59 protein-coding genes, 1 tRNA gene and 1 riboswitch (1 of these 61 cut by a window edge) are annotated in these 57,298 nt (G+C 44.8%); of the genes, 33 read left to right on the forward strand and 27 right to left on the reverse strand.

The genetic code is table 11. From position 1 onward, the window contains the following. Positions 1–281: 281 nt before the first annotated feature. The 3 genes from AB4493_RS13610 to AB4493_RS13620 form a co-directional block, all read right to left on the reverse strand. On the reverse strand, positions 282–1,535 hold the full coding sequence (locus AB4493_RS13610) for an HD-GYP domain-containing protein (RefSeq protein WP_017063746.1): 1,254 nt from the start codon (positions 1,533–1,535) through the stop codon (positions 282–284). Positions 1,536–1,618: 83 nt separating this feature from the next. Continuing rightward, complete coding sequence (locus AB4493_RS13615; RefSeq protein WP_017055297.1) at positions 1,619–2,026, reverse strand: VOC family protein; 408 nt, start codon at positions 2,024–2,026, stop codon at positions 1,619–1,621. Between the two features lie 355 nt (positions 2,027–2,381). Next, positions 2,382–2,466: transfer RNA gene (locus tag AB4493_RS13620), tRNA-Leu, on the reverse strand. 194 nt (positions 2,467–2,660) lie between these two features. Between AB4493_RS13620 and AB4493_RS13625 the strand changes: the two genes are divergently transcribed. Beyond that, a complete protein-coding gene (locus tag AB4493_RS13625; protein ID WP_017058939.1) occupies positions 2,661–3,137 on the forward strand; it encodes an RDD family protein in 477 nt (158 codons plus the stop codon). Positions 3,138–3,201: 64 nt separating this feature from the next. Here AB4493_RS13625 and lptG read toward each other — a convergent pair whose 3' ends face one another. Together lptG and lptF are read right to left on the reverse strand one after the other, a co-directional pair. Further along, positions 3,202–4,272 (reverse strand): LPS export ABC transporter permease LptG, encoded by a 1,071-nt coding sequence (lptG, locus tag AB4493_RS13630; RefSeq protein ID WP_017058938.1) that lies wholly within the window; start codon positions 4,270–4,272, stop codon positions 3,202–3,204. Between the two features lie 3 nt (positions 4,273–4,275). Next, a complete protein-coding gene (lptF, locus tag AB4493_RS13635; RefSeq protein ID WP_017058937.1) occupies positions 4,276–5,376 on the reverse strand; it encodes an LPS export ABC transporter permease LptF in 1,101 nt (366 codons plus the stop codon). Positions 5,377–5,568: 192 nt separating this feature from the next. Here lptF and pepA point away from each other — a divergent pair, with 192 nt between their 5' ends. The 5 genes from pepA (at position 5,569) to AB4493_RS13660 (ending at position 11,789) form a co-directional block, all read left to right on the forward strand. Then, positions 5,569–7,089 carry a leucyl aminopeptidase gene (gene pepA, locus AB4493_RS13640; RefSeq protein WP_017058936.1) on the forward strand — a complete coding sequence of 507 codons (1,521 nt, stop codon included), beginning with the start codon at positions 5,569–5,571 and terminating at the stop codon, positions 7,087–7,089. Positions 7,090–7,188: 99 nt separating this feature from the next. Next, complete coding sequence (locus AB4493_RS13645; protein WP_171733228.1) at positions 7,189–7,638, forward strand: DNA polymerase III subunit chi; 450 nt, start codon at positions 7,189–7,191, stop codon at positions 7,636–7,638. Between the two features lie 102 nt (positions 7,639–7,740). After that, positions 7,741–10,614, forward strand: a complete 2,874-nt coding sequence (locus AB4493_RS13650) for a valine--tRNA ligase (RefSeq protein WP_372155188.1) — start codon at positions 7,741–7,743, stop codon at positions 10,612–10,614. A 228-nt stretch (positions 10,615–10,842) separates the two neighbouring features. Then, positions 10,843–11,247, forward strand: a complete 405-nt coding sequence (locus AB4493_RS13655) for a DUF2061 domain-containing protein (protein WP_102320268.1) — start codon at positions 10,843–10,845, stop codon at positions 11,245–11,247. 47 nt (positions 11,248–11,294) lie between these two features. Next, entirely contained in the window at positions 11,295–11,789 is a 495-nt protein-coding gene (locus tag AB4493_RS13660; protein ID WP_017066666.1) for a GNAT family N-acetyltransferase, read from the forward strand. Positions 11,790–11,838: 49 nt separating this feature from the next. Here the strand turns inward: AB4493_RS13660 and AB4493_RS13665 are convergent, their stop codons facing one another. Both AB4493_RS13665 and rraB read right to left on the reverse strand, forming a co-directional pair. Beyond that, positions 11,839–12,633 (reverse strand): glycosyl hydrolase 2 galactose-binding domain-containing protein, encoded by a 795-nt coding sequence (locus AB4493_RS13665; protein ID WP_372155190.1) that lies wholly within the window; start codon positions 12,631–12,633, stop codon positions 11,839–11,841. Positions 12,634–12,758: 125 nt separating this feature from the next. Continuing rightward, positions 12,759–13,175, reverse strand: coding sequence for a ribonuclease E inhibitor RraB (gene rraB / locus AB4493_RS13670; protein WP_017058930.1), 417 nt, complete (start codon positions 13,173–13,175; stop codon positions 12,759–12,761). Positions 13,176–13,751: 576 nt separating this feature from the next. Here rraB and arcA point away from each other — a divergent pair. The 5 genes from arcA to AB4493_RS13695 all read left to right on the forward strand — a co-directional run bounded on the left by arcA (position 13,752) and on the right by AB4493_RS13695 (position 18,351). Then, a complete protein-coding gene (gene arcA / locus AB4493_RS13675) occupies positions 13,752–14,972 on the forward strand; it encodes an arginine deiminase (protein ID WP_017069412.1) in 1,221 nt (406 codons plus the stop codon). A 157-nt stretch (positions 14,973–15,129) separates the two neighbouring features. Then, a complete protein-coding gene (locus tag AB4493_RS13680) occupies positions 15,130–16,134 on the forward strand; it encodes an ornithine carbamoyltransferase (RefSeq protein ID WP_017058928.1) in 1,005 nt (334 codons plus the stop codon). Positions 16,135–16,421: 287 nt separating this feature from the next. Further along, positions 16,422–17,351 carry an aspartate carbamoyltransferase gene (gene pyrB, locus AB4493_RS13685; protein ID WP_012604860.1) on the forward strand — a complete coding sequence of 310 codons (930 nt, stop codon included), beginning with the start codon at positions 16,422–16,424 and terminating at the stop codon, positions 17,349–17,351. 12 nt (positions 17,352–17,363) lie between these two features. Further along, complete coding sequence (gene pyrI / locus AB4493_RS13690) at positions 17,364–17,825, forward strand: aspartate carbamoyltransferase regulatory subunit (protein ID WP_017058927.1); 462 nt, start codon at positions 17,364–17,366, stop codon at positions 17,823–17,825. Positions 17,826–17,961: 136 nt separating this feature from the next. Next, positions 17,962–18,351: a RidA family protein gene (locus AB4493_RS13695; RefSeq protein WP_004735319.1), complete on the forward strand. Its 390-nt coding sequence runs from the start codon at positions 17,962–17,964 to the stop codon at positions 18,349–18,351. A 125-nt stretch (positions 18,352–18,476) separates the two neighbouring features. On the opposite strand, the gene AB4493_RS13700 is transcribed toward AB4493_RS13695, so the two are convergent. The 8 genes from AB4493_RS13700 to mlaF form a co-directional block, all read right to left on the reverse strand. Continuing rightward, on the reverse strand, positions 18,477–19,202 hold the full coding sequence (locus tag AB4493_RS13700; RefSeq protein ID WP_017058926.1) for a 1-acylglycerol-3-phosphate O-acyltransferase: 726 nt from the start codon (positions 19,200–19,202) through the stop codon (positions 18,477–18,479). Between the two features lie 152 nt (positions 19,203–19,354). Then, positions 19,355–20,620, reverse strand: coding sequence for a UDP-N-acetylglucosamine 1-carboxyvinyltransferase (gene murA / locus AB4493_RS13705; RefSeq protein ID WP_372155191.1), 1,266 nt, complete (start codon positions 20,618–20,620; stop codon positions 19,355–19,357). 8 nt (positions 20,621–20,628) lie between these two features. Continuing rightward, positions 20,629–20,883 (reverse strand): BolA family iron metabolism protein IbaG, encoded by a 255-nt coding sequence (gene ibaG / locus AB4493_RS13710; RefSeq protein ID WP_017058924.1) that lies wholly within the window; start codon positions 20,881–20,883, stop codon positions 20,629–20,631. A gap of 13 nt (positions 20,884–20,896) precedes the next feature. Further along, on the reverse strand, positions 20,897–21,205 hold the full coding sequence (locus tag AB4493_RS13715; RefSeq protein ID WP_017058923.1) for a lipid asymmetry maintenance protein MlaB: 309 nt from the start codon (positions 21,203–21,205) through the stop codon (positions 20,897–20,899). Next, positions 21,205–21,834 carry a phospholipid-binding protein MlaC gene (locus tag AB4493_RS13720; RefSeq protein WP_120459707.1) on the reverse strand — a complete coding sequence of 210 codons (630 nt, stop codon included), beginning with the start codon at positions 21,832–21,834 and terminating at the stop codon, positions 21,205–21,207. The genes AB4493_RS13715 and AB4493_RS13720 overlap by 1 nt, the downstream gene beginning before the upstream one ends. A 52-nt stretch (positions 21,835–21,886) precedes the next feature. After that, positions 21,887–22,378, reverse strand: coding sequence for an outer membrane lipid asymmetry maintenance protein MlaD (mlaD, locus tag AB4493_RS13725; RefSeq protein ID WP_017058921.1), 492 nt, complete (start codon positions 22,376–22,378; stop codon positions 21,887–21,889). 2 nt (positions 22,379–22,380) lie between these two features. Next, positions 22,381–23,160, reverse strand: a complete 780-nt coding sequence (mlaE, locus tag AB4493_RS13730) for a lipid asymmetry maintenance ABC transporter permease subunit MlaE (protein ID WP_017058920.1) — start codon at positions 23,158–23,160, stop codon at positions 22,381–22,383. Position 23,161: 1 nt separating this feature from the next. Further along, entirely contained in the window at positions 23,162–23,956 is a 795-nt protein-coding gene (mlaF, locus tag AB4493_RS13735; protein WP_171733232.1) for a phospholipid ABC transporter ATP-binding protein MlaF, read from the reverse strand. Between the two features lie 264 nt (positions 23,957–24,220). Between mlaF and AB4493_RS13740 the strand changes: the two genes are divergently transcribed. From AB4493_RS13740 to mgtE, 12 genes are all read left to right on the forward strand, one after another. Further along, entirely contained in the window at positions 24,221–25,186 is a 966-nt protein-coding gene (locus tag AB4493_RS13740) for a calcium/sodium antiporter (RefSeq protein ID WP_017063737.1), read from the forward strand. A 34-nt stretch (positions 25,187–25,220) separates the two neighbouring features. Next, a complete protein-coding gene (kdsD, locus tag AB4493_RS13745; RefSeq protein WP_017058917.1) occupies positions 25,221–26,192 on the forward strand; it encodes an arabinose-5-phosphate isomerase KdsD in 972 nt (323 codons plus the stop codon). Then, entirely contained in the window at positions 26,192–26,749 is a 558-nt protein-coding gene (gene kdsC / locus AB4493_RS13750; protein WP_017058916.1) for a 3-deoxy-manno-octulosonate-8-phosphatase KdsC, read from the forward strand. The genes kdsD and kdsC overlap by 1 nt, the downstream gene beginning before the upstream one ends. Then, positions 26,746–27,309, forward strand: coding sequence for an LPS export ABC transporter periplasmic protein LptC (gene lptC / locus AB4493_RS13755; RefSeq protein WP_372155193.1), 564 nt, complete (start codon positions 26,746–26,748; stop codon positions 27,307–27,309). The genes kdsC and lptC overlap by 4 nt, the downstream gene beginning before the upstream one ends. Then, on the forward strand, positions 27,290–27,784 hold the full coding sequence (lptA, locus tag AB4493_RS13760; RefSeq protein ID WP_017058914.1) for a lipopolysaccharide transport periplasmic protein LptA: 495 nt from the start codon (positions 27,290–27,292) through the stop codon (positions 27,782–27,784). Before lptC ends, lptA begins: the two co-directional genes overlap by 20 nt. 2 nt (positions 27,785–27,786) lie before the next feature. Continuing rightward, on the forward strand, positions 27,787–28,512 hold the full coding sequence (lptB, locus tag AB4493_RS13765; protein ID WP_004735304.1) for an LPS export ABC transporter ATP-binding protein: 726 nt from the start codon (positions 27,787–27,789) through the stop codon (positions 28,510–28,512). A gap of 54 nt (positions 28,513–28,566) precedes the next feature. After that, positions 28,567–30,027 (forward strand): RNA polymerase factor sigma-54, encoded by a 1,461-nt coding sequence (locus AB4493_RS13770; RefSeq protein WP_017058913.1) that lies wholly within the window; start codon positions 28,567–28,569, stop codon positions 30,025–30,027. A 62-nt stretch (positions 30,028–30,089) separates the two neighbouring features. After that, positions 30,090–30,377 carry a ribosome hibernation promoting factor gene (gene hpf / locus AB4493_RS13775; RefSeq protein WP_372155194.1) on the forward strand — a complete coding sequence of 96 codons (288 nt, stop codon included), beginning with the start codon at positions 30,090–30,092 and terminating at the stop codon, positions 30,375–30,377. Position 30,378: 1 nt separating this feature from the next. Next, positions 30,379–30,840 (forward strand): PTS IIA-like nitrogen regulatory protein PtsN, encoded by a 462-nt coding sequence (gene ptsN, locus AB4493_RS13780; protein ID WP_004738707.1) that lies wholly within the window; start codon positions 30,379–30,381, stop codon positions 30,838–30,840. Position 30,841: 1 nt separating this feature from the next. Next, complete coding sequence (gene rapZ, locus AB4493_RS13785) at positions 30,842–31,711, forward strand: RNase adapter RapZ (protein ID WP_371725136.1); 870 nt, start codon at positions 30,842–30,844, stop codon at positions 31,709–31,711. A gap of 2 nt (positions 31,712–31,713) precedes the next feature. Then, entirely contained in the window at positions 31,714–31,989 is a 276-nt protein-coding gene (locus tag AB4493_RS13790) for an HPr family phosphocarrier protein (RefSeq protein WP_008220439.1), read from the forward strand. Positions 31,990–32,137: 148 nt separating this feature from the next. Continuing rightward, positions 32,138–33,493: a magnesium transporter gene (gene mgtE, locus AB4493_RS13795; RefSeq protein ID WP_017058911.1), complete on the forward strand. Its 1,356-nt coding sequence runs from the start codon at positions 32,138–32,140 to the stop codon at positions 33,491–33,493. Positions 33,494–33,590: 97 nt separating this feature from the next. On the opposite strand, the gene pmbA is transcribed toward mgtE, so the two are convergent. Then, positions 33,591–34,934, reverse strand: coding sequence for a metalloprotease PmbA (gene pmbA, locus AB4493_RS13800; protein WP_372155196.1), 1,344 nt, complete (start codon positions 34,932–34,934; stop codon positions 33,591–33,593). Between the two features lie 118 nt (positions 34,935–35,052). Here pmbA and yjgA point away from each other — a divergent pair, with 118 nt between their 5' ends. Continuing rightward, complete coding sequence (gene yjgA / locus AB4493_RS13805) at positions 35,053–35,577, forward strand: ribosome biogenesis factor YjgA (protein ID WP_017069408.1); 525 nt, start codon at positions 35,053–35,055, stop codon at positions 35,575–35,577. A 106-nt stretch (positions 35,578–35,683) separates the two neighbouring features. On the opposite strand, the gene thiQ is transcribed toward yjgA, so the two are convergent. The 5 genes from thiQ to mpl form a co-directional block, all read right to left on the reverse strand. Further along, on the reverse strand, positions 35,684–36,388 hold the full coding sequence (gene thiQ / locus AB4493_RS13810; RefSeq protein WP_171733235.1) for a thiamine ABC transporter ATP-binding protein: 705 nt from the start codon (positions 36,386–36,388) through the stop codon (positions 35,684–35,686). Beyond that, positions 36,388–38,001, reverse strand: coding sequence for a thiamine/thiamine pyrophosphate ABC transporter permease ThiP (thiP, locus tag AB4493_RS13815; protein ID WP_017058907.1), 1,614 nt, complete (start codon positions 37,999–38,001; stop codon positions 36,388–36,390). Before thiP ends, thiQ begins: the two co-directional genes overlap by 1 nt. A 92-nt stretch (positions 38,002–38,093) precedes the next feature. After that, the gene (gene thiB, locus AB4493_RS13820; RefSeq protein ID WP_017058906.1) at positions 38,094–39,086 is read right to left on the reverse strand and encodes a thiamine ABC transporter substrate binding subunit; all 993 of its coding nucleotides are present in this window, start codon (positions 39,084–39,086) and stop codon (positions 38,094–38,096) included. A 53-nt stretch (positions 39,087–39,139) separates the two neighbouring features. Further along, positions 39,140–39,259: riboswitch (TPP riboswitch) on the reverse strand. 43 nt (positions 39,260–39,302) lie between these two features. Continuing rightward, positions 39,303–39,926 (reverse strand): flavin prenyltransferase UbiX, encoded by a 624-nt coding sequence (locus AB4493_RS13825; protein ID WP_016787846.1) that lies wholly within the window; start codon positions 39,924–39,926, stop codon positions 39,303–39,305. A gap of 38 nt (positions 39,927–39,964) precedes the next feature. Continuing rightward, positions 39,965–41,323, reverse strand: coding sequence for a UDP-N-acetylmuramate:L-alanyl-gamma-D-glutamyl-meso-diaminopimelate ligase (mpl, locus tag AB4493_RS13830; RefSeq protein ID WP_372155199.1), 1,359 nt, complete (start codon positions 41,321–41,323; stop codon positions 39,965–39,967). A 270-nt stretch (positions 41,324–41,593) separates the two neighbouring features. Between mpl and fbp the strand changes: the two genes are divergently transcribed. Beyond that, complete coding sequence (gene fbp / locus AB4493_RS13835; protein WP_017063728.1) at positions 41,594–42,604, forward strand: class 1 fructose-bisphosphatase; 1,011 nt, start codon at positions 41,594–41,596, stop codon at positions 42,602–42,604. An 87-nt stretch (positions 42,605–42,691) separates the two neighbouring features. Here the strand turns inward: fbp and AB4493_RS13840 are convergent, their stop codons facing one another. The 3 genes from AB4493_RS13840 to AB4493_RS13850 are packed head-to-tail and all read right to left on the reverse strand — an operon-like array spanning position 42,692 to position 48,534. Next, positions 42,692–43,048 (reverse strand): gamma-glutamylcyclotransferase, encoded by a 357-nt coding sequence (locus AB4493_RS13840; protein WP_017069403.1) that lies wholly within the window; start codon positions 43,046–43,048, stop codon positions 42,692–42,694. Between the two features lie 18 nt (positions 43,049–43,066). Next, positions 43,067–46,825: a translocation/assembly module TamB domain-containing protein gene (locus AB4493_RS13845; RefSeq protein ID WP_136979532.1), complete on the reverse strand. Its 3,759-nt coding sequence runs from the start codon at positions 46,823–46,825 to the stop codon at positions 43,067–43,069. Continuing rightward, a complete protein-coding gene (locus AB4493_RS13850; RefSeq protein ID WP_065584316.1) occupies positions 46,822–48,534 on the reverse strand; it encodes an autotransporter assembly complex family protein in 1,713 nt (570 codons plus the stop codon). Before AB4493_RS13850 ends, AB4493_RS13845 begins: the two co-directional genes overlap by 4 nt. A 195-nt stretch (positions 48,535–48,729) precedes the next feature. On the opposite strand from AB4493_RS13850, the gene msrA reads away from it, so the two are divergent. Then, positions 48,730–49,359, forward strand: a complete 630-nt coding sequence (gene msrA, locus AB4493_RS13855) for a peptide-methionine (S)-S-oxide reductase MsrA (RefSeq protein ID WP_017058899.1) — start codon at positions 48,730–48,732, stop codon at positions 49,357–49,359. Between the two features lie 110 nt (positions 49,360–49,469). On the opposite strand, the gene AB4493_RS13860 is transcribed toward msrA, so the two are convergent. Next, a complete protein-coding gene (locus tag AB4493_RS13860) occupies positions 49,470–49,670 on the reverse strand; it encodes a DUF1107 family protein (protein ID WP_017058898.1) in 201 nt (66 codons plus the stop codon). A gap of 253 nt (positions 49,671–49,923) precedes the next feature. On the opposite strand from AB4493_RS13860, the gene AB4493_RS13865 reads away from it, so the two are divergent. The 7 genes from AB4493_RS13865 (at position 49,924) to AB4493_RS13895 (ending at position 55,687) form a co-directional block, all read left to right on the forward strand. Continuing rightward, entirely contained in the window at positions 49,924–50,475 is a 552-nt protein-coding gene (locus tag AB4493_RS13865) for a YtfJ family protein (RefSeq protein WP_017058897.1), read from the forward strand. Positions 50,476–50,566: 91 nt separating this feature from the next. Next, positions 50,567–50,857: a DUF2607 family protein gene (locus tag AB4493_RS13870; protein WP_017063722.1), complete on the forward strand. Its 291-nt coding sequence runs from the start codon at positions 50,567–50,569 to the stop codon at positions 50,855–50,857. 40 nt (positions 50,858–50,897) lie between these two features. Next, positions 50,898–51,620: a DUF2796 domain-containing protein gene (locus tag AB4493_RS13875; protein WP_017058895.1), complete on the forward strand. Its 723-nt coding sequence runs from the start codon at positions 50,898–50,900 to the stop codon at positions 51,618–51,620. Between the two features lie 141 nt (positions 51,621–51,761). Next, a complete protein-coding gene (locus AB4493_RS13880) occupies positions 51,762–52,478 on the forward strand; it encodes an ABC transporter ATP-binding protein (protein WP_017058894.1) in 717 nt (238 codons plus the stop codon). Next, positions 52,475–53,734: an ABC transporter permease gene (locus AB4493_RS13885; RefSeq protein ID WP_017058893.1), complete on the forward strand. Its 1,260-nt coding sequence runs from the start codon at positions 52,475–52,477 to the stop codon at positions 53,732–53,734. Before AB4493_RS13880 ends, AB4493_RS13885 begins: the two co-directional genes overlap by 4 nt. Before the next feature lie 14 nt (positions 53,735–53,748). Beyond that, positions 53,749–54,264, forward strand: a complete 516-nt coding sequence (locus AB4493_RS13890) for a DUF3299 domain-containing protein (protein ID WP_017058892.1) — start codon at positions 53,749–53,751, stop codon at positions 54,262–54,264. Positions 54,265–54,778: 514 nt separating this feature from the next. Beyond that, positions 54,779–55,687 (forward strand): TIGR03899 family protein, encoded by a 909-nt coding sequence (locus AB4493_RS13895; protein ID WP_017058890.1) that lies wholly within the window; start codon positions 54,779–54,781, stop codon positions 55,685–55,687. Positions 55,688–55,850: 163 nt separating this feature from the next. Here AB4493_RS13895 and cysC read toward each other — a convergent pair whose 3' ends face one another. Both cysC and AB4493_RS13905 read right to left on the reverse strand, forming a co-directional pair. Beyond that, a complete protein-coding gene (gene cysC / locus AB4493_RS13900) occupies positions 55,851–56,471 on the reverse strand; it encodes an adenylyl-sulfate kinase (RefSeq protein ID WP_017058889.1) in 621 nt (206 codons plus the stop codon). A 24-nt stretch (positions 56,472–56,495) separates the two neighbouring features. Further along, positions 56,496–57,298 carry the final stretch of an SLC13 family permease gene (locus tag AB4493_RS13905; protein ID WP_017058888.1) on the reverse strand. The gene runs 922 nt beyond the window's last position, so only the last 803 of its 1,725 coding nucleotides appear in the window; the start codon falls outside the window, past its right edge; it ends in the stop codon at positions 56,496–56,498.

Consider the following 57,298-nt stretch of genomic DNA (forward strand, 5'->3'; position numbering starts at 1 on the left):
TTCTCAGTGTCAAACACTTATTTGGAATTAATTCCTACTTTCTAAAAGTAGAAGCGAATCATCGCTTAAAGCTAGTTGCCTTACTAACATTTCTCGCTGAAGCCTTGTGGCGTCTGCCGTGTCAGTGAGGCGGCATTATAGAGATGCCGCTCATATTGGCAAGCAATAAATGCGTTTTTTATTAAAAAAAGAGGTTAAGCGAAGACATTTCAACCAAGGGCTTATTTATACCACTTTCACCCCAAGTTTCGAACAAATTACCCACAACGACCTGTGGATAACTACTCTCCACTATCAAAAAAGTAAGATAAACGAGCCCTAGGGTTTAGATACTCTCGAACTTGTTCAGGTAATTTGCTTGGATGAACGGCATTAACGATTTTGATCTCTTTAATAAAGAGGTCAATGATCGGAGCTTGGGTTCTTGGCACGCTAGGATCATAGATAAGTACATTTGGATAAAGCATATGTTTAGCGTTAACGGATATCACAATCCCAATCGAGTCATTTGAAAGCTGTACTACAGTTCCTGGTGGATAGACTCCCATGAACTTAACTAACAGCCCCAAGTTATCTTGGCTATATAGATGCTTGCAGCTCTTATATAGGTGGGACAGTGCCAAATACGGGATCATTTGTTGAGATTGCGTTTTACCATGGCAAAGGTTATCAAATGCATTAGCCACGGCGACTATCTTGGCAAATTCATCAATCTCATGTTCTTTTAAGCCCTCGGGGTAGCCAGAACCATCATTCATCTCATGATGTTGAGCGATCACCTTTTTAGCACTTTCAGGAAAGTCATCAATTGCCGATACAATATCCGCACCGTATTTAGTATGAAGCTTCAGGTAGTTCTCTTCTGGCACCGTTAGTGCACTCTGCTTTCTTAGTATCGCGACTGGTATTTTGATCTTGCCTACATCGTGAAACAACGCTGCGAATGAGAGGTCTTTCAATTGCTGTGTGTTATAGCCTTTGGCCTTTCCTATCATCAGTGCAACAACCGAAACATTTAGAGTATGAAAGTAAATATCTTCGAAATCTGCTTTAGCATTCATAAGGTGCAAGGTGACGTTATCATCGCTCACTAGAGTTTCAACGATATCATCAACAAGAGCCTTAACCTCCCCTACCGCATCTAAAGGTCTGTTACGGATCTTGGTCATCACAGATCGCATTCGAGCAAGCGAACGTTCAAACTCTCTCTCACAATGACTCACCCTGCGGCGGTAAGAGCTAAGGGTTTCGATACGCTCATGCTTATCTTTCCACATTCTTTCCGTTTCAAGGCTTACCTGTGAATCAATATCGACTTCTTGTTCACCTACGTGATTAACAGGTAAAGGTGAGGTATCACTTTGACTCAGGTTTATATAGACGTGCTTAATCCCAAGATGTCGAATTACTTTTACTTGAGCGTCATCTTTGATTTTAAAGCTGTTGAATAAAAATGGGTGTTCATTCCATTTTACGGGGAGTCGTATATGCAGACCGGGCTGAATGCGATCTACGGTAATCTTTATGCTGCCCATTTTTATATATAATATTGATGATTAATCTCTATTTATAATTCTAATAAAACCAAGCAGCAATTTCACTATCCAATTTCACAGGCTCAACTTAAAGAGTCGCAGTGCACCATCCAGCGTATACCGAATTTATCTTCTACTTTGCCAAATCGAGCCCCCCAAAAAGTATCTGCGAGTGGAGTCATTATCCGCCCTCCCTTCTTGAGCTTTTCAAAGATTTGTTCTTGAGTCGCGGTATCTTCAGTCACAAGAGAGAGAGCGAGATTGTTGCCTTCAAGTTCTTTTGCCTTAACACCATCAGACATCATCAGCTTCATACCAAACGCTTCGAACTCAGCATGCATAACCCAATCAGGTTGAGCGCCCTCGATTACCTGTGGTGCATCACTAAAAAGCTGCTTAGATAAAACCACACCACCAAAACACTTGTGATAAAAATCCAACGCTTCATTACAACGACCATCAAAAAACAAGTAAGGGGTTACTGTCAGCATATCTATCTCCTCTGTTAGTCCTTTAAACATAGACAATAGAAAAGAGAATGACAGGTAACATCATGATTTAAGATAATTAATTCATTATCAGATCGAATAGCGAAGGGAAATTATGAGATTTAGGAGTGAAACATCAAGATCTGTCTGATTGAAGAGCAACTGCAACGACACGCCGGATTTCAAATTCACAAACGCCCAAAACGACGAAAGGTCGCTATAAAGCGACCTTTCTATGTTTGGTACCGGTAGGCGGACTGATTGGACAGGCATTCCTGCCGCCACCGCGAAGGCAACGCTTCCTATATCCCAGATACAACAAAGCCCCGACTTTCGTCGAGGCTTTGTCATTTAAATATGGTACCGGTAGGCGGACTTGAACCGCCACGCCCGAAGGCAACGGATTTTGAATCCGTCGTGTATACCAATTTCACCATACCGGCATTATCTTGGGGCATTGCCCTTTCGATGTTTGGCATTATACGTATGCGAACTGATGTGGCAAGTATAAAAACTTGAATTCATGTGTGTTTGCCGATAATTTCGCCACTAAGTCATAAGCTGTGCGTCATGTCTCTTTTCAGGCTAAGCCTTAAACTATATTCTGACGCCTCAATTTTTAAAGAAGTAATAACACATGACATCAACAAACACTCTGCCACCAGCAGGAGTCATGCGCCGATTTGGTGCCTTGTTCTACGACGCTCTGATCGTAATCGCTATTGAAATGTTGGCGGCTGGCGTCATTGTCGCTCTACTGCACGCGCTCATGGCTCTCGGCATTTTTAACCACAGCGGTTATGCCGATGTTAGTGACTTCTTAACCAACCATCCGATTTGGAGCCCTGCATATACCTTTTACTTAGTCGCCGTTTGGGTATATTTCTTCGTGTTCTTCTGGACTAGAGCTGGTCAAACTCTCGGCATGAGAGCTTGGAAGCTGCGCGTTCAAAACAAAGATGGCTCAGCGATCACAGTAACTCAGGCGCTGATTCGTTTAGGTACTTCAGGTTTTGGACTGGCAAACCTATGTGTTCCATTCGATCCTGAAAAACGTGGCTTTCACGATATCTGGGCAAAGACCGAAGTCGTTGTGTTACCACAAGCACGATAATGTGATTTAAGTTAGCTCCAATCAAGATCAAAAAAGGAAGGCGTTATGCCTTCCTTTTTACTATTTACAGTTTCCGCCTCAAGAGCATGATGGCAATTCCAAGGAACACCACGCTCGGGGCTATTGCGCCAAAGGCGGGTGGTATTTGATAAACCAAACTCACTGGGCCAAAGAACTCACTGGATATATAGAAGGTAAAGCCAGCAATAACACCTGACAAAATCCTCGCACCCATGGTCACACTACGCAAAGGACCAAAGATAAACGACAGTGCCATCAACATCATAACCGCGATCGAAATTGGCTGGGTTATCTTTCTCCACAGCGCCAATTCATAGCGTGATGCATCTTGCTCTGACGCCTTCAGATAAGAAACATAATCATACAACCCACTTAACGATAGCTCTTCTGGTTTAACCGTTACTATCGCCAACTTATCTGGAGCTAATGACGTTTCCCAAGAGTAAGTCGGTAAACTTTCTTTAGTAATTTGAAGTTCGTTTTCAAAAGACGTGATCTCTACATCCTTCATCGTCCACACGTTATCTCCAACGTAATCAACTTCGTCAGAATAAATAGCGGTTTTAAGTGCCTTGTTTTCATCAAAGCGCCACATGTTCATTCCATATAGCTTCTGGTCATCGATTTTGACAATGAAGATGAAGTCATTGGCATCACGAGCCCAGACACCACTTTGCGTCGAAATAATATTACCACCAGCAATCGAGATAGTTCTTAAATCACGAGCCATTTTCTGCGCTTGCGGTGCTCCCCATTGACCAAGCAATGTCACCACGATCATCAGTGGAATAGCTGTTTTAAGTACTGATAGGCCGATATCTAACTTAGAGAAACCAGCTGCCTGCATAACGACAAGCTCAGAACTTGCAGCAAGCATACCAAGCCCTATCAATGCGCCAAGCAATGCAGCCATTGGAAAGAACATTTCGATATCACGAGGGATACTCAATAAAACGAAATACAGCGCTTGTAATAGATCGTATGTACCACGGCCAACTTTTCTTAGCTGTTCTACATATTTGATGATCCCAGAGAGACCAACAAACGTCACCAATACCAGTGACGTCGTTGCGATGATGGTTCTGCCTATATATAAATCGAGAATCTTAAACACGGCTTAAGCCAACCTCTTATTCTTGAATTTTTCTTTCAAACGCCTTACTGGCACGCTATCCATAAAGTTGGCACCAATCGCGACAAATAACAATAACGCATTGATTGGCCACATGCCGATTACCGCAGGAATGCTCCCCTCTTCGATTGAAGACTTGGTTGCACTGATTGCTAAGAAATAGGTGAGATAAATCAGTATTGCTGGGCCGATTTTCGCAAAACGACCTTGTCGAGGGTTTACCGCAGACAGTGGCACGACAAGCATGGTCAACAATGGAATACAAAGTACCAAAGAAATACGCCACTGCAACTCTGCTTTCGCACTATTATTTGAGTTACCAATCAGTTCAAGCGTAGGGATCGCTTCCCAGTCTCGACCTTTCTTCTCAACTTCACGCTGACCAATCAGGCCTTCGTATTCTTCAAAGTGCGTCACCCTGTAGTCGAGGCGAGTCGGAATGCCTTCATGACGAGTACCATCGTACATTACGATCACTTGGCGACCATCACTGAGCTCTTTTACATCACCTGACTTCGAGAACATCACACTTGGCAGTACAGAATCACGCGGACGCATTTGAGCTACGAACACGTTTTCTAACTTATTACCGTCGATATCATCAATAAACACGACAGAAGAGCCATCCGGCGTACCTTCAAACTTACCTTTTGGTAGCAAATCAACGCTGTTCTCTGCAGCTACTTCTTCATACATTTGTTCAACTTTGTCTTGTGACCAAGGAGATAACCAAAATGAGTTAAAGGCTGCAACAGATGCCGTAATTAAAGCGAGGTAAAGCGCAGATTGGATCAGGAATTTATTACCGATACCGGTGGCGTTCATGACCACTATTTCACTTTCAGCGTAAAGGCGGCCAAAAGTAAGCAAAATACCAATATAGATACTGAGTGGAAGCATCAATAGGCCCATCGCTGGCATATTTAAGCCAACAATCGACAATATAAGACTCGCAGGGATATCACCATCAGAGGCATCCGCTAAAACACTGATGAATTTTTGGCTGAGAAACACGAGAAAGAGAACAAAAAAGATCGCAAATTGGCTCTTGATTGTCTCGCGGATCAAATATCTAACAATAATCACGCTCAAATTACCTATACAAAACTTGTTTTTTTGATTGAATCACTATAATTTCCCGTTGAACCTTTTATTTTTTTAAATTTTTAGCTAAGTGTTAGCGTTCTTCTTTAAGGTTAGTTCCATTATAGGATCCAACAAGTAAGAACCCATTATCTAACATTTAGTTCGATTTGTCTTCAGGATGTAGGAGTACGCATGGAGTTCAGTGTAAAAAGTGGCAGCCCAGAGAAACAGCGCAGCGCATGTATCGTTGTCGGTGTATTCGAACCGCGCCGCCTTTCTCCAGTAGCCGAGCAATTAGATAAGATTAGCGATGGCTACATTAGTTCACTGCTTCGTCGCGGTGATCTAGAGGGTAAACCTGGCCAGATGCTACTACTGCATCAAGTACCTGGTGTACTTTCAGAACGTGTTCTACTGGTAGGCTGTGGTAAAGAACGTGAGCTAGGCGAGCGTCAATACAAAGAAATTATCCAAAAAACCATCAGTACACTAAACGAAACAGGTTCTATGGAAGCTGTATGTTTCCTTACAGAACTTCACGTTAAAGGTCGCGACACTTATTGGAAAGTTCGCCAAGCGGTAGAAGCGACTAAAGATGGTCTTTACACATTTGACCAATTCAAGAGCAACAAGCCAGAGACTCGTCGCCCACTACGTAAATTGGTATTCAATGTACCAACACGTCGCGAATTGAGCCTGGGTGAGAAAGCAATCTCTCACGGCCTTGCTATTGCTTCAGGTGTAAAAGCGTCTAAAGATCTAGGCAACATGCCACCAAACATCGCAAACCCTGCTTACCTTGCTTCTCAAGCTCGTCGTTTAGCCGACGATTACGAGACAGTGAAGACTAAGATCATTGGCGAAGAAGAGATGGAAAAACTGGGTATGACATCATACCTAGCAGTTGGCCGTGGCTCTAAAAATGAATCGATGATGTCTATCATGGAATACAAAGGCGCTCCGGATCCAGATGCGAAGCCGATTGTATTAGTAGGTAAAGGTCTGACTTTCGATTCAGGCGGTATCTCGCTTAAGCCTGGTGAAGGCATGGATGAGATGAAGTACGACATGTGTGGTGCGGCGTCTGTATTCGGTACAATGAAAGCACTGGCTAAGCTGAACCTGCCTATTAACGTGGTTGGTATCCTAGCCGGTTGTGAAAACATGCCGGGCAGCAATGCTTACCGTCCAGGTGATATCCTAACGACAATGTCAGGCCAAACGGTTGAAGTACTCAACACTGATGCTGAAGGTCGCTTGGTTCTATGTGATGCTCTAACTTACGTTGAGCGTTTTGAACCTGACTGTGTTGTCGATGTTGCTACGCTAACTGGCGCATGTGTTATCGCTCTAGGTCACCACATCAGTGGCGTTCTATCGAACCACAACCCACTTTCTCACGAACTTGTTAATGCTTCAGAGCAAGCAAGTGACCGTGCATGGCGTCTACCAATGGCAGACGAGTACCATGAGCAGCTAAACAGCCCATTCGCTGATATGGCGAACATCGGTGGCCGTCCTGGCGGCACAATCACTGCTGGTTGTTTCCTGTCTAAATTCACTAAGAAGTACCACTGGGCACACATCGACAGTGCTGGTACAGCTTGGAAGTCAGGCGCAGCGAAAGGCTCGACAGGTCGTCCTGTCTCAATGCTAGTCCAATTCTTATTGAACCGCAGCGGCCAAGAGACTGAAGAGCAATCTTCAAAATAATAAAAAGGGCCTACGGGCCCTTTTTTAATAAGCGCTATTTGTTAGACCCTGTTAACCAAGTAACATTGATATCCACGATTTTCAGTTCGAGTATTAAGTATGCAGACTGCTACATTTTACATTGTGCCTTCAGACAGCCCGCAAGCCAGCGAAGATGGTTTTGCTCACTATGTGCTGTTTCTTGCTCAGCACTTTGCAAAACAAGGCGCTAAACTTTATCTCAACTGTAATGACAAAGAGCATGCCGAGCGTATTGCTGAAGTTTTCTGGCAAGTCGAACCCTGTGATTTTATTGCGCACAACTTGGTTGGCGAAGGCCCGAAGTATTCAACCAACATCGAAATTGGCTATCAAGGCGTAAAACATAATTGGAATCGTCAGCTAGTAATTAATCTGGCCGATAATCATACAACCTTTGCGAACGCCTTTGCTCAGGTGATAGACTTCGTCCCTTGCGAAGAAAAAGCTAAGCAACTCGCTCGAGAAAGGTATAAAATTTACCGTCAGGCTGGATATCAGCTACAAACTATCGAGATTCAACATCCATAGTCAAACCTCATAGTTAAAGCTATCTTTGGATTTAGATTCAAGAAGCTTCACTTATGAAGTTTGACCACGATTAACCATTCACAGTATCCGTTTAAGAGCACTATGGAAAAGACATACAACCCAACATCAATCGAACAAGCTCTGTATAAGACTTGGGAAGAGAAAGGCTACTTTAAGCCACACGGTGACACATCAAAAGAAGCTTACAGCATCATGATCCCGCCACCGAACGTCACTGGCAGCCTACACATGGGTCACGCGTTCCAAGATACGATCATGGATACGCTTATCCGTGCTCAACGTATGAAAGGCAAAAACACGCTTTGGCAAGTGGGTACTGACCACGCTGGTATCGCAACTCAAATGGTTGTTGAGCGTAAGATTGCTGCTGAAGAAGGCAAAACAAAACACGACTACGGCCGTGAAGCTTTCATCGACAAGATCTGGGAATGGAAAGGCGAATCAGGTGGCACGATCACTCAACAACTTCGTCGTCTTGGTGCATCTGTAGATTGGGATCGTGAACGATTCACTATGGATGACGGCCTATCGGCTGCGACTCAAGAAGTGTTTGTTCGTCTATACGAAGAAGACCTAATCTACCGTGGTAAACGTCTAGTAAACTGGGATCCTAAACTGCACACTGCAATCTCGGATCTTGAAGTTGAAAACAAAGACAAAAAAGGTTTCATGTGGCACTTCCGCTACCCGCTAGCGAACGGTGTTAAAACGGCTGATGGTAAAGACTACATCGTTGTTGCGACTACACGTCCAGAAACCATGCTTGGCGATACTGGTGTTGCTGTTAACCCAGAAGATCCTCGTTACAAAGATCTTATCGGCAAAGAAATCCTACTTCCTGTTGTAAACCGTCTTATCCCTATCGTAGGCGATGAGCACGCAGACATGGAAAAAGGCACGGGTTGTGTGAAGATCACTCCAGCTCATGACTTTAACGATTACGAAGTGGGTAAGCGCAACAACCTACCGATGATCAACATCCTAACGTTCAACGCTGATATCCGTGATGCTGCGGAAGTCTTCACAACGAACGGCGAAGAATGCGATGTTTACTCAACAGATATCCCTGCTAAGTACCAAGGCATGGAGCGTTTTGCTGCACGTAAAGCTATCGTTGCTGAATTCGATGAGCTTGGTCTTCTTGAAGAGATCAAAGATCACGACCTAACTGTCCCTTACGGCGACCGTGGTGGCGTGGTTATCGAACCAATGCTGACTGACCAATGGTACGTGCGCACAGCTCCTCTTGCAGAGCCAGCAGTTAAAGCCGTTGAAGATGGTCAAATCCAATTCGTACCTAAGCAGTACGAAAACATGTACTTCGCGTGGATGCGTGACGTGCAAGACTGGTGTATCTCTCGTCAACTTTGGTGGGGACATCGTATCCCAGCATGGTACGACAACGATGGTAAAGTTTACGTAGGTCGCACTGAAGAAGAAGTTCGTGAAAAGAACAACCTAGCGCCTGTTGTTGTGCTTAAGCAAGACGACGACGTACTGGATACTTGGTTCTCTTCTGCACTTTGGACGTTCGGCACACAAGGCTGGCCTGAAGATACTGAAGCACTGAAAACATTCCACCCATCTGAAGTACTAGTATCTGGTTTTGATATTATCTTCTTCTGGGTTGCTCGTATGATCATGATGACCATGCACTTCGTGAAAGACGAAGATGGCAAGGCTCAAGTACCTTTCAAAACTGTTTACATGACGGGTCTTATCCGTGATGAAAACGGCGACAAGATGTCTAAGTCGAAAGGTAACGTACTTGACCCAATCGACATGATTGATGGCATCGGCCTTGAAGAGCTAGTAGAAAAGCGTTGTGGCAACATGATGCAACCTAAACTGGCTGCTAAGATCGAAAAGAACACACGTAAAACATTCGAAAACGGTATCGAACCCTACGGTACTGACGCACTGCGTTTCACTCTTGCTGCTATGGCTTCAACTGGCCGTGACATCAACTGGGACATGAAGCGTCTTGAAGGTTACCGTAACTTCTGTAACAAGCTATGGAACGCAAGCCGTTACGTACTAATGAACACAGAAGAGCACGACTGTGGCATGTCACTGTCTGTAGAAGACCGTGCCAACATGGAATTCTCTCTAGCTGATAAGTGGATTGAGTCTCAGTTTGAAGTTGCAGCGAAAGAGTTTAATGCTCACCTAGACAACTACCGTCTAGACATGGCAGCAAACACGCTTTACGAATTCATCTGGAACCAATTCTGTGACTGGTACTTAGAGCTAACTAAACCTGTTCTTTGGAAAGGTACTGAAGCTCAACAACAAGCGACTCGTTACACGCTTATCACGGTTCTTGAGAAGACTCTGCGTCTTGCTCACCCTGTTCTTCCTTACATCACTGAATCTATCTGGCAGAGCGTTAAGCCGCTAGTAGACGGCGTTGAAGGCGAGACAATCATGACTCAAGCGCTTCCTCAGTTTAATGAAGCTAACTTCAATGCTGAGATCGTTGACGACATCGAATGGGTTAAGACTTTCATCACTGCTATCCGTAACCTACGTGCGGAATACGACATTGCACCAAGCCAAGGCTTAGAAGTAATGATCAAGGTTGCTGATGAGAAAGATGCCGCTCGTATCGAAGCGAACAAGATCGTTCTTACTTCTCTAGCTAAGCTAGACGATATTAAAGTTCTAGCTGATGGTGAAGAGACTCCTGCTTGTGCAACTAAACTGGTTGGCAAATCTGAGTTGATGATCCCAATGGCGGGTCTTATCGACAAAGATGCAGAGCTTGCTCGTCTAGATAAAGAAGTCGCTAAGACTCACGGCGAGATTAAACGTATCGAAGGTAAGCTAGGTAACGAAGGTTTCGTTGCTAAAGCACCAGAAGCAGTTATCGCGAAAGAGCGTGAAAAGCTTGAAGGCTACAAGGAAACTCTTGTTAAGCTTGAAGAGCAAAAAGCGACAATCGCTGCGCTTTAAAACCGAGTGAACGAGAAGGCTTCAAACTTCTCGGTCTAAATAGAAAGGTTGGTCTTGGTGACCAGCCTTTTTTTATGTCCCTGATTCCAATATTCCAATGCTTCTCACTCTAGCCGCACTGATTGATAGGTTTCATCTATCAAATTAATCTCTACTTCCCATTATATTTAATGATAATAATTCTCAATAATAGACCTATCGAAACAACACAACGATTGAGTAATTATCATGAAAAAGACACTAACCTTTGCTGCATTACATTTTACTATCGCATTTAGTGTCGCTTATGTACTAACAGGCGACATCTTAATTGGTAGCTTAATCGCTATGATTGAGCCCTCTGTCAATACTGTTGCCTTCTATTTTCATGAAAAGGCGTGGGCTCAAGTTCCAGCGCTTAAAGCTCGTCAGTGGATGACCAAATTAAAAACAGCAAGCTTTGCTAGCATCCATTTTAGTGTTGCCTTTACCGTGGTCTACTTGTTGACTGGAGATGCTTTCATCGGCGGTGTGATGGCCTTGCTAGAGCCAACTTTAAATACCGTTGCTTACTACTTCCACGAGAAAGTCTGGTTACGTAAATCAGGCGACCAAATGGCACAACAACAATTCTGTTTGCACCAACATGCTTAGTCACCATATATTGGGTCACATATTAGTGACCCTTTCATAGGCAGATCATGGAACAAATTGCTGAGTTCACCCTTAGACCCATTACACCGCAAGACAACCCAAGCATCGCACAAATCATTCGCCAAGTTTCGGCTGAGCATGGACTCACAGAAGATAAAGGTTATGGCGTGGCCGATCCAACACTCGATGATATGTACTCTGTCTATAGCCAAGCGAATGCAATGTACTGGGTTATCGAACACAACGGAAAGATCGTCGGAGGCGGTGGCTTTGCCCCTCTAGCAGGTAAACCCAATGTGTGTGAGCTACAAAAGATGTACTTCTTACCGCAAACTCGAGGGCATGGCCTAGCCAAGCGAATTGTCGCTTTGAGCTTAAAGCAAGCCAAGCAACTTGGGTATCAACACATGTATTTAGAAACGACGAAGTGCTTGGGTGCTGCGGTCAAACTCTATGAGAAGCTTGGGTTTGAGCATCTTGAGTCAGCTTGGGGAGAAACAGGCCACGACGCTTGTGAGGTTGTCATGGCCAAGTCGTTATAAGCAGAATGCGCCGCTATAGCGAAAGAAGATAACGCTAAAATATACGGAGTTAACGTAGAAAGTTACTGACGCAAGAAGTTGGGTTCAAGGCAACAAAAGAACTCTCTTCTTGCCCATCAAGTACCACTTCTAATGGGTATAGATACTTGGGGTTAGGATTCTCAATATCAAAAATGATAGGAGCTTCGACCTGGAACACGACGCCAGTATGTTCAGCGCGTACATCAATCGGCATCACGAGAGTCATACCATTAAACTTGATGGATGCCGATACTAACCCCGCCTTTAGCGTTTGATAGATAACATCCACTTTAAACTCACAGCCACCACCGTGGTGCCAGATCTGCTCTGTGACAACTTGCTCTAGCTTGACGTTTCGAACGAACTGCAGGTATGGCGCTTGCCAAACCCCCATGCGTGAATCAGATTTAGCGATAGCCTGTGAAGATACAGAGTCATCCATGTCTTCTTCAAGCAATAGGCTCTCCTCTTCTTCAAGGAAAAGGATCTCGAAACGGTTTCGGCCGGACTGCATATAAGGACGGATATCTTTACGGTATTCAGCTTGGCTACCATCACAATCAAAAACAGCCACACCATTAAGTCGAACTTCAGCAAAATAATCGACTCCAGCCATCACTAACTCAACAAATGGACACGCTAACATAGCGTCATCCACTTCGATGTCGTGCATCAGGTGCCACTCTTGCTCTGCAATTTGACTTTCACTCAAGCTATCAGGGAGCTTTGAGCTTAACGGAGCCGGAAAGGTGATGTCATCTTGTGGGATAGAGAGATCCGTCAGTGGCGAAATTTGCCAAAGACCATCGAGAAGCAACCGCATATCATTCCTTGAGCTAGATCAATTTTGACCGCATTATAATGAATGAATGCATATAAAGACATTTATTTTTCTGAGGGTAAAAAAATGCCAGCTCGAGGCTGGCATTTTTTAAAATTGGGAAAGAATTACTCTTCGCCTTCATCATCTTCGTCTGGGTAGATAGCATCTTCACCTTCGTAGTAAGTGCCCCAACCGTCGTAGATAATGTCAAACTTCTCTGCAAGGTTTACAAGCTTCTCAACTTGCTCATCAATCGCTTCTGCATTCAGAGTACATTGCATCGTTGCATCACAACAAAGTAGCTTATTGCCATCTTCGTCTTCTGTCTCTTCAGCTTCAAGCACTTCAAAGCCCATTTTGAATGCTTCAACAACCGCTTTCTCAAGCACATCGAAATCTTCAGCAAATAGGTGATGCTCGATATCGTATAGAGCTTCAGGATCGCTACCATCTTCAATTAATGCTGTAATGATGTCGCGAGTCTCTTCCTTTTGAAATTCAATTAATTCCGCTACTGATAGATATTCATCTTCGTGAGACATGTGTCTGCTCCAGAGTGTTGACTATGAAAAGATCAAATTTGATTGTCACGAAATATGGCACGGATCGTCCAGAAAAGCCACCCAGATCAGGCCTAGAAAGGTAAGTTTATCGCGAGATCGCAGCGCCAATATCAATTCAAAAGTGAAATCAAAATCACATAAACAAATTTTCAACATTTTATTAACTGCGCCGTATTTTAGCATTTCGTTTTTGTGGCCACTTTAGGGCTTATTGAATAAAACTTGCGTGATTAGTCACGTTAGGTGCATACGCTAAACCGCTTTTGGGGTGCATAAATCCTCAGCTTGTTATCAAAAAGTGCATAATAGTGAATAAAAAATCACGATTAATAAGCAAAATTCAATTCTAACAAGCCACGAATTGAGCATAGATCCTCAAAAACGTTGTTCCGTTCGATAGCCAGTTAGTTGGAATTTAATCTGTATAAACTTAAAAATCACAGGTTTTATGACCAATTATTACCCAAATACCTTGTATTAACTCAATCTACAAAACTTGCATATTACGGACAAGCTTGTCATAAATAGACGCTGGATTAATAGTAAGGATGCAAAATGAGTAAGCTGTACGTTGGCTCCGAAGTCGGTCAATTGAGACGAGTTCTCCTAAATAGACCTGAAAGAGCACTCACCCACCTCACCCCTTCAAACTGTCATGATCTTCTATTTGATGATGTACTTGCCGTTGAAGCCGCTGGTGAAGAACATGATGCCTTTGCAGAAACGCTGCGCAGCCAAGACGTAGAAGTACTACTGCTGCATGACCTGCTAGTAGAAACGCTTGCCGTATCTCAGGCTCGTGAGTGGTTGCTGAATACTCAAATCTCAGATTTCCGTTATGGGCCGACTTTCGCCCGTGACTTAAGAAACTACCTTGCTCAAATGGATAATGAGCATCTAGCAACGATCTTACTCGGTGGCTTGGCCTACTCTGAGCTTCCTATCAAATCATCATCGATGCTGCCTAAAATGCATCGACCACTCGATTTCGTTATCGAGCCACTGCCTAACCACCTATTTACGCGAGATACTTCTTGCTGGGTTTACGGTGGTGTATCGCTTAACCCAATGATGAAGCCTGCACGTCAACGTGAAACGAACCACCTGCGTGCTATCTACCGCTGGCACCCAGTGTTCGCAGGCCAAGATTTCATTAAGTACTTTGGTGACGAAGACCTTCACTACGACAACGCTAACATTGAAGGCGGTGACGTACTGGTTATCGGTAAAGGTGCGGTACTGGTTGGTATTTCAGAGCGTACGAAACCACAAGGTGTCGAAAACCTAGCGGCTAGCCTATTTAGATCAGGCCAAGCGAGCGAAGTGATTGCGATCGATCTACCAAAACACCGCTCTTGTATGCACCTTGATACGGTGATGACACACATGGATATCGACACGTTCTCTGTCTATCCAGAGATCGTTCGTAAAGACCTCGACACTTGGCGCTTAACGCCAAAAGAAAACGGCGAAATGCGTGTCGAGAAAGCTGAAAACTACCTGTCAGCGATTGAAGGCGCACTAGGCCTTGATCAACTGAAGATCATCACTACCGGCGGTGATAACTACGAAGCTGAGCGTGAACAGTGGAATGACGCTAACAACGTACTGACAGTGAAACCTGGTACAGTGATTGGTTATGAGCGTAATGTTTACACCAATGAGAAATACGACAAAGCGGGTATCGAAGTTCTAACGATTCCTGGCAACGAGCTAGGCCGTGGTCGTGGCGGCGCGCGCTGTATGAGTTGCCCTATCGAAAGAGACGGTATCTAAGTCAAAGAGCTCAGTTAAACAGACTCAATAGTCTTATCTAGGCCAGTATTCATTTACTAGCCTTTTTTATCAAATTAATAAAATAAATATTCACAAATATAGCATTTTTATGTTTAACTAAGTTCTTCATTGATTCTATATACGCAAGGAGCGAGAGATGGCCTTTAATCTTCGCAATCGTAACTTTCTAAAACTTCTCGACTTTACTCCTAAAGAGATTCAGTTTTTACTCGACCTGTCTGCTGACCTAAAAAAAGCTAAGTATGCAGGCACTGAGCAGAAGAAACTCAACGGCAAAAACATTGCTTTGATCTTCGAGAAAGCATCAACTCGAACACGATGTGCGTTTGAAGTGGCCGCCTTTGATCAAGGTGCTCAAGTCTCTTACCTTGGCCCTTCTGGTTCTCAGATTGGTCAAAAAGAATCAATGAAAGATACGGCGCGTGTATTGGGACGCATGTACGATGGCATCGAGTATCGTGGCTTTGGTCAGAGTATCGTTGAAGACTTAGGCGCTTATGCGGGCGTGCCGGTTTGGAATGGCTTAACCGATGAGTTCCACCCTACTCAGATCTTGGCTGATTTCCTCACTATGCTTGAGCATGGCCGCGGGAAGCATCTACACCAAATCAGCTTTGCTTATCTAGGCGATGCACGCAATAACATGGGTAACTCTCTGTTAGTCGGAGCCGCGAAGATGGGCATGGATATTCGCCTTGTCGCGCCTAAAGCATTCTGGCCAGAAGAGCAGCTTGTTGAAGAGTGCCAAGCTATCGCGCAAAGCACAGGTGCCAACATCACGCTGACAGAAGACGTTGCTGAAGGTGTTCAAGGCTGTGATTTCCTTTATACCGATGTTTGGGTTTCAATGGGCGAGGCCCCTGAAGCTTGGGACGAACGTGTAGCGGTAATGAGACCATACCAAGTGAATATGGATGTCATTAAGCTCACTGGCAATCCTCAAGTGAAATTCATGCACTGCCTACCCGCTTTCCATAACAATGAAACCGTGATCGGCCAGCAAGTCGCAGATAAGTATGGAATGAACGGTTTAGAAGTTACTGATGAAGTCTTTGAATCGGATTACTCAATTGTGTTTGATGAAGCTGAGAATCGCATGCATACCATCAAAGCGGTAATGGTTGCGACACTGGGTCAATAGCGAATACTGAAAGTAAACAAAAGCGTGATGTAATCGCTTGCGCTCACAAATTGAAAGCGTATAATTCTCGGCAATTTGTCTGAGAGTAGTGAAAATGACGCCAAGCAATGTTGTGATAAAACATAATGATATTGTGAAAACACATAGTAATATTGTGAAAACACCAAATATTGCTCGTAAGCTAAGATGCTTACCAGGCCGTCTATTCTGCTTTTCAGCACTTTTTTAAAGCCTCCCATTATGGGGGGCTTTTTTATGGCCAATACATTATTGTGGGGAAGAAGATCATGGCGAACTCGCTCTATCAAAAGCACATCATCTCAATTCCAGAGCTTTCTCGTGAAGAGCTAGAATTAATTGTTCAAACGGCAGGTCAGCTAAAGGCTGAACCAAACCCAGAACTCATCAAGAACAAAGTTGTTGCCAGCTGCTTCTTCGAACCTTCTACACGAACTCGTCTCTCTTTTGAAACTGCGATTCAACGCATCGGTGGTGATGTGATTGGTTTCGACAGTGGTGGTAACACTTCTTTGGCAAAGAAAGGCGAAACGCTAGCGGACTCGGTACAGGTTATCTCTTCATACGTTGACGCTTACGTGATGCGTCACCCTCAAGAAGGCGCAGCGCGTCTGGCTTCTGAGTTCTCAAACGGTGTACCTGTTATTAACGCAGGTGACGGCGCAAACCAACACCCAACACAAACGTTACTAGACCTATTCTCTATCGCTGAGACACAAGGCCGCCTCGACAACCTAAACGTTGCATTCGTTGGTGACCTTAAGTACGGCCGTACGGTTCACTCATTGACTCAAGCACTAGCGAAGTTCGACAACATCTGTTTCTACTTCGTGGCTCCAGAAGCTCTAGCGATGCCAGACTACATTTGCGAAGAGCTTGATGAAGCGGGCATCAAGTACCAACTATTGACGGACATGGAAGATGTGATTCCTGAGCTCGATGTCTTGTACATGACTCGAGTTCAAAAAGAGCGCTTCGATGAGTCAGAATACGCGCACATAAAATCCGCATACATCCTGACCGCTTCGATGCTGGAAAATGCACGCGATAACCTGAAGGTTCTGCACCCTCTTCCTCGCGTTGATGAAATTACTGTCGATGTCGATAAAACACCTTACGCTTACTACTTCCAGCAAGCAGAGAATGGTGTTTACGCCCGTGAAGCATTGCTAGCCCTTGTTCTTAACGAAACGCTGTAGAGGAGAGATATCATGTCTAAAGAGACTCAATTAAAAGTTGAAGCAATCAGAAACGGTACTGTTATCGACCATATCCCAGCCAATATCGGGATCAAGGTGCTAAAACTGTTCGACATGCACAACTCTCATCAGCGCGTGACGATTGGCCTGAATCTACCGTCTTCTGCACTGGGCGGAAAAGACCTGCTCAAGATTGAGAATGTGTTTATCACAGAAGAACAGGCGAGCAAGCTGGCACTTTATGCGCCTCATGCAACAGTGAATCAAATCGAAGATTACGAAGTAGTTAAGAAGCTACCACTAGAACTTCCTGAGCAAATCAACGATGTGTTCGAGTGTCCAAATACTAACTGTATTACTCACAATGAACCGGTTGAAAGCAGCTTTAAGATCTTTGAAAAGAAAGAAGATATTCGATTGAAGTGTAAGTATTGCGAAAAAGTCTTCTCTCGCGAGATCGTGACAGAAAGATAACGTCATACTGCAAAGAAGACCGAATGTAAAAACTATCAAATACCTCGCCTGTGCGGGGTATTTTGCGCTTTACCTATCCAAAGTTTGAAGGCACACTGAAAATTGATTTTTATCTAATAACTGATGGAATAAACCAATGACTAAAGTACTTCACACAGAATCTGCTCCAGCTGCAATCGGCCCATACGTACAAGGCGTTGACCTTGGCAACATGGTACTGACTTCTGGTCAAATCCCAGTAAATCCAGCAACTGGTGAAGTATCTGCTGATATCGCAGAGCAAGCTCGCCAATCTCTAGACAACGTTCAAGCGGTTGTTGAAGCTTCAGGCCTGACTGTAAAAGACATCGTAAAACTAACGGTATTCGTTAAAGACCTAAACGACTTCGGCACAGTAAACGAAGTTTACGGTAAATTCTTCGATGAGCACGGCGTTGCAAACTACCCTGCACGTTCATGTGTTGAAGTAGCTCGTCTGCCAAAAGATGTAGGTATCGAGATCGAAGCTATTGCGGTTCGCAAATAGGTTTTAATCTTTAGATTAAACACCTTCTAATAAACGACTTAGCGTAATACTGGGTGTTTATTAGATACAAAAAAAGGTTGCCCCGTTGGCAACCTTTTTTATTGTTCATCGTTTCGCTTAGATAATTACTTTTTATTAAGCTCAACCACTTCTTTGTCTAACTCTTCAAGTTTCGCAGCCATCTGCTCACGAGCTAGGTTAGCCAGTTCACGAACATTAGACTTGTCGTAGCCTTCAGTGCTGATTGGTGGCAGCATTTCAACAATCACGTGACCATTGTTCCAACGGTTTAGCTTCACGCCACCGGTTGAGCTACACACGATAGGGATGATAGGCAAGCCAGCACCAATCGCAGCATGGAATGCACCTGTTTTGAATGGCAGCAGACCACGGCCACGAGAACGAGTGCCTTCAGGGAACATCCAAACTGAAACATCGCTCTCTTTTAGACTCGTCACGACCTGATCAATCGTACCTACCGCTTTGCTACGGTTAGCACGGTCAATTAGGATGTTACCCGTCAACCAGTAAAGCTGACCAAATAGAGGCATCCACACTAGGCTTTTCTTACCAACAGTTACCACTTTTGGCGTTACCGCTGATGAAATCGTGAATAGATCCCAGCTGTTTTGGTGGTTCGCCACATAAACATGTTGGCCGCGAGAGTAGGCATCTTCTGGGATGCGAAGCTCTAACTTCATGCCGAAGATCTTCGACATGCGACCGAAATAACGGCCAAAGGTAAATACGTGTTTCGGGTTGCGTGGACTTAATAGGCAGTAACCACAACCAAATACAAACATAAGAATCGCAAATATCGCCACTGCGAAAATACGTAATATTGCTATCATTTTGTTCCTCACCGACCGCCAAGTTGATTCATCTATTCGCGCAAAAATGAGCAATAGATTTACTCGCGGTAAATACAACTATAAAAAAGCCGAAACCAAGGTTCCGACTTTTATGTTTTCATCTTACTGATTCATGAATCCACTAACCTAGGTTAGTTCGACTCACTAAATCGTGTAATGTTTGCGCCTAAGGCTGACAATTTATCTTCAATCTTATCGTAGCCACGATCGATGTGATAAATACGGTCAACGATGGTTTCACCTTGAGCAATACAGCCAGCAATAACAAGGCTCGCAGATGCGCGAAGGTCCGTTGCCATTACTTGAGCGCCGCTCAGTTTTTCCGTTTCACCACAGATAGCCGTGTTACCTTCGATTTCCGCTTTTGCACCCATTCGCTGTAACTCAGGAATGTGCATAAAACGGTTTTCAAAGATAGTCTCAGTGATAACACCACTGCCCTTCGCCATCATGTTAAGCAGAGTAAACTGTGCTTGCATGTCGGTTGGGAAACCAGGGTGAGGTGCCGTTACGATTTTCACCGCTTTCAGTTCACGACCCGTCATATCAAGACTGATCCAGTCTTCGCCCGTTTCAACCTTCGCACCCGCTTCTTCAAGCTTCGCTAAGGCAGCTTCAAGAAGATGAGCGTTGGTGTTGCGACAAACCACTTTACCGCCAGAAACAGCAGCAGCAACCAGGAAAGTACCTGTTTCAATACGGTCAGCAACCACAGAGTGTTGGCCACCACCAAGACGTTCAACGCCTTCGATAGTAATCGTATCTGTACCTGCGCCAGAAATTTTAGCACCCAGTTTGTTTAGGAAGTCAGCCGTATCAACAATCTCAGGCTCACGCGCTGAGTTATCGAGTACTGTTGTTCCTTCCGCTAGCGTTGCTGAACACATGATAGTAATGGTGGCACCCACACTTACTTTATCCATCACGATGTGCGCGCCTTTCAGACGGCCATCAACACTTGCTTTCACATAACCATCTTCCAACTTAATGGTCGCACCTAGTTGCTCTAGGCCGTGGATATGCAGATCAACAGGTCGAGCACCAATTGCACAACCGCCTGGAAGTGACACTTGGCCTTCACCAAAACGAGCGACTAGAGGACCTAAAGCCCAGATAGAAGCACGCATTGTTTTCACTAAATCGTAAGGCGCACAAAATTCATTAATTTCGCTGCCATCAACATGAACACTACCATTACGCGATACTTTTGCGCCTAAACGCTTAAGCAGTTCCATCGTAGTATCGATGTCACGTAGGTGAGGAACGTTACTTACTTCCACTGGCTCTTCAGCAAGAATTGAAGCAAATAAGATAGGTAGCGCTGCATTTTTTGCGCCTGAGATCGTCACTTCACCGCTTAGCGGCTTATCCGATCCAATAACTCGAAACTTTTCCATCATAAACCTTAAAGTGACATCAGTTTCTTATCACGTTCCCACTCTTCCGGCGTGAAAGCCTTAATAGAAAGAGCATGGATGTCATTGCGTTGAATGTATTCCATTAGTGGGCCGTAGATTAGTTGCTGCTTCTTAACTCGATTCATGCCGTCAAAACATGGATCAACCGCAACAACTTCGTAATGACTGCCTTCCCCTTTCACGAAAATTTCCTGAAGGTTCAGTGCTTCTGCTAATAATTCTTGTACTTTTGTGCTGTCCACAAATAGCTCCTGCCTAATTTTTTATGTGTTCTGCCATCATTGGCTGGATATTGCTCAATTGGAACAACGTTCGTAATTGTTCTGGCACGAAACTGAGCATTATATGACAGTTTTGATTTTTTGCATGCTCTAATAAGTGAATTAGCATCACCATTCCTGCTGAATCGACTCGATTTATATGGCTAAGGTCAATTTCAACGCTCGATTCCGTCGTTTGCCACTTTTCCAATATACGCCAGATTGCAGGGACACTGTCTCGGTCTAAATCACCGAACAGTTGATACTCTTTAGAGCTTAGTGCTTGCCATTGAGAATGGCTCATTATTTGTTACTCTCAAAACGAATCGGTTGTGCGGCTAATTTCTCTAGTTCGTCTGCAACTTGTAAGATGCCTTCTTGACGAATCTTAGTATTCCACTCCGATTGCTTGCTCGACAACAAGCTAATACCTTCGGCAACCATATCAAATGCTTTCCACTCGCCAGATTTCTTGTCTTTGCGAAGCTTAAATTCAAGCTTAATGTTTGGTCGCGGCGTATCGATGATGTCGACCTTGATACTGGTAATGCGGCTATCCGCTTTGATTTTTGGTTCTGGACCAAATTCAATCGTCTGATCTGTGTATTGAGTCAGCACTTGGGCATAAGAAGAAACAAGGTATTTACGGAATGAATCGATAAACACGCCCACGTCTTTTCTATCCGCGCCTTTCAAGTTTGGTCCAAGTAACTTAAGAGCTGCATATTGTGCATTCACATAAGGCATCAACTCTTCTTCCACGATGACCTTCAATAACTCTGGATCTTGGTGGATGTTGTCTTGTTCACTCTTCAAACGCTCAAATGCCACTTCGGCAACTTGAGTCATCATCTGGTAAGGCTGAGTACGGTCAATCGATTCTGCAGCAAAGGCTTGGGTAGAAATAAGCAACGCCATTGCCGCCATAAACATTGATTTCAAGTAACCAATAGCTTTTAAATAACTAATAGTTTTCAACATTATCTTATTCCTTAGCTTCGCTGTCATTAGAACCACCAACGCTATACAGCACTTGGCCAATCAAATCTTCTAGTACCAATGCTGACTTAGTGTCTTCAATTGAATCACCATCGACCAACATCTCTTCATCATCAAAAATGAAGCCTGGAACCAGACTAATGTACTGCTCACCAATTAAGCCAGATGTTAAAATTTGAGCACTAGAGGTATCTGGAAATTGTGAGTACTTCCCGTCAATAGACAGTTCAACGACAGGAAGGTAGCTCTCGGTATCAAGCTCAATGCTTTTAACTCGTCCAACAACGACGCCACCCACTTTCACTGGAGAACGAACTTTTAGGCTGCCAATGTTGTCAAAGGTCGCTTTTAGATTGTAAGTATGGTTCGAACCTATGCCTTTTACGTCAGCGACTTGAAAGATCATGATTAAGATTGCGCAAATTCCGGCAATAACAAAGGTGCCGACCCATAATTCTAATTTTCGAGTTTGTTGCATGATTAATTCCCAAACATCAATGCGGTAAGAACAAAATCTAGCCCTAGTACCGCTAGAGAAGAGTGCACTACAGTGCGTGTGGTTGCCTGACTGATACCTTCTGAAGTCGGTACTGCGTCATAACCATTGAAAAGTGCGATCCAAGTTACGGTGATAGCGAAGACCATACATTTGATCATGCTGTTACCAATATCTCGGCCAAGTTCTACTGAAGACTGCATCGCAGACCAGAAACTGCCGTGATCAATGCCTTTCCAATCAACACCAACCAGTTGACCGCCCCAAATACCTACCGCCATAAAAATCATAGCAAGCAATGGCATTGAGATAAGCCCGGCCCAAAGACGTGGTGCAATAATGCGTTTAAGAGGGTCAACGGCCATCATCTCAAGGCTTGAGATCTGCTCTGTTGCCTTCATTAACCCAATCTCTGCCGTGAGTGCTGAACCGGCTCGACCTGCAAATAATAACGCAGTCACCACAGGCCCCAACTCACGCAACAGTGAAAGCGCGACCATTTGACCAAGGTTTCCCTCAGCGCCGTAGTCAATTAACACGACATAGCCCTGCAGGCTGAGCACCATGCCGATAAACAGACCCGAAACTAAAATAATAGCCAATGACTGAACGCCAACGCTATAAAGTTGTTTTACTAATAAGGGGAAGTTTTTTAGTCGCGGGATGCCAAACAAAGCCCCAAATAACATCAGGCTTGCTCGACCAAATGACTCACAGCTCGCAAGTGTACGCTTACCGACACCCGCAATAGTTTTAACAATCATATTAAAACAAATCCTTTTCTAAGCTCTTCGCAGGGAATCTAAATGGTACTGGACCATCGGCTTCGCCTTGCAAAAATTGCTGCACTCTCGGATCGCTATTGTTGTACAACTCATCAGGTGTTCCAGCGGCAATAATCTTGCTATCTGCCATGAGGTAAACCCAATCAGCAATACTCATCACCTCTGGCACATCGTGAGAAACAACAATCGAGGTTAAGCCCAAGGCTTGATTGAGATTTCGTATCAATTCAACCAATACGCCCATGGTGATGGGATCTTGGCCAACAAACGGCTCATCGTACATGATAAGTTCTGGATCCAGTGCGATTGCGCGCGCCAGTGCGGCACGCCTAGCCATTCCGCCAGACAACTCACTCGGCATCAATTGCGCAGCACCACGTAATCCTACCGCTTCAAGCTTAAGTAATACGATGGTACGAATGAATTTTTCATTAAGTTCAGTGTGCTCTCGCAGCGGAAACGCCACATTATCAAAGACATTGAGATCCGTAAAAAGCGCACCCGATTGAAATAGCATGCTCATTTTCTTACGTGCTTGATACAGCTTTCGACGTGATAATGCAGGGACATTGTCGCCATCAAACCAAATTTCGCCTTCATCTGGCGGCAGTTGCCCACCAATCAAACGCAGTAAAGTCGTTTTGCCAATCCCAGACGGCCCCATGATTGCGGTTATCTTGCCTTGAGGCACCTCTAAACTGATGTCATCAAAGATAACGCGCTCACCACGTGAGAAGCTGAGGTTCTTAACTTTCACAAGCTCAGTGTTCAACATATTTTTGTTGTTTCCTTGCTTTAAAAAACGCCAATTATGGCTGCAATAATAATGAGTCTACTTTAGAATTAAAAGCACTGTTCAATTAATTCATATTAAACAGGAATCTATGCAGGGATTTGAAAGCATTAGGAAATTATCTATTGAGCTCTCTTTCTTGCCTGCTAACTGGTAATTAATTTGCCGAGTGACTTCCCTTTTATCTAGCAACAGGTCAAAATTAGCGGTTAATTCTCCGTTTTTATTAATTTTTTAGGAATCATCATGCTTGAAGCGATTGCGTTTCTTATTATCGGTCTAGGTTTTTTGGTGTGGAGTGCAGATAAGCTGGTTTACGGTGCCGCTGCTCTTGCTCGCAACTTCGGTATTTCACCACTAGTTATCGGTATGACGATCTTAGCAATGGGGTCTTCGGCTCCTGAAATGATGGTTTCTGCGACAGCAGCCCTTGATGGCAAAACAGATACAGCTGTAGGCAACGTACTGGGCTCTAACATCGCCAACATCGCGCTGATTTTAGGTATTACAGCCCTTATCAAGCCGTTATCGATTAGCTCAGGCGTGATTCGTCGTGAACTACCATTAATGATCGGTGTCACTCTGCTAGCGGGCGCCCTATTGTGGGATAACCATTTAGGCTTCTATGAAGGCGTGTTGTTGTTTGTTCTTTTTGCCGCGTTTTTGTTTGCTATGTTGCAAATCAGCCGCAGCGAGAAAAAGAACGGCGATGCTTTCCTTGATGAGCAAGAATCAGAGATCCCTGAAGGCGTAAGTAACCCTAAGGCTGCAATGTGGGTCGTGATTGGTCTAATCGTCCTACCTTTAGCTGCTGATATGCTGGTAGATAACGCTGTGATCATTGCGAAGTTCTTCGGCATGAGCGACCTTGTCATTGGTTTAACCATCATTGCTGTTGGTACTAGCCTTCCTGAACTTGCAGCATCACTAGCCGGCGTTATGAAGGGTGAAGATGATATGGCTGTAGGTAATATCATTGGTTCAAACGTATTCAACATCCTTGCTGTTATGGGTATCCCGGGCATCCTAAACCCTTCGATCTTGAGCGAGTTCGCTATGGGTCGTGACTTCTGGGTAATGCTAGGCGTATCGCTACTACTTGTTGTGATGGCACTAGGAAAATCTCGTAGTGTGAATCGTATTGAAGGCGGCGTGTTAATTGTGACGTTCGTGGCCTACCAAAGTTACCTATTAATGAACATGTCGGCTTAATTGTTGATTTAACTTCCCGTACTTGGAGTATTTGATGTCTCAGCCATTTGATTACCGCAGCGTTGCAAAACAAGTTTTGGAAACCGAAGTTGCAGGTCTCACTCAATTAGACCAATATTTTAATGATGATTTTTGTAAAGCTTGCGACCTTATCCTGAACAACAAAGGCAAAGTCGTTGTGATGGGCATGGGTAAATCAGGCCACATTGGCAACAAAATCGCAGCAACATTGGCAAGTACCGGGACATCGGCTTTCTTTGTTCACCCAGGCGAAGCGGCGCATGGCGACTTAGGCATGATCGAACCTGGTGATATTGTGATTGCAATATCCAACTCCGGCGAATCGGGAGAAATCCTCAGCCTATTTCCTGTGTTAAAGCGTCTGAGCATCAAGATCATCAGCATGACAGGCAAGCCAGCATCAAACATGGCAACCCTGTCTGATATCCATTTACAAATTTCAGTACCGGAAGAAGCTTGTCCGCTGGGCTTAGCACCAACAACAAGCACCACGGCGACCTTGGTCATGGGTGATGCATTAGCCGTTGCACTTTTGCAGGCTCGAGGCTTCACCGCTCAAGACTTTGCCCTGTCTCATCCTGGTGGCGCTTTAGGTCGTCAGCTGCTGTTGAAGCTCGACGACATCATGCACACAGGCGATTCACTTCCTGTTGTAGCACCCGACGCACTAGTAAGAGACGCTCTACTAGAGATATCTCAGAAAGGCTTAGGCATGACAGCAATCGTTGGTGAAGATGGCCAAATGGCCGGTATTTTTACCGATGGTGATTTACGCCGTATCTTAGACAAACGCGTTGATATCCATAACACGCAGATCGGTGATGTGATGACGCTAAACCCGACGGTAGCCGAGCCAAACATGCTCGCGGTTGAGGGCTTAAACTTGATGCAAGCGAAGAGCATCAATGGCCTGATGTTATGCCAAGAAGGTAAATTAGTCGGAGCGTTAAACATGCATGACTTACTGAAAGCAGGAGTAATGTAATGACACAGACAGTCGAAACTCTATACGGCACTGTTAATTCAGATGTATTTGCAATTGCAAAAGAGATCAAACTGCTGATTTGCGATGTCGATGGTGTCTTCTCTGATGGTCGCATCTACATGGGCAACAACGGTGAAGAGCTGAAAACCTTCCACACTCGTGACGGTTACGGTATCAAATCACTGATGAACGCAGGCATTGAAATCGCGATCATCACGGGTCGCAAATCTCAAATTGTTGAGAATCGTATGACCGCTCTAGGCATTAAGCTGATTTATCAAGGTCAAGACGATAAAGTTAAGGCATACCAAGATATTTGCGATAAGCTTTCTGTAAACCCTGAAAATACAGGTTACATCGGAGACGATCTGATTGACTGGCCTGTAATGGAAAAAGTTGGCTTGAAGGTCTGTGTGGCAGATGGGCACCCGCTACTTGCAAAGCGTGCAAACTACGTGACAACCATTAACGGCGGTCATGGCGCGGTACGTGAAGTCTGTGACCTTATTTTACAAGCAAGAAATGAACTCGACGTGCATAAAGGTTTAAGCATATGAGTTTTAATCGTATTATCTATTTAATACTCATATTTATTGCCTCTTGGTCGACCTATTACTTGTACGACAAAGAGCAAACATCAACGATACAAGTGGCTCCAAATTTGGAGCTGCCCGCGTTTAGTGGCAAAAGCCTGAACAACATTAGCTACGACGAAAGCGGTATTCGCAGCTATCAGGTTGAATCGACGTATTTAGAACACTACTCAGTAGTTGGCGATACGCACTTTCAAAACCCAGTTCTTTCGGTATTCCGTGAAGGGCACACGATTGAATGGCAAGTCACCGCTGATCGCGCGATTATGGATGAGAATCAAGTTGTCACGTTTTATGACAACGTCGTGGCAAAGAACCTGTTGCCAGAAGCCAGCTTCGATACAATGACCACAGATAAAATGGTTGTTGAGCTGCCTAGCCGAGATTTTTATTCAGAGACTCCGGTCCATATGATCGGTACATTTTTTGAAACTGAGGGACAAGCAATGAAAGGTAACTTCGGTACCAACAATGCAATCCTCTTTAATTCTGTTCAAGGTAGATATGAAACTCTTACACCTTAGTTTATTCGCTTTGACCCTTGCGGCACCTAATGTCTATGCTCTGTCTTCGGATAGTGAGCAACCTGTCTACATTGACTCAGACAGCCAGCAATTGGATATGAAAAGTAACCAAGTGACTTTCCTTGGTGATGTGAACCTTAAACAAGGCAGCATCAATATCAATGCCGATAAGGTTATTGTTACTCGTAACGCCGTAAACGGTGAGATTGAAGAAATTCAAGGCTTCGGTAAGCCAGCAACCTTCTCTCAGCTTACTGACGACGGTAAGACACTCTACGGTGAAGCTGACGACCTGCACTACCAGCTTGTTGCCGACCGACTGATCATGACTAAGAATGCGATGTTATCTCAAGATGGCAGCATCATTCGCGGTTCTAAGATCACTTACCAGATCGGTTCTCAGAAATTAGTCGCTGACAGTGGTGAAAACAAACGAGTGTCAACGGTTTTACAACCAACGGAAGTGAATAAGTAACGATGGCTGTTCTTAAAGCAAAAAACCTAGCGAAAACCTACAGTAAACGTAAGGTTGTTACCGATGTAAGCTTACAGGTAGAGTCAGGCCAGATCGTCGGTCTGCTTGGGCCTAACGGTGCAGGTAAAACCACATCTTTCTATATGATTGTTGGTTTGGTGGCGCGTGATGAAGGTACCATCAGCATTGATGACCGAGACATCAGTATCTTACCAATGCACAGCCGCTCTCGTCTTGGTATCGGTTACCTGCCTCAAGAAGCATCGATTTTCCGTAAGTTGTCCGTAGAGAACAACATCATGGCGGTTTTACAAACCCGTGATGAAATGACCAACGAACAACGCCAAGATAAGCTGGAAGACCTGCTAGAAGAGTTCCACATCCAACATATCCGCACCAGCAATGGTATGGCTCTGTCGGGTGGTGAGCGTCGTCGTGTAGAGATTGCTCGTGCACTAGCAGCAAACCCGCAGTTCATTCTATTGGATGAACCATTCGCCGGTGTTGACCCGATCTCAGTAATCGATATCAAAAAAATCATTGTTCACCTGCGTGATCGCGGCTTGGGCGTTTTGATTACCGACCACAACGTTCGTGAAACATTAGACGTGTGTGAAAAAGCTTACATCGTAAGCCAAGGACACCTGATCGCTGAGGGTACTCCTGAAGATGTTCTCAATAACGAACAAGTTAAACAAGTTTATCTAGGCGAACAATTCCGTCTATGATTATATAGAGAGTATCGAGAGTTCTAAGAATAATAACTAGGTAAGTCACACTGAATGAAACCCTCATTACAACTTAAGCTAGGCCAACAGTTAGCAATGACTCCTCAATTGCAGCAAGCGATTCGTTTGTTGCAATTGTCTACTTTAGATTTGCAGCAAGAGATTCAAGAAGCACTTGAATCTAACCCACTACTCGATGTCGAAGAAGGCAATGAAGATACGCCAACATCGGAAGAAAAACCTAGCAGTGACGAAAAAGAAACTGTTGAAGCCACAGAGCAAGACTTACCTGATAGCTCAGACTTAATCGAAAAATCAGAGATTGGCAACGAACTAGAAATCGACACAACTTGGGAAGACGTCTACAGCGCGAACACCGGTAACACGGGTATTGCGATTGATGACGACATGCCGGTTTATCAAGGCGAAACCACTCAAAGCCTGCACGATTACCTACTTTGGCAACTCGACTTAACGCCATTCACTGACACCGACCGAAGCATCGCTTTTGCATTAATCGATGCCATCGACGACTACGGCTACCTCACTGTAACTTGTGAAGACATCCTTGAAAACTTCGACAATGAAGAGATCGAGCTTGATGAAATTGAAGCGGTACGTAAACGAATTCAGCAGTTTGATCCGCTAGGTGTCGGTTCAGTCAACCTGCAAGATTGCTTGTTACTGCAACTGGCAACCTTTCCCCAAGATACGCCTTGGCTTAACGAAGCTAAGTTAGTACTTACTAGCCATATCGACCAACTCGGCAATCGCGATTACAAACTGGTTATCAAAGAGACCAAGTTGAAAGAAGCAGAACTACGTGAAGTTTTGCAACTGATTCAACAGCTGGACCCTCGTCCTGGCAGTAAGATTACTCCGGATGAAACTGAGTATGTGGTTCCAGATGTATCTGTCTTCAAAGACCTTGGCAAATGGTTAGTGACCATTAACCCTGATAGCGTGCCTAAGTTGAAAGTGAATCAGCAGTACGCTGATCTGGGCAGTAAAGGCAACAGCGCCGACAATCAATACATCCGCTCAAATTTGCAAGAAGCAAAGTGGTTAATTAAAAGCCTAGAGAGCCGAAATGAGACGCTACTCAAAGTTGCGCGATGCATTGTTGAACATCAGCGTGATTTCTTCGAACATGGCGAAGAAGCGATGAAGCCAATGGTTCTTAATGATGTTGCGTTAGCTGTTGATATGCACGAATCCACGATCTCTCGTGTGACGACTCAAAAATTCATGCATACGCCACGTGGCATCTTCGAGCTCAAATACTTTTTCTCAAGCCATGTCAGCACTGACAATGGCGGTGAATGTTCATCTACAGCAATTCGCGCACTCATCAAGAAGCTTGTCGCAGCGGAAAATACCGCGAAGCCTCTAAGTGATAGTAAGATTGCTGCTTTACTGGCTGACCAAGGAATTCAGGTAGCTAGACGTACCATAGCGAAATACCGTGAGTCTCTGGGCATTGCCCCATCGAGTCAGCGTAAACGCCTGCTATAAGCTCATTTAGTCGCTAGTTACTTAGCAACTATGATCAGGCAACCAACTGAAAAGGAAAGTCTATGCAAATCAATATTCAAGGCCATCACGTTGATCTTACCGATTCAATGCAAGACTATGTTCACACCAAATTCGACAAACTTGAGCGCTTCTTTGATCATATCAATAGCGTTCAGGTTGTTTTAAAAGTTGAGAAAATCAATCAAATCGCAGAAGCTACCCTGCATATAAATCAGGGGGAAATCCATGCGACAGCAACAGATGAAAGCATGTATTCCGCGATTGATTCATTGGTTGATAAACTCGTCCGCCAACTCAACAAGCACAAAGAAAAGCTAAGTAGTCACTAACATGCAATTAAGCGAAGTACTTTCATTGGACTGCACCAAAAGTGCAGTCCAATGCACAAGCAAAAAAAGAGCCCTTGAGCTCATCAGCCAGATAGCAGCTGAGAGCTGCGGTCAAGATTCAACAGAGCTATTTGAGTGTATGTTGAGCCGTGAGAAGATGGGCAGTACCGGTATTGGTAATGGTATCGCGATTCCCCATGCTCGTATGAATGTCAGTGATAAAGCGATAGCTGTATTACTGCAATGCCAAGATCCTATCGAATTTGATGCGATTGATAATCGTCCTGTCGACCTACTATTTGCCCTGCTTGTTCCTAGCGAACAATGCAAAGAGCATCTAAAAACCCTTTCTTGTATGGCAGAACGACTAAACGACAAGCAGACTCTTAAACAGCTGCGTAATGCTCAGAGCGATCAAGAGCTTTACGACATCATGATTCAAGTGCCAACTTGCGAGCAATAACATGCGATTAATCGTGGTTAGTGGCCAATCAGGGGCCGGTAAAAGTGTTGCGTTACGAGTCCTAGAAGACTTGGGGTATTACTGTGTCGATAATCTACCAGTAAACCTGCTCAACAACTTTGTCGAATCGGTACGCGAAAGCAACCAAAACGTTGCGGTAAGTATTGATATACGTAACCTACCGAAAGAGCCTCAGTTAGTCACCGACACGCTCGAGCAACTCGAGTCAGCTACAAACATCGATGTTGATGTATTGTTCCTCGATGCCAGCAAGCAGACACTCCTTAAGCGCTACAGCGAAACCCGCAGAATCCACCCTTTATCAATTGGCCAAGAAAAGCTCTCTCTTGAGCAAGCGATTGATTTAGAGAAGACACTTCTGACACCTCTCGCAGAGCACGCCCGCATTGTGATCGACAGCAGTGACTGCAACCTCTACGAATTGAGTGAAAAGGTTCGATTTAAAGTTGAAGGCAAAGAGAAGCAAGAGCTGATCATCGTCTTTCAATCTTTCGGTTTTAAGTATGGCTTGCCAAGTGATGCCGACTACGTGTTTGATGTTCGCTTTTTGCCGAACCCTCACTGGGAACCTGCACTACGACCACTAACCGGGCTAGATGCACCAATTCACTCCTTTCTAGAAGAACACTCAGAAGTTCTGGAACTCAAGCAACAGATCCAAGGCTTTGTTGAACAGTGGTTACCAATGTTAGAGAAAAACAATCGCAGTTACCTAACGGTAGCCATTGGTTGTACTGGTGGTAAGCACCGCTCGGTCTATCTAACCCAGAAGATTGGTGAGTACTTCGAACAACTTGGTCATCAAGTTCAAATCAGACATGCCTCTTTAGAGACGCACCAACAGGGCTAACCATGGAATTAACTCGAACTGTACTGATCCAAAACCGTTTGGGTCTTCACGCTAGAGCGGCCGTAAAGTTGGTTGAGCTTGCACAAAGCTTTGATGCCACTATCACAATTCATAGTGAAGAAGATAAAAGTGCCACCGCAGACAGCGTAATGGGACTATTGATGCTGGAGTCAGCCCAAGGCCAACACATCACGATTCAAGCTTCGGGTACTGATTCACAACAAGCACTTGATGCCGTTTGCCACCTTATCGAAGATAAATTTGATGAGGGTGAGTAGCTAAGACGCTTTACTCACAACACCGCAAACTCAAACGGTGAACCAACCTATATTAAATCTTAGTTCTACCTAAGTTTATGATTTAAATAAGCCCTAGAATTAAGTTACTATTCCAAGCATTGTAAGAATAATGAGATAGGAGGAAAATATGGCAGAGCAATTAGAATTCGACCAAGCTCACCAAACCCTCCAAGAAGTCAGCGAAGCCCTAGAAAACGGCCGATTTGTTCACGTACGCCGACAACTTCAGGACATGGAGCCTGAAGATATTGCACACCTTTTAGAAGCCTCCCCTCGCAAAAGTCGTGACGTACTCTGGCAACTCACCGATCCTGAAGACTACGGTGAAATTCTTGATGAACTAAACGAAGACGTCAAAGATGCTCTTGTGTCGAAAATGGCACCTGAGACCTTGGCAGAAGCAACCGAAGGTATGGAAACCGATGACGTCGCGTACGTACTTCGAAGCCTACCCGACGATGTTTCTCGCGAAGTCCTTTCTCAAATGGACTCCGTCGATCGTGCATTAGTTGAAACTGCCCTGTCGTACCCTGAAGATTCAGCGGGTGCGATCATGAACACCGACGTAATCACGATTCGTGGTGATGTCGATGTTGACGTTGTATTGCGCTACATGCGTATGCGTGGCGAACTGCCGGATGCAACTGATGCTCTGTATGTTATTGATGAAGAAGAACGTCTTATCGGTAACCTATCACTTACCACGCTAGTAACGACTCAACCTGATGTCCCTGTTTCAGAAGTGATGGATGATGCCGACGAAGCGATCGCGGTAGAAACCAGTGCGTCAGATATCGCGAGCCTGTTTGAACGTCGTAACTGGGTTTCTGCGCCTGTCATCGATAGTAACCAGCACCTTGTTGGTCGTATCACCATCGATGACGTGGTTGATGTTATCCGTGAAGATGCCGAACACTCAATGATGAGTATGGCGGGTATGGACGATGACGAAGATACCTTCGCACCGGTCGTAAAATCTGCTCGTCGTCGTAGTGTGTGGCTTGGTGCTAACGTACTCGCAGCACTGGCGGCAGCATCTGTATCAAACATGTTTGAAGCAACGCTCGATCAAATGGCAGCGATTGCGGTTCTGATGACTATCGTGCCTTCGATGGGGGGTGTTGCGGGTAACCAAACCGTTGCTCTGGTGATTCGTGGTTTGGCACTCGGTCATATCGGTGACAGTAACAAACGCGAACTGCTACTCAAAGAGGCAGCCATCGGCTTCCTAAACGGCGTTCTATGGGCCGTTATCATTGGTGGTATCGTGGTGGCTTGGAAAGGTAACTGGATACTGGGAGGCATCATCTCAGCGGCGATGATGACCAACTTGATTGTCGCAGGTATTGCTGGTGTAACTATCCCAGTGATGTTGAAGAAGATGAATATCGATCCAGCCCTTGCTGGCGGTATGGCACTGACCACAGTAACCGATGTTATTGGCCTATCGGTGTTCCTAGGCTTAGCGACCATACTGATCTAGTTAGCAGAAGCAGCTAGCCAATTTTTGGCGACATACAGAAAACAAAAAGGGAGCCATTGGCTCCCTTTTTTAATTCAATCAATTAGTGTTAATTGAATTACTCGCCTGCGACTTTCATTGACTCAAGCAAGATAGAACCCGTTTGAATTTGCGAACGTGTTTCTACGTCATTACCAACCGCAACAATCTGAGTAAACATGTCTTTTAGGTTACCTGCGATTGTTACTTCTGATACTGGGTATTGGATCTCTCCGTTTTCAACCCAGAAACCCGCAGCGCCACGTGAATAATCACCCGTTACGGTGTTTACGCCTTGGCCCATCACTTCAGTGACTAGGAAGCCAGTACCCAACTCTTTTAGCATCTGCTCAAAGTTTTGACCGGTCGATTTAACGAACCAGTTATGAATACCACCAGCATGACCGGTTGGCGTCATATCCATCTTACGTGCGGCATAGCTCGTTAGTAGGTAAGTTGCTAGCACACCGTCAGTGATGATTTCACGATCTTGAGTGAACACACCTTCGCTATCAAATGGGCTTGAAGCCAAACCACGTAGGATGTGAGGACGCTCAGAGATATTGAACCAATCAGGTAGGATTTTCTGACCTAAATAATCCAATAAGAAAGATGACTTACGGTAAAGGTTGCCGCCACTGATCGCCATCACAAGGTGACCGATAAGACCTGTCGCAACATCGTTAGCGAACATAATTGGGTATTGGCCTGTTGGTAGCTTTTTCGCATCCAAACGGCTAATCGTCTTTTCTGCAGCTTCCTGACCTACACGCTCAGGCGTCCACAGTTCGTCACGGTGACGTGCAACGGTGTAGCTGTAGTCACGTTCCATTTCACCATTAGCGCCTTGTCCAATCACGCAGCAGCTCGTGCTATGACGGCTTGAAGCGTAGCTGGCTAGTAAGCCATGACTGTTACCGTAAACCTTAACACCGTAGTGACTGTCGTAGCTCGCGCCATCACTCTGTTTGATCTTATCGCTATAAGCGAGCGCTTGCTTCTCAGCTGCAATCGCAATCTCAGCGGCATAGTCAGGGTTAGGCTCGTCAGGGTGGAAAAGATCCAAGTCTGGAATTTCTTTTACCATGTATTCTTTTGCTGCAGGACCTGAAAACGGGTCTTCAGATGTGTACTGAGCGATATCAAGCGCGGCTGCTACCGTTTGAGCAATAGCCTTCTCACTCAGGTCAGATGTAGATGCGCTGCCTTTTTTCTGGCCGCGATAAACAGTAATACCAAGTGCACCATCACTATTAAATTCAACGTTTTCCACTTCACACATACGTGTTGAAACACTTAAACCCGTTGACTTAGTAATAGCAACTTCAGCGGCGTCGGCACTCACAGAGGCCATGTCCAACGCTTTTGCTACTGCGGCTTCTAGCTCAACTCTTTGCTGGGCGACTTGCTGTTTTACATCCATATCTATTCTAATTTTGTAGGTCAATATTACGTAGGATAACAAGAATTTCGCTTTCTCCCCAAGATTCTTGCTAAAATAGGCAATATATTCGTTTGAGATAGTGACATAGGCAGAAAAGATGGCTCGCAAAAACCAAAAAGCCCCATGGGAACCAGAAGAAGAAATCATCTGGGTAAGTAAGACAGAAATGAAAACCGACATGGAAGCGCTACAAAAACTGGGGGAAGAACTTGTTTCCCTGAAGCCTTCTGTATTAGACAAGTTTCCTCTGTCTGAAGATTTGGCACAAGCGATTAAAGATGCACAACGCTTTAAAAATGAAGCGAAGCGCCGTCAACTTCAATACATTGGTAAAGTAATGCGCAATGTTGATCCTGAGCCAATTCAAGCGGCTTTGGATAAAGTACGTAACAAGCACTCGCAAGCAACCGCTGAACTGCACAAGCTTGAGCAACTGCGTGATCGCGTTGTTGCTGAAGGCGATGCTGCCATTTCAGAAGTCATGGACATGTACCCTGAAGCAGACCGTCAGCGTCTTCGTCAGCTAGCTCGCCAAGCTAACAAAGAGAAATCAGCGAACAAGCCAGCAAAGGCTTCTCGTGAAATCTTCCAAATCTTAAAAGAGCTAAAGCTAGAAGACTAATCTTTGTCGCTTTATTCTGTAAGACAATAAAAGACCTAGCGCATGCTAGGTCTTTTTGTTTTCTACGTACTCAATATCAGAGAGATTAAACAAGAGTGATGAATCGTCACTCACCCGCTTTAACAAATGAGCTTAACTCTGGCTGTGGATGATCCGCCGTCAGTGCCTCTATCGAGTCTTCAACCAACACCTTACCTAGCGCCACAAACACAAACTTATTCGCGATACTGCGTGCGTCACCTAAATGGTGAGTCACCATCAAGACCGTAATATTTCGCTCTGCCGCTAATCGCTTCACTAAGCTAAGCATCTCTTCAAGCAGCAAAGGATCAAGCGCAGAGAAAGGTTCATCAAGCAGCCAAATATCATGAGGTTGGACAAAACAACGCGCTAACGCAACACGCTGGCGTTGACCGCCGGATAAGTGCTCAGGCAACCTATCCAAATACTCAGCGACGCCAACTTGCGCTGCGGCTTGCTCCACAGCTTGCTTTTGGGTTGCAGTAAGCTTTAAACCTGGATGCAGACCTAAACCAATATTTTCTCGCACCGTAAGGTGAGCAAACAGGTTGTGCTCTTGAAACAACATCGCCAACGGACGCTGATGTGCTTCTTTACCAATAAGCGACTGCCCAGCCACTGATATCTCACCCGATGTAGGCTCGATGAAACCAGCAACTAGCGCCAACAGTGTAGACTTACCCGCACCACTCGGCCCCATAAGCGCAACAATATCGCCCTGCTCAGCTTGAAAATCAAAGCTAAACAACTCTCTGTGATAATGGTAATCCACATCTTTCATCACTAACATCATCGGTTCCTTAATTCTTTAGCATCGAGCTTAGATCTTCGAGTAAATAAGAATTCTATTAAGCTAAAACTGCCGACACTCAGTAACAGTAAGCTCACAGAAACTACCGCCGCCGCTTCCATTTGATAGCTGCCTAACAATTGGAATAGGTACAAAGGCAGAGTTCTAAAATCTTGGCTACCAAACAAAGCAATCGCGCTTAAGTCACCCATCGCCAACATAAAGCTAATCGAGAAGGCTTGCGCCATCGGCTTACGCAATGCTCGCCACTCCACTAACCTAAAACGCGTGAAACCTGTCATACCCAAGCTTGCACACACATACTGGTACTGCTGAGACAAATGCAGCATAGGTTGAGCTAGGGTTTTAATTACGTAAGGCAGCGCCATTAAGCTGTTGACGGCAATCACGATAAAGAAAGCTAAACTGAATACATCGGTGAATGAACGCAGTAATAAGAAGATACCCGTACTGATCACCAGCCCCGGAGTCACCAAGATAATAGTGCCAATCAGCTCGATTTTATCGGCTCGAAAATTCTTGTTCTGTAAACGCCATGCTCGGCTAGTCAGTAGTATGGCGATACCAATACCAACTGCGATAACACTTGCTAATGACGCGACTTTAACCGAGGTCATTAACGCCGCCCAAAACGGCTCGCTGCTGAGTACGGTTAATGCCTGCGAGTTAATTCCACTGACGATAACCATAGCTAATGGCGGCAATACCAGCATTGAGACTATGATGATCCAAAAGCTATCCCAAGCTTTTGACCACCAGCTGTCCTTAACCAAATATTTCTCTTCAGACAACTGACTGGCCGTCACTGAAATAGGCTTCGATAGGCGTTGAATGCTCACCGCTAGCACACCACACAGCAGCATTTGCCATATCGCGAGCAAGGCACCAGCTTGAAGGTCAAAGTCGAATTTAATCGCCTGATAAATAGCGAGCTCGATAGTGGTTGATTTAGGTCCACCGCCTAGCGCCATCACGGTAGCAAAGCTGGTAAAACACAACATGAAGACTAAGCCACACACATGTGGTAATTGCTGTCTTAAGCGAGGCCATTCAACCCATCTGAATTTGTTCCAATGACTCATACCCAAGTGAGCACAAAGCTTGTGTTGCTCGGCAGGCACGGTATCTAACGCTTGCAGAAGTAAGCGACTGGCATAAGGCAAGTTGAAGAAAACGTGCGCCAGCAAAATACCATTCAATCCGTATATGGAAAATGGCAATTCAATATCGAAGTTCGCCAAAAACTTAGCTAACCAACCACTATTGCCATAGATCGCAAGTAAGCCAAATACACCCACTAACACTGGCAGGACTAAGGTCGACGCGAACAGCCTTAACAACAAAGCGCGTCCAAAAAATTGTCTACGACACAGCGCATGAGCAATAGGTATAGCAAAGCCAACACTCAGCACCGTTGAGAGTGTCGCCTGATAAAAACTGAATTTCGTTACATGCCAATAGTAGGGATCGGACCATACTTGGCTGATATCAAGAGAAGGGGCATTGCTAAGCAATGCCCCAACTGCTGAAACCACGAAGGCGGTAATGAGTATCGCTACCCAAATCCCAACCTTAGGTGTTTTCTTTATCATAGATTGATTTTTTACCGTAAATGGTTCGCTCAGTTAACATCGAACAAACCTTTAAATACAGAAAGTTAGAAAGCTAATTTTTTAAAAGCAAATTAAAAAGTAAGTGCACTCTGCCATTCACGAATCCATGGCTTACGCTTAGCTGCAATTTCTTCGGGCGTAAAGCTTAGCGCTTTCTGAGGAACCGTAAGTTGCTCGAACCCTTTTGGAAGCTCAATATCGGTCACTGGGTACATCCAGTTGCCTGTTGGCATCGCCGATTGGAATTCATCACTTAGGATAAACGCCATAAACTCATCAGCAAGCTTTTCGTTCTTGCTGCCTTTAACCTTAGCGGCCACTTCCACTTGAGTGTAATGCCCTTCTTCGAAGCTTGCTGCTGCATACTTAGAATCGCTTTCAGCAATAATGTGGTAAGCCGGAGACGTTGTATAAGACAACACTAAATCCGACTCGCCTTCTAGGAACATAGAGTAAGCTTCAGACCAGCCTTTGGTTACAGTCACTGTTTTCTGAGCAAGCTTCTTCCATGCTGCTGTCGCTTCATCACCGTATACTGATTTCATCCAAAGCATCATGCCTTGGCCTGGCGTTGATGTACGTGGATCTTGGTAGATAACCTTAAGATCATCACGCTGCTCAACCAGTTCTTTCAAGCTCTTCGGCGGGTTTTCCAGTTTCTCTTTATTGTAAACAAAAGCAAAGTAGCCAAAGTCATAGGGTACAAAAGTGCTGTCGTTCCAACCATTAGGAAGCGTTACCGATGACGTATCAACATTATGCTCAGCCAATAAGCCCGTCGCTTTCGCTTCAGCCATCAGGTTGTTGTCGAGACCTAGCAAGATATCGGCTTTGCTGTTGCCGCCCTCAAGACGTAAACGGTTCAGAATAGACACGCCATCTTCTAGAGCGACAAAATTCACATCACAACCACACTTCTCTTCGAATGCTTTTTCAACGGCAGGACGAGGGCCCCAATCCGCAGCAAAAGAGTCATAGGTGTATACAGTCAAAGTGTTGTCTGCAGCAAAGGCAGAAAAAGAAATAGCTGTAGTAACAGCAAGGGTAGTTAATGTGAATTTCACTGGACGCTCTCCATGGTCTGAGCGGCACAGGTTTGAGGGAGGAGAACGGTAGAGGTTGTTCCTAACTCAATTCCTACGCCAGCATTATCTGGTTCAGGTTTACGGGTCCCAAGCACCTGCTTGATCTCAGCTCGCATTCATTATTTGAATGGTTCGCTCCCCGATGAGTGTTCAGAATTGTAATTTGATTTTTAACAATAAGCTATCAAGTTTGGATCAATTACGTTGATCGTAACCCCAACGTGGCACTAAACCTTGTTCGATACCAAGGTGATCTAGAATACGCGCCACCATAAAGTCGACCAGATCTTCAATTGACTTGGGTTGATGATAAAAACCCGGAGCTGCAGGCATGATCGTTACGCCCATGGTCGAAAGTTTGTGCATGTTCTCGAGATGAAGCGTCGAAAATGGCGTCTCGCGAACCACCAACAACAATTGGCCTCGCTCTTTCATGACTACGTCTGCTGCTCGCTCAATCAGGTTATCTGATAGACCATGAGCAATCGAAGCCAAGCTTCCCGCTGAACATGGACAAACGACCATCTGTTTAGGTGCTGCTGAACCAGAGGCAACCGGCGAGAACCAATCATCTTTGCCACACACCACCAGCTTTTCTGGGTCGCAACCTAAATGCTTAACTAAAGCTTGTTTCGCAGCATCTGGCCCAGCAGGTAACTTAAGTTCATGCTCGGTCGCCAACACCACTCGAGCTGCCGACGATATCAGCAAATAAACCTGATAATCTGCCGCCAGTAGGCATTCAAGTAAACGCAGTCCGTAAGGCGCACCAGATGCGCCAGTGAAAGCGAGGGTTATCGCTTTATCGTGTTTTGTCATGTTCTCAATTACTTCAAATTATAAGGTCGTGGATGCCGTTAGCCTTTGAGTGCCAATCCATCCAACAGTTTTTGATGAATGCCACCAAAGCCACCATTACTCATTACCAAAATTTGGTCGCCAGCTTGTGCCTCTGAGACAATTTTAGCAACGAATGCATCCATGTCATCACTCACGTGTGCCGGTTGGTGACAAGCGTCTGCAACATCTTGAACTGACCAATCAATGTTATCCGGTTGGAATAAGTAGGTAGAATCCGCCTGCTTCAACGAATCAGCCAGTATTTCTTTGTGCACACCACGTTTCATGGTGGCAGAACGAGGCTCTAAAACGGCAATGATTTTCTTAGTGTCGACCTTATTACGTAATCCCCCGAGCGTAAGTTCAATCGCCGTTGGATGATGAGCAAAATCGTCATAAACAGACACACCTGCCACCTCGCCTTTAAACTCCAAACGGCGCTTAGTATTAATAAAGGTAGCTAGTGATTCACAAGCAAGGTCAGGTGTCACGCCCACATGACGTGCAGCTGCAATCGCCATCAAAGCATTATTTACGTTGTGGTCGCCCACTAAATCCCAATTTACGGTTCCAACACATTCATTTTGGAAGTAAACCTCAAATTGAGAGCCATCTTTGACCAGTTTCTTGGCATCCCAGTCGCCTTGCTCGCCACTCGATTCAGTTTCACTCCAACAGCCACGAGCTAGAACATCTTGAATAGCGCTGTCTTGCTTGGGTGAGAAAATACGACCATTGCCTGGCACAGTTCGCACTAAATGATGGAATTGACGTTTGATCGCTTCAAGATCGTCAAAAATGTCGGCATGATCGAACTCAAGGTTATTCATCACTAAGGTTCTTGGGTGGTAATGAACGAACTTAGATCGTTTATCGAAAAAAGCACTGTCGTATTCGTCGGCTTCTACCACGAAGAACATGCTTTCACCAAGGCGAGCAGAGATACCAAAGTTACCCAACACTCCGCCAACTAAGAAGCCCGGTGCATAGCCACAGTCTTCCAAGATCCAAGCCAACATGCTTGATGTCGTGGTCTTACCGTGCGTTCCCGATACCGCTAACACCCAACGGTCATGCAGTAAGAACTCTTGCAACCACTGAGGACCAGAGGTGTATCTAAGGTTGTTATCCAACACATACTCAACACACGGATTACCGCGGCTCATTGCGTTACCGATAACCACGAGATCTGGCCTTGGTTCTAATTGGCTAGGGTCGAACCCTTCAATAATTTCAATCCCTTGTGATTCCAACAAGGTGCTCATTGGTGGGTAAACATTCGCGTCACTACCCGTAACCTTGTGACCTAATTGACGAGCCAATACCGCAGCACCACCCATGAAGGTGCCACAAATTCCTAAGATATGAATATGCATAAATTGCTTCCAAACGCTTGGCTAAATAAACAGTGCCTAATTAAAACGGCTTGCACTCATTATCATTAAATGGCGATTAAAAGCGAGCGGCAATGCAAAACAAATTGAGTCGACATAGTAAGTGAGATCTGTGTCGCTTAGTTCATTACCATTAAAAAGATCTAACCTTTAGAATTTAGGTAAGCGTCTAGATGAATAAAGCCCACTCAAGAGGCCGAATCTACAGTGCTCAAATCCCCCCTAATATTGAGAGAAGTTTAAGGAAATAACATGTCTGAGATGCGCACCCTTGGTGAGTTCATTGTTGAGAAACAGAGTGACTTCCCCCATGCAAGCGGTGATCTATCATCCCTTTTGTCGTCTATTCGACTTGCTGCAAAAATTGTTAACCGTGAGATCAACAAGGCTGGCCTAGTCGACATCACTGGCGCTGTTGGTACAGACAACGTGCAAGGTGAAGAGCAGCAAAAGCTAGACCTTTACGCGAACGACAAATTTAAAGCGGCTCTAGAAGCCCGTGACCAAGTTTGTGGTGTTGCAAGTGAAGAAGAAGACGAAGCTGTCGCCTTCAATAAAGAGCTCAACAAAAACGCAAAATACGTTGTACTGATGGATCCACTAGATGGCTCATCAAACATCGATGTAAATGTATCGGTTGGTACAATTTTCTCTATCTACCGTCGAGTATCACCGATCGGTACACCACCAACACAAGAAGATTTCTTACAGCCAGGACACAAGCAAGTAGCCGCGGGTTACGTGATTTACGGTTCTTCAACCATGCTTGTATACACAACAGGTGCTGGCGTAAATGGCTTCACCTACGACCCATCACTGGGTACCTTCTGCCTATCTCATGAAAACATGATGATTCCAGACGAAGGTAAGATTTACTCAATCAACGAAGGTAATTACATCCGCTTCCCTACGGGTGTTAAGAAGTACATCAAGTACTGCCAAGAAAATGAGCCAAGCGACAACCGCCCTTACACATCACGTTACATCGGTTCTCTAGTATCAGATTTCCACCGTAACCTTTTGAAAGGCGGCATCTACTTGTACCCAAGCACGCAAAGTCACCCTCAAGGTAAACTGCGTCTGCTTTACGAGTGCAACCCTATTGCTTTCCTTATGGAGCAAGCTGGCGGTATTGCATCAGACGGTGCACAGCGTATCATGGATATCAAACCAACTGAGCTACACCAACGTGTGCCTTTCTTCGTTGGTTCAACAAAAATGGTACGTAAAGTAGAAGAGTTTCTTGAGCTGAACCCTGAGTAACCCTCTCATTTCATTCTCAAACTAACGCTATTAAAAAGCCAGCACCTCAGTGCTGGCTTTTTGTTGTCTCGTAAGGTGATTAACTAGTTAGGAATCATTGTTCCGCTGACACCAGTTACCCGAAAGTATTTCTTTATTAGCTGTTAGATCAAGCTGATACAAATATACCCATGCTAATCCAAATATAGTCTCTATTTGCTCGCGACGATACTCAACAGGAACATCTTCTAGCCGATCGAGCGACTCTAAAATTTCGTCGTTAATGATATAGACCTCACCAGCGACACTTTTCTTTCCCAAAATCATCGCCGGATAGGCACCTAAATCAAAAAGTGCGTATTCCTTAGGTGTATCAAACTGCCCTAATAAATCGCAGCCCTGCAAATAATGGTGATTGGACTGACCTTGCCTCAAGGTTCCATAGACAAAAACAAGATGCTGCATATGCCCTCCCATACGGCTCTACTCGAACTCAAATTGATAGAGAAGATCCACAGCACTGTCTAGGCCAGAAACAGCTTCAACATAGAGATCCTGCATCAATCTATAACGAACGGTAAACTCACCTAACGAGTTAAAGATACCCACACCATACTTCACCTGTAAGCCAGGCAGGATGTAACCACTTACCGTCACTTGAGAGTCATCGCCAGAGCCTGCAGTATCCAGTTGCAAGTCCTTTACACCAAAGGCTTCACCGATTTCACCAACAACCTTACCACTCTTCGCTAAACTCAAACCGATTAAAGTCGTTGTCATCGAACCGCTCGACTCACCGTCGATATCTTGGCCACGCAAAATATAAGACAGTGCGTTCGCTTGTGGCATCGCTGGGTCAGAATAAATCTCGATGGTAGGCTCTGTCGCAGGGCCAGTCACTCGAATACCAGCGGTCACGTCATCCTGAGTATTATCAGGATTACGAATCGCGTTGATGGCTACGTATGGCTGATCCGGTGGTCCATTCATTAGGATCTTACCCTCTTCGATCAAGAGGTCTTGCCCGAATGATTGATAAGTACCATCGACGATGTTCACTTCACCTGTAATAAATGGACCTTGGTCTTTTTGAGCCACGTTGAGCTTACCGACCAAATCACCTTCAAGACCGAAGGCAGACAGTTTAAAGTCATCACCAATGGAGATATTAATATTCGTCATCACATTGAATGGATTCGTATCTTCGTTTTCTGGCTCTAGATCTTTATTCAAAATAACCTGATCAGAAGAGACGCCAACCGCTGACGGTGGTAAATCTTCAACAACAATTCGTCCCCATGGTAATGCAATATCACCGGTGATTTTCGCCAGATCTGGTGTGACATCAATAGTCATATCAGGTACGACCTTCACCTTAACCATCGGTGGGATATCAACCATCAACTCATCAGCGAAAACTCTAACGTTCGAATGCCATGCTTTAAGATCTTGCCAATCTCCGGTTCCCTCAATATCAAGGTGACCATCAGGTGTTTCGACATTCGCATCCAGTTTTGCACTATAACCATCAAAGTCGAGGTCGATGCGGCCATCTTTCACATCAACAGGCGTAACATCGCCTTTGACTTGAATACCATCAACAGAGAATTGACCAAAGACTTGAGGGTGCATCAGAGAGCCTTTAACTTGAAGATCACTCTCAAGGTCGGCTTTCAATAAGCTGTATTCACCTAGAATTGGTTGTAAGAAATCAAGATGGAACGTGGTCAGCTTAATTGCCGCATCGACCATTTTGTCTTCGGCAAGAATATCCGGTAACGACACCGTGCCAGACAGGTCACCATTGTCGGAAACATCCAACTTAAAATCGGCATCCAGTTTGTTGTCTTTCAGTTGGGCATTCAATGCAACGCTTTCCCAACCCAGTGTGATTGGCTCACCCACTTGTTGAACAACCTGACCTTTCGGCATATCAACGCTTACCGTGACTTCAGGCTCATCTTGTTCAGACCACTTTGCATGAGCAGTCGCATTGACTAAGCCCTGTAATTGCGTCTCTTTAGGCACAAAGGCTTTAATCTGCTCGAAATCGAATTGATTGATGGCTACCTTGGCCTCACCCGATTTTCCGACACGAACGTCTTCATCCAAACACACGCTCGAACCCGATTGTTTCCAACAGTGCGCTTGAACATCGGCAAACTGTTTATCAACATCCGCATTTATCGCGACAGGTTGATCTAACACCCAAGGGCCTTGCTGAGTGGTGATTTTGACTCTGTCTAACGATCCATACCAAATAAGAGAAGGCTTTTGAATCAACTCTCCGGAAATAGCTAAGCTTGTAGACACGATGTCGGATATCACATCAAGTGTCACTGTGTGTTTCTTCTCACCACCACTCACCGTGAGATCAATGCTTTTTACGCTCTGATCTTGATAGGTTAGGTTGTTAGCTTTTAATTCAAGATCAGCTTGAGCTTCAGGCAATGGCAGAGGAACCACAGAACCATTAAGCGACAAGGATTCTAGTGTTGCTTCGTTATTCCAATCTACCTTATCCACATTTAGAGCGAGATCGACTTCAGGCTTTTTCGTTGGACCACTGAGCTGGATGTTACCAATCACTTTACCTTTCAAATCAGGGACGCTTTTTACAAGCTCAGGGAAGTGAATCTCAACACCCATGTCCCATTTCTTATCAAGCTCACCCTGAGCCTTAATCGAGTTAACACCGTGAGCTAAGCTCAAACCACTGGTTTTCAGTTTTGGTTCACCGCTCGCGCTGCGATCCGACGCTGACAACTGACCTTCGATATCCAGAGGGTATTCTCGCAAGATCCCTTCAATATCCAATTTAGGCAGTTCAATCGCCCAGCCGCCCGCTTCAGTCAACTCACCTGAGGTGACGATGTTTCCACTAATGTTGCCCTCAGCTTCTGGCCACTGCAGACCCGGTTGAATATCTTTGAGTGTCACGTCAGCTTGCCAGTTAACGAGACTCTTCCAGTTCGCTTTAACGACACCGTTAAGCTCACCGCCTAGCGTGTTGAGCTTTAGACGCTCGAGAACAATTTGTTCCGTCGTGCCTTTACCCTGTAGATCGATGGCTAATTCAGGGATTTCCTTACCATCGGCTTCACCTTTAAGAAGAACATTAAAACCATCTAGTGAGCCATCAGCTTTAAATTGCTCAATTGTCGCTTGGTAATCGCTTTTTCCGGTAAGGGGCCACTGTGCTTGTCCGCCCTCTAAAAGAAGGTCAAATGGCAGAGTCGGTTCTAAGGGTTGAATATCCCCAGACAACTTTGCCTCAATCAGCTCAGAAAATTGGGAGTCTAGGTTTAGCTTAGCCACGCTGCCTTGTGCTTTCAGAGACAACTTCTGCCCAACAAGGTCGGTTTCTTTCACCAACGCATCCAAAGAAAGTTCTAGCGGGTAACCGCCCTTGAGCTCAACCTTCGTGGTTAGATTGGCGCTTGCTTGTGGCATATCGAGTTCGAGAGTTGAAACATCAACCGTGTGTTTGCCCGCGCGAGCTTCTAGCCCAAGGTGGTTAACAACGATTGGTGTTTCTTGTTCTAAGGTGAAACGGTTGAGGTCAAAACGCTCCAACACAACCTGCAGAGGAATCCAGACTTCCGGCAATTCGATAGCCGTTTTAACGGCAGCTTTTGGCTCAACCTTTTCTGCTTGCGGTTCTTCTGTCGACTCAGCGAGTTTAACCTTAAGATCATTGAATAAGGTTGGCGATACAGTTAGCTTTTCGCCCTGCATACTCAAAGCCGTAGAGAACAAGCTCCATTCAATTTCATGCCCTAAGATATTCAACTTGATATCAGACAAAGCGATACGGTTGATTACGATTGGCAACGGTGTTTTTACCGATGTTACGGGCGGAGTAGGTTCTGTTTCTTCTGTAGAGGCCGGAGGCAGTTCAGTAAATGCGAAGTCCAATCCTTGAATCGCTAAACGATCGACACACAACTTAGGGTCGAGCAGACAGCGAGGATTAATCGCCAAGTTCAGCTTTTGAACTTTGGTGTCTATATGCAGGCTGTCATCTTTAAACTGAACATTATTAAGCGTAAAGCTCGGGAACAGAGCCCCTTTAGTGCTTTCCACTTTAAGCTGTGGCAACGCTTTTTCAGCGCCCCACAACACAGTGTTCAACCCTGGATTGGTGAACAAAACAAAACCTAGCAAGGCTATCAACAACAGCAAAATAGACGTCAATGAGATCGACGTCCACTTGATGCACTTGCCCATCACTTTGATCATAATTCTGGCCCTAAACTAAAGTGTAACTGGAACTCATCACCTTTTGCTGCATCTAGACCCCAAGCAAAATCTAAGCTCACAGGGCCGACGGGCGACGCCCAACGAACCCCGACGCCGGTACCATGTTTCCATTCAGGTTTATCATTGAAGGCATCACCAATGTCGTAGAATGCTGCGCCCCACCAGTTTCCAACCAAGCGGTATTGGTATTCAAACGAGCTGGTTGCAATGAATTTGGCACCCGTTAGTGCGCCACTTTCATCTCGAGGAGAGATCGACTCATAACCATAACCACGAATGCTATTGTCACCACCAGCAAAGAATCTTAGGGAGGGAGATAGCTTATCAAACTCGTCGGCAAAGTTGCCGCCAAATTGAAGTCGAGTTAAGCCTCGGTGATTGTCGCCAATGCTTCGAATCCAAGCGGTTTGACCTTGAAAACGAACAACCTTAGTTTCAGATAACAAGGTATCATCACCCGCTTCAACCATAATGGTTTGTTTATCGCCCCACATCGGCATCGAACCGCCTCGCGTTCGAGTGCGTGAGAAAGAGATACCCGGCAGCACAAATTGCGCTAAATCATCCTGCAAACCTTGCTCATAGTTTTCGACCAAGTATCGAATGAAGACCGTGCGTTGCCAACCGTTATCCAGTCGCCAATATCTTTCTAGCGCTAAGTTTGACTCCAAACTCTTGGTATCACGATTATCCAAGTTTTTCATACCGTACTTAACTTGATAGTAGTCGTTCAGCACGTCATCCAGAGGGATTTTATAGGTAGCGGTAATTGTCTGTTCAGGTTTAGAAATCGACAGGCTGCTATTGAAGCTATGGCCTTGTTCATTAACCCAAGGTTTTTTCCACTTCAGAGTGCCTTTTACGCCAAGGTCGGTGGATACACCGATACCCGTTTCGATTTGGTTACGAGCTTGCGGAGCAAGGCTAACCTTCATCGGGATCTCTCGGCCTTCGCCTAACTGGCTTAAATCTGGTTCAACAAATACCGAGGAGAACCAATCCGTATTGGACAGGTTTTGGTTGTACTCACCGACTTTGGTGATTGAGTAAGGTTCGCCATCCTCAAATGGTTTAAGTGACTGCACCTTATCTTCTTCTATCTGGCTACCAGTAACCTGAGTAGTACCAAAGTGATAGCGGATACCACTGTTATAATGAAGACGAACATAAGCGCGGTTCAATTCAGGAGCGACTTCTAGCTTACTAAGATCATAAGCACCATCGAAGTAGCCTTTCGCTAAGCCAAGGTTGCGGATCGACGATTTCAAAGAGTCATAATTACCATGATTCAGAGTCGAACCTTTAGACAAGCTACTCTTCGCTATCAAGGCTAAAAAGTCTGGGTCATCCTTGGCTTCACCAGTTAGAACGATATCTGAAGTATAAATAACAACAGGCTCTCCCGGCTCAACCGTAACGGTCATTTCGGTATCATCTTCGGAGTGAGTAAATGTGATTTTAGGGTGGTAGTAGCCTAACGCATTCAGGGCTTCTTTAATCATAGATTCCAAGCGGGATTGGAATCTTAGTGAAACCGAATACTCTTCTTCAGGGATCGCACTCAGATAAGCATCAACATTATCCTCAAGCGCTCCATCTAGCCCTTTGATTTCAAGGGAAACGTCAGCGAAAGCGAGCGTCGATGACAATAGAGTGCCAATCAGAACTGGTAAAGTTTTTCTTATCATGTTTAATTGGTGAAGAAGTTATCAATACGTTAATAAGTGAAAAGAAATAATACCGCTAAATAGGCATTGAGTCTGTAATAAATCCTGGAATAACACGGTCTAATTTAAAGACTTATTCAATATTGACCAACAGTTAATATGAACCCACGTTAAATAAAAGCCAGCGCGGTAAACGTATGCGAAAAGGAATATAACATGCTAAACAAACAACAACTGGTTTCTGCAGCAACCGCACTACCGGGAAATGCTGACCCAATTCGAATCACTGAGCGCCATTTCGTCAATCAAACCGACCTGCTCGATGCACCCACGGGCTCTCAACAAGAAGTCCTGTTTGGTATGGGGTGCTTCTGGGGAGCTGAGCGTTTGTTTTGGCAATTGGATGGCGTTATTTCAACATCCGTTGGTTACGCTGGCGGATACACAGTTAATCCCACTTATGAACAAGTATGTACTGGGCAAACCGGCCATACCGAGGTCGTTCGTGTCATATTTGATAGTGAACAAACCTCTCTAGCTCGAATACTTGAAACCTTTTGGGAGCGTCATGACCCAACTCAAGGGATGCGCCAAGGCAACGATTTAGGGACTCAGTACCGTTCTGCGATTTACACCTTCAGTGAAGAACAACAATCTATCGCTGAGCACTCTAAACGTGAATATCAACGAGCAATGACTGAATCTTTAGGCAACGAGATCACGACGGAAGTTCTGCCTGCTGGAAAATATTTTTTCGCAGAAACCTACCACCAGCAATACCTAGCTAAAAATCCGAATGGGTATTGCGGGTTGGGTGGAACAGGTGTGTGCTTCCCTCCACAATAAAGTGCCGTTCGGCATACCATCGTGAACGACACGCATTAAAAAAGGGCTTCCATCAGGAAGCCCTTTTCATTGTTAATCTATTCGGTGCAAGACAAATCGATAAAGCTCAGTTACACCGGCAACGCTGCAATGGTGCCGTTAACTTCTTTAAAAATAGTGAGCTTTTGTTTGTCTGAAACTTCAGGAAGTAGCACCTTGCCTTGGTCGAAGCGAAACTCTCCAACACCTTCAATAGCAAATTGGCCTTTGAACAGGACTTTAACGAAACGCGCCACCTGACGTGGACGGTAAGTAGAAAATTTTCTTAACATAATACAACCTCAATTCCATTTGAGTACTACAGTCACATACCTGAACAGCGTCGCTGTTCAAAGCACATTTAATCGCTAATTCCTTTAGCAAACAGCAAGATAATCTATTGTTCATCTTGATATTGATGCATTATACCTTTTTGTAACAAGCCTGCAACTTCTTTCTACGTCGTACGATAAAAAAGTTAAAGAGGCATTTTTCAAATTTCATATTATACTTCCTGTGCAAACCAATAAGCGGAACAAAAATATAATGAAAAACAAAACTCTACTGGCTTTTCTAGCCGCAGCCTCTCCACTCTTCGCCAATGCTCACAACCTATCAGTAGGCGCTACCCTGCCTGCCGTCGATGTGAGTAACTATGGTGAGATTGTTCTAAACGACGGAAATACTGGATATCAAGCTTGGGCAACCAATGATCTTCTAGGTAAAGTTCGCGTCGTTCAAGCTATCGCTGGCCGCAGCAGCTCTAAAGAGCTCAACGCACCACTGATGGCAGCCATTACCGCATCGAAATTCTCAGAAGACAGCTACCAAACCACCACTATCATCAACCAAGATGATGCGATTTGGGGTACTGGGTCTTTTGTTAAGTCCTCTGCCGAAAGCAGCAAAGAAGAATTTCCATGGTCTTCTATGGTCCTAGATGAAGACGGCGCCGTTGCGTCAACATGGGCTCTAAAAGAAGAAAGCTCAGCGATTATCGTTCAAGACAATCAAGGTAAAATCTTGTTTGTAAAAGAAGGTGCATTAAACGAATCAGAAGTCACTCAAGTCATTGAGTTGATTAAAGCGAGCCTTTAATAAGATATTCGCGTCTTTTTCGAGACCTAACCAAAGGATATTGTTATATTATAACAGTATCCTTTTTTTAATTCTGTGGTTAATCATCCTGATGTGGCAAAACACACCCAACAATGTGAAACGCAAAACAGGCTTCTTGCTTGGGCTTATGCTCATGTTAAGCGTGTTAGCCGCAACACACATTGTGGATATCGCACCAGAGCACCACACCTCACACCATTGTGAGCTGTTTTCGCTTAATCAGTTCATCACAGCGCACTCACTACCACAGATTCCAGAGTTCCATTCGGAATTTACTGTCGCTATCACAGAGTCAGTAACTTCACTACAGCGGCTATATTTCGCTTATTTGGCACGCTCACCTCCTGTAAATATCGCTTAATTACCACTACTTTTTAATTAACCTTTATTCAGGAAAAAACATGAAACCTACTTTTTTAGCCGTTGTTATCGGCATGACTGTCTCTACAAATGTTCTAGCTAACGAAGAATTCCGCTCTCATGATGCACACGTACATGGCCAAGTTGAAGTAAACATCGCGCAAGATGGGCAAGAATTGCTTGTTGAAGTAACAGCTCCAGGCGCAGATGTGGTTGGGTTTGAACATGCTCCAAAAACTGCAGAACAGAAGAAAGTGTTTGAACAGGCTATCGCACAATTAAACAAGCCAGAAGAGCTGTTTAGTTTTAACAATGCGAGTTGTACTCTGAAGTTCAAGTCAGTAGCAAACACCTTAGAAGGCGGTCATGACGACCATGAAGGCCATGACCATGCGGAACACGGTCATGGCGACCACAAAGACCATGATCACGCTGAACACGATCATGACGACCACAAAGACCATGACCACGCTGAACACGATCATGATGACCACAAAGACCATGACCACGCTGAGCACGATCATGATGACCACGAAGGTCACGACCACCACGATCATGAAGGCCACGATCACTCAGAAGGTGGCCACGGTGAGTTCACTGTTGAGTACCACTATGAATGTTCAGATGTTGCTAAGCTAGACACAGTTAGCACTCAGTGGTTCTCTAAGTTCAGCAACACTGAAAAAATGACGGTGAACCTACTAACAGACACAGCTCAAGTACAAGAAGTGCTTAACGCAGAGCGTATTAGTTTCCGATTCTAATCACTCCTAGATCGGATTAAACGTAAAATAAACAGCCAGGTAAGTCATCGCTTACTTGGCTGTTCAAATCGGTGTGTTCCTGGGAATTTATGTTTCAAATTACTGTCCAGTAGATACACCGCTTTAATTATTGGAGCTAGCATGTCTTCTGACAGTTCATCACTTGTGGTCAAACTCGAAAATATCAGCTTTCGTTGGAAGCCTGAATTACCACCAACGTTAGAGATCCCCTCTCTTCACATCCAAGCCCAAGAGCACCTTTTTATTAAAGGGCCAAGTGGTTGTGGAAAATCAACTTTGTTAGGGCTACTGACCGGAATCAACCAAGCTGAGCAAGGAGAAGTCTCTATCCTTGATCAAGACCTCACTCAGCTTACACCTCGTCAAAGAGATAAATTCAGAGCCGATCATATTGGTTATATTTTCCAACAATTTAACCTGCTTCCTTATCTATCAGTTATCGATAACGTGACGCTTCCTTGCCAGTTTTCACAGATACGTAAACAGCAAGTCGCTGAAAGCCAGAAAAGCTTACAAGAGACGGCTCGAGAGTTGTTACTCAGATTAAAACTACCTCAAGCTTTAATGGACAAGCCCGTTACCGAGTTAAGCATCGGTCAACAACAACGTGTTGCTGCCGCTCGTGCTTTGATCGGCCAACCCAAAATCATTATTGCCGACGAGCCAACCTCGGCTTTGGATCATGACAACCGAGAAGCTTTTATCGAACTGTTGTTAGAACAAGCCAACCAGGCAGGTTCTACTCTTATCTTTGTTAGCCATGATCCAACACTAGAAAAGTTGTTCACTCGAACCATAGATTTAAAAACCGTTAACCAAGCTAAGGTTGTCGTATGAAAGTAATTACTCACTTAGCCTTAAAAAGCGTACTCAACCGTAAAGCCACAGCCATTCTAACTATTCTCACTGTGGCTGTATCCGTCATTCTATTACTCGGTGTGGAACGTGTAAGAACCGAAGCTAAGAGCAGCTTCGCCAATACGATTTCAGGTACTGACCTTATCGTCGGTGGCCGCTCTGGTCAGGTAAACCTGCTGCTTTATTCCGTATTTAGAATCGGTAATGCGACCAACAACATCGACTGGAAAAGCTATGAAGAATTTAGCCAGCACAACGCTGTAAAGTGGGCGATCCCAATCTCATTGGGTGATTCACATAAAGGCTTCCGCGTAATGGGCACGAACCATAGCTACTTCGAGAATTATCGCTATGGAAGTAAGCAACCACTTACTTTTCAGCAAGGCAAAGAGTTTAATCAGCTATTTGACGTAGTGATTGGTGCCGACGTCGCGAAGAAGCTAGATTACAAAATAGGTGATCAAATCATTCTTGCGCACGGTATCAGTGATGTTGCGTTTAGCCGTCACGATAATCTGCCCTTCAAGATTGTGGGAATACTCGCGCCAACAGGAACACCAGTAGACAAAACCGTACACGTATCGCTAGAGGCAATCGAAGCAATTCATGTTGGCTGGGAATCAGGTGCCAACCTCGGGCACACACCGAATGCTGAAGCGCTAAAGCAACGTGACTTCCAACCGAAGCAGATTACCGCGATGATGGTTGGCCTTAAATCGAAGATCCAAACCTTCGCACTGCAACGAGAAATCAATAACTACCGCCAAGAACCTTTAAGCGCCATTATGCCGGGCATTGCGCTTCACGAATTGTGGGGAATGATGGCTGTAGCAGAACAAGCACTACTGATTGTTTCAGGGTTTGTTGTTGTCGCCGGATTATTGGGTATGCTCAGTAGCCTACTCACTAGCTTGCAAGAAAGGCGTCGAGAGATGGCTATCCTACGTGCGATGGGCGCAAGACCTCGTCATGTGTTTGGTTTACTGATCAGTGAAGCCAGTGCACTAACCTTCCTTGGCATTACATTAGGTGTTGCAGTGCTGTTTGCGCTGATCGCAGTGGTTGCTCCTATTGTGCAACAAAGTTATGGTATCAACATATCGATATCCGCAATCACACCGCATGAGTGGAAACTGCTTATGCTGGTACAAGTTGCCGGAATCATTATCGGCTTTATTCCCGCTTTCAGGGCTTACCGCCAGTCATTGTCTGATGGCATGACGATTCGAATCTAAAATAGGAACCTACGATGCAACGCAAATTCCTACTGATACTTGGGCTACTTCTGTTCCCATTTATCAGTACAGCTCACGCTGAAACCACTCAGAATGACGAATCGGTATTAACACTTGAATGGATTGATTTGATTCCAGAATCAGAACGTGCTCAGCTAGATTCATTTGGTATGCCGATGGTTGACCACAATAGTATGGACAAACCTCAACAATCGACACTTGGTGCTGTTCGCCCAGAGCTGAATGGCAGCACAGTGAAGATTCCTGGCTTTGTGATTCCATTGGAAGGTGATGAGAATATGATCACTGAGTTTCTGCTGGTACCGTACTTTGGCGCATGTATCCACGTGCCACCGCCGCCACCGAACCAAATCATCTACGTGAAGTTCCCGAAAGGTGCACCAATACAGCAGTTATGGGATGTGATCTATTTGGTCGGAACGCTGAAAACTGAGTCAATCAGCCATGACTTAGCGCAAACCGGTTATCTTATTGAAGGTACTGCGATTGAAGAGTATGACGACATGTAGTCATTAGAAGGGTGGCTCAAGGATGAGCTGCCGTCACTGAACGAGTGTGATCATTCAATAACAGTTTAATAACGATAATTTTCTTCTGAATTACGCGATGTAATTAGATAAGTAAGCTAGAACAGCGACATAAGTCGCGAGTAATAACCCTATACTAAGCTGTTTCTTCAGCTTGTTATCATTGGCTTGATTCATAACTCCTCCTTGAGAATTACAACAAATTTAACATTTTATTATCACTAGCAAAAGTAAAATTTTGTTGAAACCTTCAACTCTGCACGCAAAATCTAGCCACCAATAAGATAAAGAGTTACATTTTAGACAGTTATACCAATCACAATAAGTAAGTGTTCAGAAATAGCGTAGAAAAAAGGCTTGAGAACCAGGCGGAGCTTTTTGATAAGTGGTTATTCTACAATCAAAAGTTCTAACGCCGTTATCGAGCGTTTTAACAAGCTAGAGCGAGCAATTATTTACTACGATTGGTCTTGAGTCGTCTCCTAACGGTACTCTTATGTCAGAAACCAAACAGCCAGTGATCATTGAGCATGCTAGCGATACACAGCAAAAGCATGAGAAAAAGCCTCATATTGCCGACAGTGCCAGCAGAATGCTGCACATCGCACAAAGCTTCGGCCTCGATTTCTTAATTAGTCATAGTGCCAAGCCAAAGGATAAAGCTGAGAGTACGCTTATCGAACGGGCACTATTGCGAGAGAAAAAACGTAGAGAGCTTCGCCAAAAGAACCTAGAACAGATTCTAAAGTTGGCGCACTCTTCATGTAAGGATGAAGCGGCTGGAGACCCGGATCAGGACTGGCTATACCGTTTCTTCGACATGGCACAAGAGATCCACAATACATCGATGCAGAGGCTATGGGCTCAAGTACTGAAACGAGAAGTCACCAACCCAGGCTCGACGTCGATGAAGGCACTGCAAATCTTAAAAGACATGACGCCAAAGGAAGCACTGACCTTACAAAGAGCAGCTTCATTAGGCTGCAGTTTTGGTAGCGATAACAGCAGAAAGCTCTTACTCGGCTTTAAATCTCATGCTGGGCTATTCAACTTTGGCAAAAGGGACACCACCAACACCATCAACCTTGGTGGGCACAACCTGCCCTACTCCAGCTTGCTCCACTTGATAGAGCTCGGGATTATTCTGGGCACAGAATTAGAATCCGGAGAGATTGATTTCGATCCAGCCCTGCACCTAACCTATCAAGGTAAGAGCATGTCACTGGCACCATTATCAAAAGGCGTGAAGCTGGTTTACTACCGATTCAGCCCTACAGGCAATGAGCTTTGTACCTTGCTCGGTAACAAGCCAAACACGCAGTATTACGATCAACTGATTGCACTATTGAGCCAGAAATTCACAGTACAGACAGAAGTGAAAAGCAGCGTGAATTACACCGTCTAGACACTCTACGGAGCTAAAATAGACGATGTAAGAAGTGAAGTATTAAGAGGAATAAAGAGAATCTAGGGGATAGGTTTCTTGTCTCGGTAAACCAAGGCTGTACTACTTATCAGTCATGAATAAGTCGATAAGTAAGTGAACAGCCTTAGTCGTACCAACGATCTCAATTGGCTAAAATATTTCGCTTCTCCAACGCATCAATACACAGTTCGACCAATTCATCGAGTGTCTTCTCACCTGCAGGTAGATCAATCTCAGGGTTCTGAGGCGCTTCGTACACTGAACTAATACCTGTAAAGTTCGGGATCTCTCCGGCACGTGCTTTCTTATACAGACCTTTAGGATCACGCTGTTCGCAAACCTCTAATGGCGTATTGACGAACACCTCAAGAAACTCACCTTCCGGCAATAAATCTCTCACGAGTTGCCTTTCAGCTTGATGCGGAGAAATAAAGGCTGACAACACGATCAAGCCTGCATCTGCCATCAATTTAGCAAGCTCACCAATACGACGGATGTTCTCTCGACGATCTTGCTCAGAGAAGCCAAGGTCACTACATAATCCATGACGCACATTGTCGCCATCCAATAAATAAGTATGGTAACCAATCTGTGCCAAGCGATTTTCTAATGCTCCAGCGACTGTCGATTTACCAGAACCAGACAACCCCGTGAACCAGAGCACGGCTGGCTTTTGTGATTTCAGATCCGCGCGAAATGTTTTATCAATCGAGTGTTGATGCCACACAACATTCTCATCTTTGGGTTTGAGTACTGCGGTCATAATTAGTCCTTTAAATAAACAGCATTAAAATGGGAAAAAATAAGGAATTAGGGTCAGCACCAAGCCCGAATATACAATCGAGATTGGTATGCCGATACGTAGGTAATCCGTTAAATGGTAATTACCTACGCTATAAACAAGTAAGTTGGTTTGATAACCGTATGGAGATATAAAACTGGCACTGGCACCAAACAGTACCGCCATGATGAACGGCATAGGGTCAACGCCATAACCTACTGCCATACTGTAGCCAATCGGAAATGAGAGTGCTGCAGCCGCATTATTGGTCACCAGCTCTGTCAAAACCAAAGTCATAAAGTAGGTAGCAACTAACGCACCGAATACGCCCCAGCCATTAAACGCCTCCATAAACATCAGCCCCATCCGCTCAGATAAACCCGATGAAATCATCAGTTGAGCAATAGAAAGTGCAGAGCCCACGATCACCACAATGTCGACTGGGAAACGGCGGCGGAGCTCACCCAGTTGCACCACGCCAAATGCCACCAGCAACAGTAGAAAACCAGCTAAGCCTTTGATAATAGGTACTGCATCGATAAGGGCTAAACCAATCACGCTAGCAAAGCCGAGCAACACGAACGTCGATTTGTCGGCATCAAGCTTGGCACTCGAATCTAAGTCATTCATCAACACAAACTCTTTGTTGTGTTGTTGGCGCTGTTCTTCAAAGCGTTTACCTGGAACCAAAATCAAGGTATCACCAGCGGTCAATGTGATATTCCCTAGCCCACCTTCTAGGCGTTCATGGCCACGACGAATAGCAACCACAACCGCATCGAAACGATCTCTAAATTGGCTGGTTTTCA

This window comes from Vibrio sp. 10N.222.55.A1, assembly GCF_041473835.1.
Classification (GTDB): Bacteria; Pseudomonadota; Gammaproteobacteria; order Enterobacterales; family Vibrionaceae; genus Vibrio; species Vibrio crassostreae_C.

What these genes read in the sequence shown, in the direction of transcription:
- kdsC (WP_017058916.1), top strand. Translation starts at nt 26,192, where the DNA reads ATGACACAGACAGTCGAAACTCTATACGGCACTGTTAATTCAGATGTA.
- thiQ (WP_171733235.1), bottom strand. Translation starts at nt 36,388, where the DNA reads ATGTTAGTGATGAAAGATGTGGATTACCATTATCACAGAGAGTTGTTT.
- AB4493_RS13880 (WP_017058894.1), top strand. Translation starts at nt 51,762, where the DNA reads ATGTCTTCTGACAGTTCATCACTTGTGGTCAAACTCGAAAATATCAGC.
- AB4493_RS13870 (WP_017063722.1), top strand. Translation starts at nt 50,567, where the DNA reads ATGTGGCAAAACACACCCAACAATGTGAAACGCAAAACAGGCTTCTTG.
- AB4493_RS13850 (WP_065584316.1), bottom strand. Translation starts at nt 48,534, where the DNA reads ATGATAAGAAAAACTTTACCAGTTCTGATTGGCACTCTATTGTCATCG.
- pyrI (WP_017058927.1), top strand. Translation starts at nt 17,364, where the DNA reads ATGTCTAAAGAGACTCAATTAAAAGTTGAAGCAATCAGAAACGGTACT.
- AB4493_RS13885 (WP_017058893.1), top strand. Translation starts at nt 52,475, where the DNA reads ATGAAAGTAATTACTCACTTAGCCTTAAAAAGCGTACTCAACCGTAAA.
- murA (WP_372155191.1), bottom strand. Translation starts at nt 20,620, where the DNA reads ATGGAAAAGTTTCGAGTTATTGGATCGGATAAGCCGCTAAGCGGTGAA.
- AB4493_RS13770 (WP_017058913.1), top strand. Translation starts at nt 28,567, where the DNA reads ATGAAACCCTCATTACAACTTAAGCTAGGCCAACAGTTAGCAATGACT.
- lptB (WP_004735304.1), top strand. Translation starts at nt 27,787, where the DNA reads ATGGCTGTTCTTAAAGCAAAAAACCTAGCGAAAACCTACAGTAAACGT.
- AB4493_RS13875 (WP_017058895.1), top strand. Translation starts at nt 50,898, where the DNA reads ATGAAACCTACTTTTTTAGCCGTTGTTATCGGCATGACTGTCTCTACA.
- AB4493_RS13895 (WP_017058890.1), top strand. Translation starts at nt 54,779, where the DNA reads ATGTCAGAAACCAAACAGCCAGTGATCATTGAGCATGCTAGCGATACA.
- AB4493_RS13825 (WP_016787846.1), bottom strand. Translation starts at nt 39,926, where the DNA reads ATGACAAAACACGATAAAGCGATAACCCTCGCTTTCACTGGCGCATCT.
- rapZ (WP_371725136.1), top strand. Translation starts at nt 30,842, where the DNA reads ATGCGATTAATCGTGGTTAGTGGCCAATCAGGGGCCGGTAAAAGTGTT.
- AB4493_RS13625 (WP_017058939.1), top strand. Translation starts at nt 2,661, where the DNA reads ATGACATCAACAAACACTCTGCCACCAGCAGGAGTCATGCGCCGATTT.
- ptsN (WP_004738707.1), top strand. Translation starts at nt 30,379, where the DNA reads ATGCAATTAAGCGAAGTACTTTCATTGGACTGCACCAAAAGTGCAGTC.
- AB4493_RS13660 (WP_017066666.1), top strand. Translation starts at nt 11,295, where the DNA reads ATGGAACAAATTGCTGAGTTCACCCTTAGACCCATTACACCGCAAGAC.
- mlaD (WP_017058921.1), bottom strand. Translation starts at nt 22,378, where the DNA reads ATGCAACAAACTCGAAAATTAGAATTATGGGTCGGCACCTTTGTTATT.
- msrA (WP_017058899.1), top strand. Translation starts at nt 48,730, where the DNA reads ATGCTAAACAAACAACAACTGGTTTCTGCAGCAACCGCACTACCGGGA.
- AB4493_RS13865 (WP_017058897.1), top strand. Translation starts at nt 49,924, where the DNA reads ATGAAAAACAAAACTCTACTGGCTTTTCTAGCCGCAGCCTCTCCACTC.
- pyrB (WP_012604860.1), top strand. Translation starts at nt 16,422, where the DNA reads ATGGCGAACTCGCTCTATCAAAAGCACATCATCTCAATTCCAGAGCTT.
- AB4493_RS13645 (WP_171733228.1), top strand. Translation starts at nt 7,189, where the DNA reads ATGCAGACTGCTACATTTTACATTGTGCCTTCAGACAGCCCGCAAGCC.
- AB4493_RS13695 (WP_004735319.1), top strand. Translation starts at nt 17,962, where the DNA reads ATGACTAAAGTACTTCACACAGAATCTGCTCCAGCTGCAATCGGCCCA.
- yjgA (WP_017069408.1), top strand. Translation starts at nt 35,053, where the DNA reads ATGGCTCGCAAAAACCAAAAAGCCCCATGGGAACCAGAAGAAGAAATC.
- AB4493_RS13680 (WP_017058928.1), top strand. Translation starts at nt 15,130, where the DNA reads ATGGCCTTTAATCTTCGCAATCGTAACTTTCTAAAACTTCTCGACTTT.
- AB4493_RS13610 (WP_017063746.1), bottom strand. Translation starts at nt 1,535, where the DNA reads ATGGGCAGCATAAAGATTACCGTAGATCGCATTCAGCCCGGTCTGCAT.
- lptC (WP_372155193.1), top strand. Translation starts at nt 26,746, where the DNA reads ATGAGTTTTAATCGTATTATCTATTTAATACTCATATTTATTGCCTCT.
- mlaE (WP_017058920.1), bottom strand. Translation starts at nt 23,160, where the DNA reads ATGATTGTTAAAACTATTGCGGGTGTCGGTAAGCGTACACTTGCGAGC.
- lptA (WP_017058914.1), top strand. Translation starts at nt 27,290, where the DNA reads ATGAAACTCTTACACCTTAGTTTATTCGCTTTGACCCTTGCGGCACCT.
- AB4493_RS13615 (WP_017055297.1), bottom strand. Translation starts at nt 2,026, where the DNA reads ATGCTGACAGTAACCCCTTACTTGTTTTTTGATGGTCGTTGTAATGAA.
- AB4493_RS13845 (WP_136979532.1), bottom strand. Translation starts at nt 46,825, where the DNA reads ATGATCAAAGTGATGGGCAAGTGCATCAAGTGGACGTCGATCTCATTG.
- AB4493_RS13720 (WP_120459707.1), bottom strand. Translation starts at nt 21,834, where the DNA reads ATGTTTATGGCGGCAATGGCGTTGCTTATTTCTACCCAAGCCTTTGCT.
- hpf (WP_372155194.1), top strand. Translation starts at nt 30,090, where the DNA reads ATGCAAATCAATATTCAAGGCCATCACGTTGATCTTACCGATTCAATG.
- AB4493_RS13655 (WP_102320268.1), top strand. Translation starts at nt 10,843, where the DNA reads ATGAAAAAGACACTAACCTTTGCTGCATTACATTTTACTATCGCATTT.
- mpl (WP_372155199.1), bottom strand. Translation starts at nt 41,323, where the DNA reads ATGCATATTCATATCTTAGGAATTTGTGGCACCTTCATGGGTGGTGCT.
- AB4493_RS13665 (WP_372155190.1), bottom strand. Translation starts at nt 12,633, where the DNA reads ATGCGGTTGCTTCTCGATGGTCTTTGGCAAATTTCGCCACTGACGGAT.
- AB4493_RS13700 (WP_017058926.1), bottom strand. Translation starts at nt 19,202, where the DNA reads ATGATAGCAATATTACGTATTTTCGCAGTGGCGATATTTGCGATTCTT.
- thiP (WP_017058907.1), bottom strand. Translation starts at nt 38,001, where the DNA reads ATGATAAAGAAAACACCTAAGGTTGGGATTTGGGTAGCGATACTCATT.
- mgtE (WP_017058911.1), top strand. Translation starts at nt 32,138, where the DNA reads ATGGCAGAGCAATTAGAATTCGACCAAGCTCACCAAACCCTCCAAGAA.
- rraB (WP_017058930.1), bottom strand. Translation starts at nt 13,175, where the DNA reads ATGTCTCACGAAGATGAATATCTATCAGTAGCGGAATTAATTGAATTT.
- AB4493_RS13860 (WP_017058898.1), bottom strand. Translation starts at nt 49,670, where the DNA reads ATGTTAAGAAAATTTTCTACTTACCGTCCACGTCAGGTGGCGCGTTTC.
- pmbA (WP_372155196.1), bottom strand. Translation starts at nt 34,934, where the DNA reads ATGGATGTAAAACAGCAAGTCGCCCAGCAAAGAGTTGAGCTAGAAGCC.
- AB4493_RS13650 (WP_372155188.1), top strand. Translation starts at nt 7,741, where the DNA reads ATGGAAAAGACATACAACCCAACATCAATCGAACAAGCTCTGTATAAG.
- arcA (WP_017069412.1), top strand. Translation starts at nt 13,752, where the DNA reads ATGAGTAAGCTGTACGTTGGCTCCGAAGTCGGTCAATTGAGACGAGTT.
- pepA (WP_017058936.1), top strand. Translation starts at nt 5,569, where the DNA reads ATGGAGTTCAGTGTAAAAAGTGGCAGCCCAGAGAAACAGCGCAGCGCA.
- kdsD (WP_017058917.1), top strand. Translation starts at nt 25,221, where the DNA reads ATGTCTCAGCCATTTGATTACCGCAGCGTTGCAAAACAAGTTTTGGAA.
- AB4493_RS13740 (WP_017063737.1), top strand. Translation starts at nt 24,221, where the DNA reads ATGCTTGAAGCGATTGCGTTTCTTATTATCGGTCTAGGTTTTTTGGTG.
- AB4493_RS13840 (WP_017069403.1), bottom strand. Translation starts at nt 43,048, where the DNA reads ATGCAGCATCTTGTTTTTGTCTATGGAACCTTGAGGCAAGGTCAGTCC.
- cysC (WP_017058889.1), bottom strand. Translation starts at nt 56,471, where the DNA reads ATGACCGCAGTACTCAAACCCAAAGATGAGAATGTTGTGTGGCATCAA.
- fbp (WP_017063728.1), top strand. Translation starts at nt 41,594, where the DNA reads ATGTCTGAGATGCGCACCCTTGGTGAGTTCATTGTTGAGAAACAGAGT.
- AB4493_RS13890 (WP_017058892.1), top strand. Translation starts at nt 53,749, where the DNA reads ATGCAACGCAAATTCCTACTGATACTTGGGCTACTTCTGTTCCCATTT.
- AB4493_RS13790 (WP_008220439.1), top strand. Translation starts at nt 31,714, where the DNA reads ATGGAATTAACTCGAACTGTACTGATCCAAAACCGTTTGGGTCTTCAC.
- AB4493_RS13715 (WP_017058923.1), bottom strand. Translation starts at nt 21,205, where the DNA reads ATGAGCCATTCTCAATGGCAAGCACTAAGCTCTAAAGAGTATCAACTG.
- mlaF (WP_171733232.1), bottom strand. Translation starts at nt 23,956, where the DNA reads ATGTTGAACACTGAGCTTGTGAAAGTTAAGAACCTCAGCTTCTCACGT.